Below are 54,257 nucleotides of genomic sequence, written 5' to 3'. Positions count from 1 at the left end.
CACAACGAACGCCACCGCCGCCGTCTGAAACCGCAGCGTCTCACGCAGAACCGGGTCCAGGTCCCGCTGCCCAAGGCCGGGCGCCAGTCGGACCCCGTCCGCCTCCACCGCCAGTTCCACCAGCGCGCCATCGGCCAGCTCCCCACGCAGCCGCAACCGTTCTGCTGCAAAATCCGGCCCGCCTTCCGCCTTCAGCACCGCCCGGTCAAAGACGCACCACCCGCCTTCCGGCCCCGCGGGAGGGGCGGTGACCTGATACCCTGTCAGGCCCTCCAGCGCCGCTGCAAGCTCGGGGCAGCCCGCAGGCTCCGCCGCAACCGGCCCTGCAAGCAGCCCCAGAAGTCCGATCTTACGGAGCATCGGCATGGGTCCATCCGATCTCGACGGTGACGCCGTTCAGCACCCCCGCCGCCTCGGCCAAAGTCTTTGGCACCCCGGTCATCGCCCAAGGCATCAGGCGCGACGGCCCGAAACCGGCCTCGGACCGCAAGGACACCACCAGGTCGCCCGATGGGTTTGGCAGTTCGCCAATCAGCGCGCCCAGCGCAGCCTTGCTGGCGTCCGAAAAACTGATCCCGGGCAGGTCAGCCACAGCGGCGCGCATCGCGGCCCGCAGACCCTCCGCCGCGGCCTCCATGTCGCCCTCGGTCGGCAGAACGCTCGGCCCCACCGCCATCAGCAGATACCATTCGAACAGACCATGTGTCGTGACCGCCAGGTCCGCCTCGGTCACCGCAAAACTTGTGGCCGACATCTGCATCGCCCCGGTCGAGGACAGGTCCACCCCGGCCACGACAGTCGAAAGCTCCACCAGGTTCTCGCCCGGAAAGTCGATGCTCAGCCCTTCAAGCCGCAACTCCCGCGCCGCCGCATCCCAGGCCAGCGAAGCCTCGGCCCGGATCGCATTCGGCCGCGCCTGCGCCGCCAAAAGCCAGTCCATCTGCGCATCGCCGGTCTGGACCACCAGCCGCAGCCCCTCGACGCCGATCTCCAGCCCGTCCGGAGCACCTGTGCCGTCCACCAGCCAGCCCAGCGCCGCGCCGCGGAACCGCAGCCGGTCCACGTGCCAATCCGGCAGGTACGGCCCGTCAAGGTCCAGAACCGCGCCCTGAACAACGCACCAGTCGCCGTCCTGCGCCACGCTGCCGCTGACCGTGCCAAGGGCCGTCAATCCGGCCGCGACCTTCTCCCAAGCCGTTGCACAGAAGCTTTCCGCCCCCGCCGGCGAAGCCAGCAGCAGCGCGAAAAGCCCCGCCCGGATCACCCCTCGGCCCCGACCAGCGCGCGGGCGAACTCCTCCGGGTCGAAGGGCGCCAGGTCGTCGATCTGCTCGCCGACGCCGATGGCATGGATCGGCAGCCCGAACTTGTCGGCCAGCGCCACAAGGACGCCGCCCTTGGCCGTGCCGTCGAGCTTGGTCATCACCAGCCCCGAGACATCGGCGATCTTGCGGAAGATCTCGACCTGCGCCACCGCGTTCTGCCCCGTCGTCGCGTCCAGCACCAACAGAGTGTTGTGCGGCGCCGTCGGGTCGACCTTGCGGATCACCCGCACGATCTTCGCCAACTCCTCCATCAGGTCCTGCCGGTTCTGCAAGCGCCCCGCGGTGTCGATCATCAGAAGGTCCGCGCCATCTGCCCGCGCCTTGGTCAGCGCGTCGAACGCCAGCGAGGCCGGGTCTGACCCCTCCGGCGCGGTCAGCACCGGCACCCCGGCCCGCTGGCCCCAGATCTGCAACTGCTCCACCGCAGCCGCCCGGAAGGTGTCGCCCGCCGCAATCACCACGGTCTTGCCCGCGGCCTTGAACTGCGACGCCAGCTTGCCGATCGTCGTCGTCTTGCCCGACCCGTTCACGCCCACGACCAGCACGACCTGAGGCTTCTGCGGATACAAGGGCATCGGCCGCGCCACCGGCTCCATGATCCGGGCGACTTCCGCCGCCAGTGCCGCGCGCAACTCGCTGGTGGAAATCCTGCGGCCGAACCGCCCCTCGGCGATGTTCGCCGTCACCCTGACCGCCGTGTCGACGCCCATGTCGGCCTGGATCAGCAACTCTTCCAGGCTTTCCAGCATGGCATCGTCCAGGACGCGCTTAGGCTCCTCGACCGCCACCCGCCCGAAAAGCCGCCCCAGAAGGCCGGGTTTGGCGGCCTCCGGCTCGGGCTCGGGTTGGGGTTGGGTCCGGGACTCGGGCTGGGGCGCGACCGAAGCGGCGCGACGGGCGGCAGGGGCCGGGTCAATGGACGCGGCGGCCTCGGGCTCGTCAACCTCCGGCAGGCCCGGCGCGACGGCCTGGCTCACGTCCAGCACCGGCTCGGGGATCGCTTGCCCCGGGTCCTTGACGTCCTCCGCCCCCTCCGAGACCAGCGCCTCCAGCCCCTCGCCGATCTTGTCCGAAGACCGGAACATCCGCTCCTTGAGCTTCTTGAAGAACGACATGGGCAGGCTCTCCGGGCTGTTTTCTTTCACCTAGTCCCTTTGCCCCCGCATTGGAAGGCCGTCAGACCCGCGCTCCAGGGCCAAGGCCAGACGCCGCCCCCCCATACGCGCCAGCGAAAGATCGCCCAACGCGCCCAGGGCAAGCCCCAGCGGGATCCAGAACCAGCAGCCAAAGGGCATCACCAGCGCCAGTGCCGAAAGCAGGCCCGTCGAGACCGTCTTGACCGCAGCCCCTGTCGTGCCCGCCACGTCCCGCGTCGCGAAACCCCGCCCGTAGGCCACAGCCGCCGCCAGCGCCATCATTGCAGTTGCAAGCGCCAGCGTTTCGCCCAAGTTGTCCGGCATAGCCGTCCCTGCACCCTACTGCCCGCCAGCTTTCTCCGGACCAAGCCCTGATGCAAGCCCGCCCCCTGCCCCTGACCGCCTTCGCCTTCGCGGCCCTCCTGCCGCTGCCGCTCCTTGCGTTCGGGGTCGCTCAGGGCGGGGCCTGGCTCTGGGCGGCCTTTCTCTACATGGGCGTCCTCACGCTGCTCCTCGACCAGCTTGTCCCCGTGACCGCAGGAACCGCCGAAGACGCCGAGTTTCCCGCGGCCGATGCCCTCCTTGTCGCGGTGGGCCTCGGAGCGTTCGCCGTTCTGCCTGTCACCACCTGGGCCATCGCCGGCGACAGCGGGCTGGATGCGGGCGAAAAGGTCCTCCTCTTTTGCGCCACCGGCTTCTGGCTCGGCCAAGTCGCCCACCCTGCCGCGCATGAACTGATCCACCGCCCGCAGCGCAGCCTCTTCCGCTTGGGCGCGGCCTGTTACGCGGCGATCCTTTTTGGCCAGCACGCTAGCGCCCACCGCCTCGTGCACCACCGCGCGGTGGCCACGCGCGACGATCCCAACACCGCCCGCGACGGCGAAAGCTTCTACCGCTTTGCCCGCCGCGCCTGGATCGGCAGCTTCCGCGCAGGCGCCCGCGCCGAGACCGCCTTGCGCAAAACCCATACCGGCCTCCACCCCTACACGCTTTACCTGACTGGCAGCGCGGTGGCCCTTGTCCTTGCGACCCTGATTGCGGGCCTGCCGGGCCTTCTGGTCTGGACCGGCCTTGCCCTGCACGCCCAAAGCCAGATCCTGCTGTCGGACTACGTCCAGCACTACGGCCTCACGCGCGCCCGCCTGCCCGGCGGCAAGGTGGAACCCGTGGGCCTGGGGCACAGCTGGAACACCGCCCACTGGTTCACCTCGGCCCTGATGCTGAACGCCCCGCGCCATTCCGACCACCACGTCCACCCCTCGCGCCCCTTCCCCGCGCTTCGGCTGCCGGACGCCGCGCCGCGCCTGCCCTGGCCCCTGCCGCTGGCCTGCATGCTCGCCCTTGCTCCCCGCCTCTGGCGTCGCGCGATGGCCCCGCACCTTGCCCGCCTGCGGAATTCCCCACCCGCCCCGGCCCCTGCGGACACGGCGGCTTGACTGGCCAACCGGGCGCAGGTCTGGCACTCTCCCGACAATTTCCTACGGAGCCCCGGATGCGCATTCTTCTCGTCTCATTGATCCTCTCCTCGACCCCGGCCTTCGCCGAGACCCCGCTCAACGCCGATCAATTCGACGCCGCCACCCGCGGCGATACCATCACCTACGACTACGGCGACGGCCTCTTCGGCACCGAGGAATACCTCGACGACCGCCGCGTCCGCTGGGCCTTCGAGGGCGACCTCTGCATCTACGGCGTATGGTATCAGAAGGACGACGAGATCTGCTTCGAATACGAAAACGAACCCGGCGCGGCCTGCTGGCTCTACTTCCTGGAAGACGGCAAGATCCGCGGTCGCTACATGGGCGACGGCGGCGGCTGGGAGATCCTGGAATCCTCCCGCGACGGCGGCCCCTTGCCCTGCGCCGGACCGGACGTCGGCGTCTGATGCGCGCGGCTGTCTTTGCCTGCCTTCTGGCCGGCCCGACCCTGGCTGATACTCCGCTGACAGCCGATGCCTTCGCCGCCCATGTCGGCACCGATACGGTCACCTACGTCTACAGCACCGGCGAACGCGGCTCGGCCGATTACGGACCGGACCGCACCCTTCGGTGGGCCTTCGAGGGGGAACCCTGCTTCGACGGCCTCTGGTTTGCCCGAACCGACGAGATCTGCTTCGCCTACCCCGACGGCCGCCTTTCGGCCTGCTGGCATATCTTCCAGGACGGCGAAGGTCTCCGTGGCACCGCCACCGAACTCGGCTCGGGCAGTTCCGCGCCGATCGAAATCCGCGAAACCGGCCGATCGAGAGACCCGCTCGCCTGCCCCGGCCCGGACGTAGGGGTCTGACATGCGCTCCCTTTGGCTCGCCCTCCTCCTCGCCTCCCCCGCGCTTGCTGAAATCCCGATGACGGCCGACCAGTTCGATGCCCATGTCACCGGCAAGACCGTGACCTACCGCCAACTCGACTATGTCTTCGGTACCGAGGAATACCTGCCCGACCGCAAGGTCCGCTGGTCGGTCTCGCCCGACCTCTGCCAATACGGCAGCTGGTATCCGCAAGAGGACGACATCTGCTTTGTCTACGAATACGACCCGGTCCCGCATTGCTGGACCTTCTGGTTGAAGGACGGGGCGCTCGTCGCCCTGTCGACCGACAGCCAGCCTGGCGAAGAGCTTTACGAGGTCGAATCCAGCGACAAGCCGCTCCCTTGCCCCGGACCCGAGGTCGGGGTCTGATGCGGCTGGCCTTGGCCCTTGTCGTCGCAGCCCCGATGGCCGCCGCCCAGCCGATGACCCCCGAAGAGTTCGAGACCTTCGCCACCGGCCGCACGCTCGATTATTCCGGGCACGGCACGATCCTGGGGTCCGAGGCCTATCTTCCCGACCGCCGCGTCCGCGACGCCGATACCGGCGGCCCCTGCCGCGACGGGTTGTGGTATCCCGACGGCCCCGCCGTCTGCTTCGTCTACGACGGCAGCGACCAGCGCCACTGCTGGCTTTACTGGCGCGAGGGCGGCATAATCCGCGCCAAGCCCCAGAACGCCGGTCCGGACGATGCCGCCCAGACCGTCACGCCCGCCACCACGCCCCTGACCTGTGCCCCCGAGGTGGGCGTCTGACATGCGCGCAGCCTGCCTTCTCCTCCTCCTGGCCATCCCCGCCTCTGCCGAAGCCCCCCTGACCGCCGAAACCTTCGACGCCCTCACCCAGGGCCGCACCATGACCTGGGCCGAATTCGGCCAGGTCTACGGGGTCGAGCAATACCTGCCCGGCCGCCGCGTCCGCTGGACCGTGCTGGGTGACGATTGCAAGGTCGGCCACTGGTATCCCGAAGGCCGGATGATCTGCTTTCAGTATGAGGGCGACCCGGCCCCCGACTGCTGGGAGATCACCGCAGCCGCCTCCGGCCTGCACGCCCGTTACGCCGGCACTGCCCCGGACTCCGAGCCGGTCGTCGTGGCCGAGACGACCGAACCCCTCGCCTGCTTCGGACCCGAGGTCGGCGCGTGATGTCCCGCCTCCGGCCTGCGCTGACCCTCGCCCTGTTGTGCGCCCTCGCGCTTCCGCCTGCCCCAGCCCTGGCCGACAGCGACCCGCCGCTCTCGGTCGAGGACTTCGAAGCCTTCGTCCAGGGCCGCACCTTCGACACCCACGACCAGACCGGCCGCTACGGCGTCGAGACCTTCCTGCCCGGCCGCCGCGCGATCTGGCGCGATGCGGATCAATGCCTTGAAGGCACCTGGCGGCCGCAAGGCGACCAGATCTGCTTCGATTACCAGGGCGAGCCCTTCCCCTATTGCTGGACCTACCACGACCGCGGCGACTGGCTGATGGCCTGGCTCGACGGCGACCGGGCGACCGCTCCGATCATGCTCTATCCCGCCGAAGAGGTGGTCACCTGCGAAGGCTTCTTCGGCGTCTGAGAGACTCGCCAAAGCACCGCACCCCAACCGGGAACCAAATTTCTCAAGCAAGAAATTTGTCAAATTCCTTACTCAAGGAATTTCCCGCTCTCCATCCCGAACGGCGCGCCAATTGGTTAGGGACCTGAACGTCCACAGACAAGCCATTGATCCGCGCGTAAACGCAAATCCGTCCAGCCTGGACATGGCCGTTCAGAACAGACTTCCCTGCCCGCTTTCGCCCTCGCCCCGACCCTTCTTCCCGCCCCGTCCCCCGACCAGAAGCCGCCCATCCTGGAACTCGATCTCCAGCGCCGCCGCCTTCTCCGCCCCCGCCTTCGAGGTGACGACCGCCCCGTCCCCCCGCACGACCGCGTAGCCCCGCTTCAAGGTCTCGGCATAGCCCAGCGTCGTCCGGGTCCGGTCCAGCGCCTCCAGCCGGTCCTTCAGCCGCGCGAAACGTGCAGCCGGTGCCGCCTCCAGCCGGTCGCCCAGCCGCGCCAGGTCCCGCCGCCCGTCGCCGACCTTCCGCCCCGCCTCGCCCAGCATCCGCGCCAGCGCCGGGGCCAGCCGCGCCGCCAGAGCCTCCAGCCGCTCGCCCCGCCGCTCCAGCCGAAGCAGGATCGCGCGGGCCAGCCGCTCCTCCCGCGCCGCCAGCAGGTCCCGCTGCCGCGCCACCAGCCCCCGCAGCGCCGCTGGCTGCAACCGTCCCGCCACCCGGTCGAACTCGCGATGCTTCTTCGCCACCGCCAGCCCAAGGCCAGACCCCAGCCGCATCCCGCAGGTATCCAGCCGTTGCCGGGGCGTTGCCACCAGCGTCTCCACCCGCGGCAAGGCGCGCGACAGATCGCGCAACCGCTGCCGGCGCGAGGTCACCCCCTGCCCGATCCCCCGCACCAGCCGCGCGCCCAGCGCCTCCAGCGTTGCCAGAAGCTCCAGCCGCACCGGCACCGCCAGCTCCGCCGCCGCCGTGGGCGTCGGGGCCCGCAGGTCCGCCGCATAGTCGATCAGCGTGGTATCCGTCTCGTGGCCCACAGCCGAGATCAGCGGGATCGCCGACCCCGCCGCCGCCCGGACGACGATCTCTTCGTTGAACCCCCAAAGGTCCTCCAGCGACCCGCCGCCCCGCGCGACGATCAGCACGTCCGGCCGCGGGATCGGCCCGCCGGGCTCGATCGCATTGAAACCCCGGATCGCCGCCGCAACCTCTGCCGCGCAGCCCTGCCCCTGCACCGCAACCGGCCAGATCAGCACATGCCGGGGAAAACGGTCGCGGAGGCGGTGCAGGATGTCCCGGATCACCGCGCCGCTGGGCGAGGTCACGACCCCGATCACCTTGGGCAGATAGGGGATCGGCTTCTTGCGCGCGGCGTCGAACAGCCCCTCGGCCCCCAGCGCCGCTTTCCGCTTTTCCAGCATCGCCATCAGCGCGCCTGCGCCCGCCGGGGCGACGTCATCGACGATCAGCTGATACTTGGATTGCCCCGGAAACGTCGTCATCCGCCCGGTGGCGACGACCTCCATCCCCTCTTCGGGGCGGACCTGCATCCGGGCAACCTGCCCCTTCCAGATGATCGCCGCGATGACGCTGCGGTCATCCTTCAGATCGAAGTAAAGATGCCCCGAGGCCGGACGCGACACCCGCCCCACCTCACCCCGGACCCGCACCAGCCCGAACTCACCCTCGATCACGCGTTTCACCGCGCCCGAAAGCTCGGACACGGTGTATTCGGGCTGGTTGCCGATAGGAGCGGCGGAGTCGTCTTCGAATAACTCGCTCATAGGCCATTGATGCCCGATCCCGACGCGAAGATGAAGCGCCGGAATCGGAAAGGATCACGCCGCTGCGCGCTGGTGCGTGCCTTCGGCGATCTCTTCGATCAGCTTGGCGCAGAAGGCCGGCAGGTCCTCGGGCTTGCGGCTGGTGACAAGGCCCTGGTCCGTCACCACTTCGGCGTCGATCCAGTCCGCGCCAGCATTCTTCACATCGGTCTTGATCGACCCGTAGGACGTCATCCTGCGACCGTCGGCGATGCCCGCCTCGATCAGCAGCCAGGGCGCATGGCAGATCGCACCGATCACCTTGCCGGCCGTCCAGAACGACTTGATGAAGGCGATGGCTTCCCCCTCAACCCTCAGCAGGTCCGGATTCATCTGCCCGCCCGGCAGGACCAGCGCGTCATAGGCCGAGGCATCAACCTCGGACAGCACCGCATCGACCGGCACCGCGTTGCCCCAGTCCTTGCCTTGCCAGCCTTTGATCTCGCCCCCCTCTGGCGCGATGACGTGAACTTCCGCACCAGCGGCGCGGAGTTTCTCCAGCGGCACCTCAAGCTCGGATTGCTCGAACCCGTGGGTCGCCAGAATGGCAATGCGCTTGCCTTGAATGCTCTGCATGGCATGGTCCTATCTTGTAAGGGAATGTCACGCAGCCAACGTCAAAGCGTCTGGCAGGGTTCCGCCGCTGCACATGCGCAGCGCGGCGTCGGCGCTTAGTCGCCCCCGCCATCGGCATCCGGGCCGTCAGGTCCATAGTCGGGTCCGCGGTCCACAGCCTCGCGATGCGTCCTGCGGTAAAGCGCATAGCTGCCCAGGATCACGGCCCCACCCAGCACAGCCAGCCAGATGCGAGAGGTCGCCAGCCCGTAGATCACCAGCCCAAGGCCCGCCATCTCAAGCCCTCGCACGAAGACCGATGGCCGCGGCCTTTGCGCACCGCCTGTCGCTTTGTCCTGTCCGATCCCAAGGCCTGCGTCCGGGTCCATGCTTGCCTCCCTGCCCACCTGACCCTATGACGCAAGCACCAGATTTCCAAGCGGGGGCGCGGCCATGAATATCCTCATCCTCGGCTCCGGTGGCCGCGAACATGCCCTCGCCTGGGCGGTGAAGCAGAACCCCAAGTGCGACCGGCTGATCGTCGCCCCCGGCAATGCGGGCATCGCCATGCTGGCCGAATGCGCCGACATCGACATCCTCGACGGGGCGACCGTGGTCACCTTCTGCGAGGAAAACACCATCGACTTCGTCATCGTCGGCCCCGAGGCGCCGCTGGCCGCCGGGGTCGCCGACGCCTGCCGCGCGGCGGGCCTTCTGACCTTCGGCCCCTCCGTCGCCGCGGCCAAGCTGGAGGCGTCGAAGGCCTTCACCAAGGAAATCTGCGACGCCTGCGCCGCCCCCACCGCCGCCTACGCCCGCTTCACGGAAGCCGAACCCGCCAAGGCCTACATCCGCCAGCAGGGCGCACCCATCGTCGTCAAGGCGGACGGCCTCGCCGCCGGCAAGGGCGTCATCGTCGCAATGACGGAAGCTGAAGCCCTTGCCGCCATCGACGACATGTTCGGCGGCGAGTTCGGTGCAGCGGGGGCCGAGGTGGTGATCGAGGAATTCATGGCGGGCGAGGAAGCCAGCTTCTTCATCCTGACCGACGGCACCAACGCCCTGCCCATCGGCACCGCCCAGGACCACAAACGCGTCGGCGACGGCGACACCGGCCCCAACACCGGCGGCATGGGCGCCTATTCCCCCGCCCCCGTCCTGACCGAAGCCCTGCAACAGCAGGCGATGGACATGATCGTCCTGCCCACCATCCGCGAGATGGCCCGCCGCGGCACACCCTATCAGGGCGTCCTCTACGCCGGTCTGATGATCGAGAACGGCCGCGCGCGCCTCGTCGAATACAACGCCCGCTTCGGCGACCCGGAAGCCCAGGTCCTGATGATGCGCCTCGGCGCTCAGGCTTTGGACCTGATGCTGGCGACCGCCGAGGGTCGTCTGGCCGAGGCCCAGGTCAACTGGGCCGACGACCACGCCCTGACCGTGGTCATGGCCGCAAAGGGCTACCCCGGCGCCTATGCCAGGGGCAGCGTGATCAACGGCCTCGACCGGATGCCCGAGGACAGCCGCCACATGGTCTTCCACGCCGGCACCACCCTGCGCGACGGCCTTGTCACCGCCAACGGCGGCCGCGTCCTGAACATCACCGCCCGGGGGGCCACGCTGGAGGAAGCCCACCACCGCGCCTATGCGATGATCGACCTTCTCGACTGGCCCGAGGGCTTCTGCCGATCCGACATCGGCTGGCGCGCGCTGCCCGAATGATCCTCCGCGACAAGCCCGGCATCCTCGCCCTCCTTTTCGCCGTCCGCGGCTCGGTCCTGCCGCATATCGCGCCGCAACTCTTGTTCGTCGCCCTCTTTTCTGCCGCCATCGTCGCCATCGACCGGCATGTCCTGACGCTGCCCCATGTCCAGGCCGCGCCGCTGGCCGTCTTCGGCGTCGCCCTCTCGCTTTTCCTCGGGTTCCGCAACAACGCCGCCTACGACCGCTGGTGGGAAGCGCGACGGCTTTGGGGCGGCCTCCTCGCCGACGCCCGCAGCATCGCGCGTGAGGCGGAAATCTTCCTCAACGACCCAGCCGACCGCCGCCGCCTCCTGACCGCGATGCGCGCCTTCCTGCACCAGCACCGCTGCGCGCTCCGCGATCTGCCCCCCGACGCCGAGGCCCTGCGCGACGCTCACGCCGCACCGACCCCCGACGCCACCCTTGACGCGATGAGCGTTCATCTCGGCGACGCCCTGCGCCACGGCCGTCTGGACGGCTTTGGCGCGCGCACGCTCTCCACCCGCCTTTCCACCATCGCGCTGGCCCAGGCCGGGTGCGAGCGGATCAGGCTGACCCCGCTGCCTTACGTCTACTCGCTCCTCATCTTCCGGACGAGCTGGCTCTACTGCCTCCTTCTGCCCTTCGCACTTCTCGAACCCACCGGCTGGCTCACCCCCCTTTTCGCCGTCATCGTCGCCTACACCTTCTTCGGCCTGGCCGAGGTGACCGAGGAGCTTGCCCATCCCTTCGGCAAGACCGCCAACGCGCTCCCCCTGGACGCGATCTGCCGCACGGCGGAGATATCGCTTGCCCCCCACCTCGATGAGCCCGCGCCCCCGCCGCTACAGCCCGTGGACTACCGGCTGGACTGACGGCGCCGCCCCTTGCGCAGGGGCGAACCCCCGCATAAGAAGCCCACGTTTTCGCAGACCCAAGGGGGAGGGTGCATGCCGCTTCTGGTGATGAAATTCGGCGGAACCTCGGTCGCGGATCTGGCGCGGATCGAGAACGCCGCCAGGAAGGTGAAGGCCGAGGTTGACCGTGGCTATGACGTCATCGTCATCGTCTCGGCGATGTCCGGCAAGACCAACGAGATGGTGGGCTGGGTCGAGACGACCTCCAAGCTTTACGACGCCCGCGAATACGACGCCGTGGTGTCCAGTGGTGAGAACGTGACCGCTGGCCTTATGGCGCTGCGCCTGCAGGAAATGGACGTGCCAGCGCGCAGCTGGCAGGGCTGGCAGGTGCCGATCAACACGACCTCGGCCCACGGCCAGGCCCGTTTCGTCTCGATCCCCCGCGACAACATCGACGCCAAGTTCTCCGAAGGCTTCAAGGTCGCCGTCGTGGCCGGCTTCCAGGGCGTCAGCGCCGAGGGCCGGATCACCACCTTGGGCCGTGGCGGCTCGGACACCACCGCTGTCGCCTTCGCGGCCGCCTTCGGGGCCGAACGCTGCGACATCTACACCGACGTCGATGGCGTCTACACCACCGACCCCCGCATCAGCCCCAAGGCTCGCAAGCTGGACAAGATCGCCTTCGAGGAGATGCTGGAACTCGCCTCGCTGGGCGCCAAGGTCCTGCAGACCCGGTCCGTCGAACTGGCGATGCGCTACAAGGTGCGGCTGCGGGTCGTCTCTTCCTTCGAAGAGGTCGACGAAAACTCTGGAACCCTGGTCTGCGACGAGGATGAAATCATGGAATCGAAAGTTGTGTCCGGCGTCGCCTATTCCCGCGACGAGGCGAAGATGACCCTCCTGAAGGTTGAGGACCGCCCCGGCGTGGCCGCCGCGATCTTCGGCACGCTGGCGGATGCCGGTGTCAACGTGGACATGATCGTCCAGAACATCTCGGAACAGGACGACCCGACCGACAAGCGCGCCCACACCGACATGACCTTCAGCCTGCCCACGAACCAGGTCGACCGCGCGAAGAAGGCGATCGAGGACGCCTCGGCGGCAGGCAAGTTCGTCTACACCACGCTGGTCACCGACAGCGACGTCGCCAAGGTCTCGGTCGTCGGCATCGGGATGCGCAGCCAGGTCGGCGTCGCCGCCCGGATGTTCGCAGCCCTCGCGGCCGAGAACGTGAACATCAAGGTCATCACCACCTCCGAGATCAAGATCAGCGTCCTGATCGACCGCAAGTACATGGAGCTTGCCGTCCAGGCCCTGCACGACACGTTCGAACTGGACAAGGCCTGAAGCGCGCCCTGGTCAGTCGCAGTTGATCGTTGCCAGACCTGCCGGTGCATGAGACCCTGCCCCGACATGCCGAGGTTTGGGTGGAGATCGGCCTTGTCCCCCCAGCGCTGACCTGCGTCACGCCGTCTATGGGACCATTTCTGCCATCCTGACCCTGGAAGGCAACCAAGATGGAACACCTGGACACCGTGTTTACGGGCTCGATCCCGGCCAACTACGACCGCGTTCTCGGGCCGATGCTGTTTGCGCCCTATGCTGCCGATCTGGCGGAACGCGTCGTGAAGGCTGCACCGCAAGCCGTCCTCGAAACGGCGGCAGGCACCGGGATAGTCACCCTTAAGCTGGCGGAGCGCCTGCCGTTTTCCACTGAGATCACCGCGACCGACCTCAACCAGGCGATGATCGATTTCGCCGCCGCAAAACCCGCCCCGCGCCAGATCACATGGCAGGCCTGTGATGCGACGAAACTGCCCTTCGACGATGCTTCGTTCGATTGTGTCGTCTGCCAGTTCGGCGTCATGTTCTTTCCCGCCCAGCTGACCGGCTACCGGGAGGCCCACCGGGTGCTGAAACCCGGCGGCCATTATCTCTTCAGCGTCTGGGGTCCCATCGAGGCGAACCCGATCGCCCTCGCCATGTCCGACGCGCTTGCCGAACGGTTTCCGCAAGATCCGCCCCTCTTCCTGCGTCGTACGCCTTACGGTCATTCGGACGTCGATCTGACGCGTCGGGAACTTGCCGAAGCTGGTTTTACTGACGTCAAAGCGGATGTCGTGACCTTTCCAAACACCTGCCCCTCGCCCGAGGATGCCGCGAACGGCCAGTGCCAAGGCTCGCCCGTACGGGGCGAGATCGTCGCTCGGGACCCGAACGGCGTTTCGGCCGCGGCCGAGGCGATGGCAGCTTTTCTCGCGAAACGGTTCGGACCGGGGCGCATCGACAGTACGATGCAGGCGATCGTCTTCACGGCCCGGCGCTAGGTCGGAAAGGGTGTGGTCTTCTGTAATTTGCACCCACGCCGGTCACTGACCCTGCAGCACCGGCAAACGAACCCCAGGTAGGGTGGGCGATCCGCCCACTTCCCGTCAATCGTCCAATATCCCCAAGAGGTCCTGATGGCAGGCCGCCCCCGCCCGGTTGCCCGTCGATGCGGCCTGCGTGGCTGACGGGAAGGGCCGCGCGAGGTCGCCCGCCGCGAAGACCCCCGGCACCGTGGTCCGCTGGTGGTCGTCCACCTTCAGATGCCGCCCCATCCGCGTTTCCACCACCTCGCAGCCCAGCTCTTCGGCAAGCGGTGAAGCCGGCTCCTGCCACGTCACCAGATAAAGCGCCCGCATGTCCACGCGCGTGCCGCCCTCAAGCTCCACCGCCTCGATGGCCCCCCCCGAATGATGCACCCGCACCACCCGCCCCGCCTGCCGCCGCAGGCCCGGACGGTCAAGCTTGGCCGCCTCCTCAGACGTCACCGCCACGCCGTTCTCCAGAAGAATCAGGTCGTCCGTCCAGTCCGCCAGATGGACCGAGTGGTGCATCGGGATCGCCTCCCAGGCCAGCAGGCCCGTCGTCCGGTCGGCCAGTTCATAGCCGTGGCAGTAAGGGCACTGCGCCACGGTCTTGCCCCAGCACTCGGCGATCCCCGGGATCTCCGGCAATCTGTCGCGCTGCCCGAAGGCCAGGATCACCCGCTGCGCACGAACCTCCTCCGGCCCCTCCAGCACGAAGGCGCCGACCTTCCCACGGATCGCCGTCACCCGGCCCTCCAGATGTTGCGCCGTGGGGTAGGCCAGCACCTCGGCCAACCCCTTCTCGCGGATAGCCGCCGGGGCCGCCCCGTCCATCCCCAGAAACCCGTGCGAGGCATGGGCATAGCGGTTTCGCGTCGCCCCCTCGTCGATGATCACCACCCGCCGCCGCCCCCGCGCCAGCATGATCGCCGCGGACACCCCGGCAAAACTGCCGCCCACCACCGCCACATCCGCCTCGATCATCCTGCCTGCTCCTGCTTGCGTCCCTCCCAAGCCCCCGCGCCCGCATCCGGTTCCCCTGCCCAATCCGCAAGCATCGCGCCGCGCGCCCGCACAATCTGCCGCAATTCCGTTTCCATCCGCGCAACAGGCCCCTATAGAAAGGGGAAGACCCCGGAAGGACCTCCCCATGCCCGAACGCACAGAAAGCGAAAGCCGCAAGCTTCTCCGCCGCCTGCGCGACGTCCTTTCCGTCCCGGGCGAGGGCCAGGACCGTCTCGACAGCATCACCCATCTCATCGCCGACAGCATGGGGACCGAGGTCTGCTCGATCTACCTCTTCCGCGACCCCGAGACGCTGGAGCTTTGCGCCACCGAAGGGTTGAAGAAGGAAGCCGTCCACCAGACCCGGATGAAGCTGGGCGAAGGTCTTGTCGGCCGCGTCGCGCGCTTCGGCCAGCCGGTGAACACAGCCGACGCGCCCTCGCAGAAGGGCTTCCGCTACATGCCGGAAACCGGCGAGGAACTCTTCTCCTCCTTCCTCGGCGTCCCGATCCAGCGCGTCGGCGAGAAACTCGGCGTCCTTGTCGTGCAGTCCAAGACCGCCCGCCAGTTCAACGAGGACGAGATCTACGCCCTCGACGTCGTCGCGATGGTGCTGGCCGAGATGACCGAGCTTGGCGCCTTCACCTCGGGCGACGGGGCAATGCGCGCGCTCCACAAGCAGCCGGTGATGTTCCGCGCCACCTCCGGCCAGGAAGGCGCCGCCGAGGGCCGGGTCTGGCTTCACGAACCCCGCGTCGTCATCACCAACCCCGTGGCCGACGATCCCCTGACCGAGATCGACCGCATCAAGACCGCCGTGGGCGAGCTGCGCGTCTCCATCGACGACCTTCTCGAAGCCCAGCAGCTGGACAAGGAACAGAAGCAGGTTCTGGAAGCCTACCGGATGTTCGCCCATTCGCGCGGCTGGCTGCGCCGGATGGAAGAGGACATCATGCGCGGCCTTTCGGCCGAGGCCGCCGTCGAAAAGGAACAGTCCGCCGCCCGCAGCCGCATGGAACAGGTGCCCGACCAGTATCTGCGCGAACGTCTGCAGGACCTCGATGACCTCTCGAACCGGCTTCTCCGCATCCTGACCGGCCAAGGCCGCGACACCGGCGCCGAGATGCCCGAAAACCCGGTCCTCGTCGCCCGTAACATCGGCCCGGCCGAACTTCTGGAATACGGCCGCAAGCTGAAGGGCGTGGTGCTGGAAGAAGGCTCCGTCGGCAGCCATGCGGCCATCGTCGCCCGCGCGCTGGCGATCCCGCTGGTCATCAACGCCCAGCGGCTGGTCGCCGAGGCGCTGAACGGAGACCATATCCTTGTCGACGGCGACCAGGGCATCGTCCACCTCCGCCCCGAGGAAACCGTCGCCCGCGCCTTCCGCGACAAGATCGCCATGCAGGCCGAGGCGCAAAAGCGTTACGCCTCCCTGCGCGGCCTGCCTGCGACGACACTCTGCGGCACCACCATCGCGCTCCACATGAACGCGGGCCTGATGGCCGACCTGCCCAGCCTTGACGGCTCGGGCGCCGATGGTGTCGGGCTTTTCCGCACCGAACTGCAATTCCTGATCCGCTCGAAGATGCCGCAGCGCGCCGAACTTGCCCGCCTTTACGCTCGTGTCATGGACGCGGCCAAAGGCAAGCGCGTGGCTTTCCGCACGCTCGACATCGGCTCGGACAAGGTGCTGCCCTACATGAAGCCGCCCGAGGAACCGAACCCCGCGATGGGCTGGCGCGCCGTCCGGGTCGGGCTCGACAAGCCGGGCGTGCTCCGGATGCAGGTCCAGGCGCTGATCCGGGCTGCCGCTGGTCGGCCGTTGACCGTGATGTTCCCCCTCGTCACCGAGATGAGCGAATTCCAGGCCGCGCGCGGCCACGTCCTGCGCGAGTTGCACCGCGAGAAATCGCTTGGACACGCCGTGCCGGAACGGATCGAGATCGGCGCGATGATGGAGACACCCTCCCTCGCCTACGCGCCGAAAAGCTTTTTCGAACTGACCGATTTCATCAGCGTCGGCGGCAACGACCTCAAGCAGTTCTTCTTCGCGGCCGACCGCGAGAACGAACTGGTGCGCCGCCGCTACGACACGCTGAACCTGTCCTTCCTGGCTTTCCTGGAACAGATCATCGCCCGCTGTGCCGAGACTTCGACGCCGCTCTCGTTCTGCGGCGAAGATGCCGGACGCCCGATCGAGGCGCTGGCCCTCGCCGCCATCGGCTTCCGCACCCTCTCGATGCGCCCCGCCTCGGTCGGACCGGTCAAGGCGCTTTTGCGCAAGGTCGATCTGGACGAAGCACGGGCGGTGATCGACCGGGCCCGCGCGGCAGGCGAGGAAAGTGCCCGCCCGATGCTGATGGATTGGCTGGCGACCCAGGAAACCGTCTGACGGCCAAGTCTCCTGACACCACGTTGTCAGGAGTGCCGTGCTTTCTTTCCGGCACCCAAACCGGAAAGGAGCCCGTTCATGCACCGCACACCCGTCAATCCCTGGCCCTGGTCCCTGCCCCTTGGCTACAATCAGGCCGAGATCGTCGCTGGCATTTCCCGGCAGTTGATCTGCGCCGGGCAGACAGCCGTCGATGCCTCCGGCGCCCCACAGCATCCCGCCGACATGCGCGGGCAGTTGGGGCTGGCGCTCGACAACCTGCAGGCCGTGGTCGAAGCCGCGGGGATGTCCTTGTCCAATATCGTCCGGCTTAACGTCTATGCCACGGACGTGGAGGCAGCGATGCAGAACTTCGACCTCTTGGGCCTGCGTTTCGGGCCATTGGGCGTGGCCCCGCCGATGACGCTCCTTGGCGTGACCCGGCTGGCCCTGCCGCCCCTGCTGATCGAGCTTGAAGCCACGGCAGCCGACTGACCGCAGGTCCCGGCCGTGCTAATCTGGTGGCCGGGACACCCTGAAAGGAGCTTTCAGATTCGTCGCGCCGAAAGACTGTTCAGACTGGTGCAGGACCTGCGCGCCCACGGGGTTGCCCGCGCCGAAGACATGGCGCGGCGGCTAGAGGTCAGCCCCCGCACCATTTACCGCGACATCGCGCATCTGCAGGCCTCCGGTCTGCCCATCGAAGGCGAAGCCGGAATCGGCTATCTCCTCCGCCCCGGCTTTGACCTCGCCCCGGTTGCCTTCACCCATGACCAGGTCGAGGCTCTGGCCCTGGGCCTCGCCTACGCGGAACGCGCGGGCGATCCGGTCCTCGCCCAGGCCGCGCGCGAGGCGCGGGCGAAGTTGCAGGCCGGAATGCCCCGGCCCGAGGATCGGACTCTGGCCGACGCGCCCTATTTCAGTCTTCACGCCCGGATGCCACCGCAGGCGCGGCTGCTGCGTGAAGCGATCCGCAAGCGGCAGGTGGTGCAAATGAGCTACCGCGATGGGGCCGACCGCGTCTCGCACCGGCGGGTGCGCCCGTTGGCGATCTGGGGCTTCACCGAAGGCTGGATGTTCACCGCCTGGTGCGAGCTTCGCGCCGATTTCCGGACCTTCCGCTTCGACCGGATACTGGACCTGTCAAGGACCGCCGAAACCTTCGAGGAAACCGACTCCACCAGCCTTGCGACCTTCCTGGAACGGGATCGCTGTGAAGGCCCGGTCTCAGCTGCCGATGCGGTGGACGCCATCCGCGTCCAGCCCTGGAAGACCAGCGCCCGGCTGCCGGAGAGGCGTTAACAGATCCTGAACGCCCGCCTACAAGCCATTGATTTCTATTGTACCGGATGGCGCACCACGCGCGGCGTTCAGTCAGACTAGGCCCCGACATTCCCAATCAGACCCGCCTCCGCCAGCCCGGCCAGCAGCGCGAAAAGGTCCGCCGCGATCCTCTCCCGCGGGGTCTCCGGGAAGGCCTCCCCCAGCGCCACTTCCAGCTCCTCCGGGGCGACCGGCTCCTCCAGCATCGCCCAGATGGCCGCCGCCAGCGGGTCCATCCGCTGGATCGCCCGCCCCTCCGGATCGGCGAGGTAAAGCACCTCCCCGATCCACCTCTCCACGCACCTGTCCCGCCGGTGAACCACGGCCCCCAGCGGCCCTGCACGGAACCCCAGATCTGCCGGCCCGAACCGCCGCTCCTCGCCCTGCGGCGGGGCCGGGTCCGGCCAGCCAGCGACCCCAGCCAGACAGGCCACCGCCTCGGCCAGGTCCGCATAGGTCAGCTGCCAGACTGGCGTCGCCGCCAGAGTGGCCGCCATCACCTCCAGCACCTCGCCGGAGTGGCGGTCGCGGGTGAAATTCTGGTGAAGCAGCGCATCCATCGCCGTGTCCGGCGGAACCGGGCTCAGCCGCGCCGGGGTCGGCATGTCCCTCCGGTCCAGTAGAACGAAGGCCCCCATCGGCAACCTCTCGCCGTGCACCGGCTGACCGGGAAGCGGCAGGTAGTGATACTGCCGGTTTCGCGGTCCCGGCACGGCCTCGGCCCAGTCGCGGAACCCGGCAGGGAGACTTTCAGGCAGCGGCAGGCGCAACCGCGGAGCAAGCCCCAACCCATGGCCGACGGCCGGACCCTTTGCAGGAAAGGAGAGCGGCACCACGTCATCACTGAAGACCCGATGCCCTGCCCGGGCAAGCGCCGCGGAAAGCGTGCTTTTTCCCGCCCGGCGGATGTTCGGGAACACGAGGAGCCGCCCCCCCAGTGCGACCCCCGCCGCGTGCAGGCAGATCAGCCGCGGGTTCGACATCGGCAGGGCGATCGCAAGGCCGGTCATCGCATCGCAAACCGCGTTCACCGGGTCCCAAAGCTGCGGCGGGCGGTCCTCGACATGGCTCTCGCAGCGCAGCCTGATGTCGCCCGGCACGGCACGGATCGTGAAGAAGGGGCTGGTGGAAAGGCCGGCTTCAGCAATCCGGTACGGCCAGCCCCAGGCGACCCCGGGCAGAAGCTCCAGCACCGCATCAGCCCCGACCAAGCGTAGCGGAGCGTCAACGCCCTGAAAGAAGATGTCCCGCACCACCTGTCACACCTGCAGTGTCCCCTCCGGCGCAGGGAGCCTCGCCGAAGGGGAGATCATGTCGTCAGGGCGCGGTGGTCGCACAGCCCGCATCATCATCCGTCGGGCCCGAGCAGGTGCTGGGCGAGGTGCTGGACGACGAGGACGTCGGCGTGCTGGTCTTGCTTGGCGCGGAGGTGGGGCTTGGGCTGCTGGAGCCGCTGGAGCTGCTCGACCCGCTGGATCCGCTGGACCCGCTGCTGGCCTGCGCCACGCTGACCGTGGTCATCGCCGGGGCCGCATAGGCGGCAAGGGCAAGGGCACCGATCCGGCTCAGGGCCTTGCGGCGGGAGAAAAGGCTGTCTTTCGGTTCGCTCATTGTCGAATTCCTTCTGCTAGGAGTTGTCCTTCATCTGTCCCGGTCCGGGTCACTTTGTCCCCTTCACGTTCCCTTGGACTGCGGCAGGAAAATGGCGTTGGCCAGTGATCAGGGGTTTAATCGGCCCAATTAAACCCAAGGTATAAGCAACAACCCGCCCCGGGCGCCGTCGCTACCTATCAGATGGCGGCAAACAGCTTCTGGTAAATCCGGCGCAGTTCGGCTTTCTGCACCTTGCCCATCGCATTGCGCGGCAGGTCGTCCAGAATCAGGACCCGCTTCGGCAGCTTGAAGGCTGCCAGCCGGTCCCGAAGCGCGGTGCGGATCGCGTCTTCGGATAGGACGGCACCGGGGCCCGGCACCAGGCAGGCCACGACTGCCTCGCCGAAATCAGGGTGAGCCACGCCGATCACCGCCGAAGCTGCCACCCCTGGTAGATCGTCCAGCGCCGCTTCGACCTCGGCGGGATAGACGTTCAACCCGCCCGAGATCACCAGATCCTTCGCCCGACCCAGGATCGACAGATAGCCCTGCGCATCCAACGCGCCCATGTCTCCGGTGACGAACCAGCCGTCCCTGAACTCCTCGGCGGTATTTTCAGGAAGGCGCCAGTAGCCCTTGAAGACGTTCGGGCCGCGCACCTCGATGGATCCGGCTTCACCCTGGGGCAGGACCTCGCCGTCAGCGCCGGCAATGCGGACCTCGACCCCCGGCAGGGGCATCCCCACCGTCCCGGCACGGCGGGCGCCGTCGTAGGGGTTCGAGGTGATCATGTTGGTCTCGGTCATCCCGTAGCGTTCCAGGATCGCATGGCCGGTGCGGGCCTGCCATTCGGCATGGGTGGCGGGCGACAGGGGGGCGGAGCCGGAGATGAAAAGCCGCAGATGCCCAGTGGCCTCGCGTGTCAGGCCGGGGTCGGACAGAAGGCGGGTGTAGAAGGTGGGCACGCCCATCATCACCGTCGCCTGCGGAAGCGCCGCCAGCACGGCGGCAGGCTGGAAGGCGCGTTGGAATATCATGCGCGCGCCGGAATAAAGGACGCAGTTCGTGGCCACGAACAACCCGTGGGTGTGAAACACCGGCAGCGCGTGAAGCAGGACGTCGCGGTCGGTAAAGCGCCACAGGCCCACCAGAGCCTCTGCGTTGGAGGCCAGGTTCTCCCGCGTCAGCATCACGCCCTTCGACCGCCCCGTCGTACCCGAGGTGTAAAGGATCGCCGCCAGATCATCCGGCCCGGTTGCAGGATCAGCGAAGTCCGCCCCCTGCCCCTTCGCCAGCGCCAGCAGCGCAGGCAGGTCGATCACCTTCGAGCCCAGGGCTTGCAGCCCTGCCACCCGGCCGGGGTCGGTCACCGACAGCGCGGGCTCGGCGTCCCGCAGGAAATGCTCGGTCTCGGCCACGGTGTAGCCGGGGTTCACCGGCAGGAAGATCACGCCGGTCCGCAGGCAGGCGAAATACAGCGAAAGCATGGCTTCGCATTTCTCGACTTGCAGAAGCAGACGGTCGCCTTTCCGCAGACCAAGCGAGACCAACGCATTCGCCAGCCGCCCCGTCTCGGCCAGAAGGTCGCCGTATGTCGCGCCTCCCACCTGCCAGACACGGGCCGGATCGGCTGCCATCTGCTTCAGCTTTGCGATGACATCGGTGCTCATGCCGCGTTCCCCTCTTTCGGGGCATTTATCCAAGGGGCGGAGCAGACTGCAACCGGGTCAAGCCCGGATCACCTTTGGCGGAGTGGTGGCAAGGCGGAATTCGGCCTCCACTACATCGGCTCCGTGAAGCTGACCCAATTTCACCAGCTCGAACCGGACACGCGCGACCTCGCGGTAATAGGACAGGAAGGCCGCATTCAGGGCCGCCCCCGACACTGCACCCAGGATCGGCACCGCCTGTGCGGCCAGCTTCTGGCCCAGCACGGCCGCCAGCTTCGGTGCGATACTGGTGATCAGGCTTTGCACAGCCGACCCCGACAACGCCAGCCGGGACGCAACGAACGACGTGTTCACCCCGTCGTCCTGCGCCAGGGGACTGCCCGCGGCAAAGACCTGCAGGCATTCGGCCCGCACCCAGTCCTCGTCGGGATCAAGCCCGGCCTCCCGCGCCACGCTGCGGATCGTGTTCAGGAACAGCGTCACCGTCACCGGCAGTTCGGCAAGCGACGTCGCCAACCCCCCGGCCCCGCCTGCAGCCCCGGCCGCCATCGCCGCCACCATCGGAGCACGCTGCCCCATGTCCGGTGCCCGAGAGGCCAGTCCGTAGGATGTCTCCAGCGCCTGGGCGGTCAGTCGCTCGATCTGTCCCCGGAAGCCATCGGGCAGCGCCGAAAGCTGGTTTTCCAGCGTCCCGCCAAGCCGGTTGACCAGGCGGATCACCGGGCCATTCGCGCGCTTGTAGCGGCGGGCGAGGTCAGCGACCTGGGCGGGAAAGTCGGGCGAAGTGGGCAGGGTATTTTCCATCCGCTTGATATGGGGCCGCTTGTATTCTGTGCAATGGGAAGGCGGGGCAATGGGAAGTCGGGGCAATGCGAAAGCAGCCGGCTCAGGTCGCTTTGGTGACCATCCCGGTGACGCCTTGCCAGGCTCCGGCTTTCAGCTCCAGCCCCAGGATGCGGTCGGGGTTCGTCGGCGGCGGCATCTCTATCCCGTCCAGCTTGCGAAAGCCGAAGCGGCTGTAATAGGGGGCGTCGCCCACCAGCATCACCCGCTCCCACCCCAGACGCCGGGCTTCGGCCAGGCTTTCGTTGATCAAGAGCGCGCCAAGGCCTTCGCCCTGGTGCGTCGGGTGGACCGCGATGGGACCAAGAAGCAGGATGTCGTGCTCGCCAATCAGCGCGGGCCAGTAGCGGATGACGGCGGCCAGTGCCCCGCTGTCGTCGCGCAGCGTCAGACAAAGGGGTGCGACCGTGGGCACCCCGTCGCGCAGCCGGTATGAGGACAACGCCGTACGGCCGGGGGCAAAGCAGAGGTCATAAAGCGCCTCGACCTCCCACCAGTCGTCCTCGGTCTCTTCCTCAAGCTTGTACACGCGCTGATGATCCCACCCGAAGTGCCTGCCGAATCCGCGGGCCAAAAATCACTCGCGCGAACCCACTGGAATCGCGCCGTAACATGGCGCAGTGTGACGATCAATTTGTGAAACAGGGTCCATCATGTTCTACCGTCCCGCCGAGGGTCACGGGCTGCCGCACAGTCCCTTCTCGGCCATCGTCTCACCCCGGCCTATTGCCTGGATTTCCACCCGCGCAGGGACGGGCGACAACCTCGCGCCGTATTCCTTCTTCAACGCCGTGGGCTACACCCCGCCGCAGGTGATGTTCGCCGGCGACTACCGCGACAGCATGGTCAACGCGATGGAAACCGGGGTCTTCGCGGTGAACATCGTGGCCGAAGTGGCGCTGGAGGCAATGAACGCAACCTCGGCGCGGTTCCCGCGCGGGACCGACGAATTTCTGGCCGCAGGCGTGGCCAAGGCGGAATGCGTCTCCATCGACTGCCCCCGTGTGGCCGACGCGCCCGCGACGCTGGAGTGTAGGGTGGTCAAGCTTGTCGACCTGATCGGCCCGGAAAAGCTGATGCTGGGCGAGGTCGTGGGCATCCACATCCGCGACGATTGCCTGGTCGACGGTCGCCTGGACCCGTCGCGCTACGTCCCCGCCGCGCGGCTTGGCTATCACGACTACACCTTCGTCCGCGAAGTGCGGGAACTCCGCCGCCCGAAAGACCCTGCCAAGGGATGACGCCGACCCGCCGAAAGATCGTCTACGCCGTCTCGTTCGAGGCGCTGGGGACGCTTTTCGGAGCGGGCTATCTCTGGCTTCTGTCCGACGCCAGTGCCGGGTCCTCGCTGGCCCTGTCGACCCTGACCGCGACCATCGCGCTCTGCTGGAGCTACGCCTTCAACACGATCTTCGAAGCCTGGGAGGCGCGACAGGCGGTCAAGGGCCGCTCACTCCGCCGGCGCACGGCCCACGCCGTCCTGTTCGAGGGCGGCCTCGTCCTGATCTGCATCCCGGTCATGGCCTGGTGGCTGCAGGTCGGATATCTGGAGGCGCTGGGGTACGAGGCGGGGCTGATCGCGATCTTCATGATCTACACCTACCTCTTCACCTGGGGTTTCGACCGGATCTTCGGCCTGCCCGTCTCGGCGCGGTAGGTCATGGAAAAGCCGGGGCCTGTGCGGCCCCGGCTGGTGATCTGCGGTCAATCAGCGGTCGCGCGAAACCTCGGCCAGAAGCCGCTCGGTCCGGGCTTCCTCCAGCTTGTTGTGCAGCCGGTCGGACTCCTCCTTGTCGCGCACGGCCTTGGTGATGCCGACGGTCGACGAGACCAGCATCAGCGCGGCCATGGCATAGAAGCCCTTGGCGGCGAAGCTGGCCTCCAGGAAGTAGACGCCGCCCGCCATCATCACGGCGGCCACCGCGAAGTTCACGTAGCTGAACATCGTGTAAGCCTGCGAGGTGCGGATCGTCGGTTGCATGATATCGCTCATTTCAGGGTTCCTTCTATGGATTTGAGATCAGGTCAGGGGGTCAGGCGGATTTCAGTTTCAGCCGTTCCAGGACGGCCGCGGCATCGGGGCGGACCTTCGGGCCGCAGCCTGCCGCGGCCAGACGGGCCGAGATCGCTTCGGCGGACTGACCCGCCGACAGCTCCACTACGGCAAGGGCAGTTGCCTCGGCGTGCAGTTGCCGCGATTGCAGGCGGGTCAGGGTTGCTTCGGCCTCGGCCAGCGACGCCGTGACCGGGCGGCTGACGACACCGCGCACGGTCTGCGATTTCTGCGCCGCGTCGGCCAGTTGCAGTCCCCGCTTCAAGTCGCGCAGCCGCAGTTCCGCCCCGCCCAGTTCGTCGCGCAGGCGGGCGATTTCCGTCTCATAGGTCGCAAGGGCCGCCTCGGTCGTCCTCCGCTCGGCCTCAAGCTGGGCGATGGCGGCGGCGGCTTCGGTTGCAAGGTCCTCGCGCCCCTGCGCCAGGGCGGCGATGGCTCTGCCCTCAAGGTCGGCGATCTGGGCATTGATCCGCGGCAGCGATTTCCGCTCGCGTTCGGCATAGGCCATGACGACCGCGACCGAGCGGCGCGCCGCCTCCACCCCAGCCGCCGCATCGCGCAGCTGCTGGCGCAGGATCGACAGCGCGTTGGCGTCCTCAAGGGCCTGGGCGGCATCGTGACTGCGCCCCCTGACCAGCGTGATGATCGTATTGAACATCGGCATCTCCCGGTGTATGAACAGTGTTCACAAGATGCAGCAATCGTGAACACCGTTCAAGTTCTTTTCTGAACGTCGTTCAAGTAACGTAGCGTCACCAGGAGACCGCCATGCCGGACACGGACCGAAAGACCGATCTTCGTACCCGCCTGATCGCGGCCGCCGAGACGGAGATCGCCGAAAAAGGCCTCATGGGTCTGAAGGCGCGCGATGTGACACAGCGGGCGGGTTGCGCGCTGGGGGCGATCTACAATGCGGTGGCGGACCTTGATGAACTGGTGATGCGCGTCAATTCCCGCACGCTGGAGCGAATGGGCGCGGCCCTTGCCGCCACCTCTGGCGCGGAAGGCCCCGAGGCGGTGACGCTGGGCCTGGCCGATGCCTACGCCGTTTTTGCCTTGGAAAACCGGCGCCTCTGGTCGGCGCTGTTTGAACATCGCCTGCCCGAAGGGGTCGACATGCCCGACTGGTACCGGCAGGAGCACGAGGTGCTGATTGCCCGCATCATGGCACCTCTGAAAAGCCTGCGCCCCGACCTGCCGGACGACGAGATCCGCCTGCGCGCGCGCACGCTGTTCGGTGCCGTACATGGCGTGGTGCATCTCGCCTTGCAGGGCCGCCTGGTGGGCGTGCCCGAGCCGTTTCTGCGACAGGAGGTGGCGGCCCTGGTCGGCGCGCTGGTGCTGGGCGCGAAGGTCGCGCGCACCGGCAAGGTGTAAGACCAGGCCCCCCCGCCCGATAAGCCTTGCGCCCAAAGCGGCACACTGTATAAGGCCGCATCTTTCCGCTTATCCATGAACCGGCGATGCCTCTCGTGGACGGGCTGCGGAAAGGTTCTTTGCCCGTCCTATGAAGCCGCCCTGAAACGAAGGAAGCCAGCATGCCTCTTTACGAGCATGTCTTCATTGCGCGCCAGGACCTGTCCAACGCGCAAGCCGAAGGCCTTATCGAACACTTCTCGACCGTCCTCGCGGACAACGGCGGCAAAGTCGTTGAGAACGAGTACTGGGGCGTCAAGACGATGGCCTACAAGATCAACAAGAACCGCAAGGGCCACTATGCCTTCCTGAAGTCGGACGCGCCTGCCGCGGCCGTTCAGGAAATGGAACGCCTGATGCGCCTGCACGACGACGTGATGCGCGTGCTGACCATCAAGGTCGACAAGCACACCGAGGGCGTGTCGGTCCAGATGCAGAAGCGCGACGAGCGTGAAGAGCGTGGCGACCGCGGCGACCGTGGTGGTTTCGGCGGCGAACGTCGCGAACGCCCCAGCTTCGGTGGTGACCGCGGCGACCGTGGCGACCGCCCGTCGTTCGGCGCTCCGCGTCGTTGATCTGAGAAAGGACACATATCATGGCGAACAAACCGTTTTTCCGCCGCCGCAAGGTTTGCCCCTTCTCGGGCGACAATGCTCCGGCAATCGACTACAAGGACACGCGTCTTCTGCAGCGCTACATCTCCGAGCGCGGCAAGATCGTTCCGTCCCGCATCACCGCAGTCTCGGCGAAGAAGCAGCGTGAACTGGCCCAGGCCATCAAGCGCGCCCGCTTCCTGGCCCTGCTGCCCTATGCCGTGAAATAAGGAGCACATGACATGCAAGTGATCCTTCTGGAACGCGTGGCCAAGCTTGGCCAGATGGGCGAAGTCGTCAACGTCAAGGACGGCTATGCTCGCAACTACCTGCTGCCGCAGGGCAAGGCGCTGCGCGCGAACGACAGCAACGTAAAATCGTTCGAAGCGAAGAAAGCCCAGCTGGAAGCCACCAACCTGGAAACCCGCAAGGAAGCCGAATCTGTCGGCACCAAGCTGGACGGCCAGACCTTCGTGGTGATCCGTTCGGCATCGGACGCTGGCGCACTTTACGGCTCGGTCACCCCGCGCGACGCCGCGGAAGCCGCGACCGACGCGGGCTTCACCGTCCACCGTGGCCAGATCATCCTGGATCGTCCGATCAAGGACCTGGGCCTGCACACCGTCTCCGTGCAGCTTCACCCGGAAGTCACCGTGAAGGTCCGCCTGAACGTGGCCCGCTCGGTGGAAGAAGCCGAACTGCAGGCCTCGGGCAAGTCGATTGCCGAGCTTGCGGCCGAAGCGGAAGCCGAAGCCGAGTTCGAAATCGCCGAGCTCTTCGACGAAATGGGCGCTGCCCAAGACGGGGCCGACCTCGGCCGCGACTGATCTCGCGCACCAAAACGACCAGACCGCGCCAGGGCAACCGGGCGCGGTTTTTCTTTCTGCGGGTCAGGTAAATCAAGGGATGGAGCGGGCGCCGCACTGTCAGCGGCAACCGCCGCAAAGCTTGCCGCGCGTTGACCAGCCCGTGTCGGGCGCAGGATAGCCCCGGTGTCCCGCCCGGATAGCGTGGCCCCCATGCAGATGACAGCCACCCACCGCGGTATCCTGGCCCTGACCTTGGGCATCGCGATCTTTTCGGTCCAGGACGTCATCCTGAAGCTTCTGTCGGGTGACTATCCGCTGCACCAGGCGATGCTGATCCGCAGCCTCACCGCGCTCCCCTTCCACCTGGCCATCGTCTGGTGGTTCGACGGCAGGCTCTCGACCATCACCACGCCGGGCTGGTGGAAGATGCTGGCGCGCGGCCTGCTGAACTTCGTGGCCTACACCGCCTATTACCTGGGTCTGGCCTATCTGCCCCTGGCCGACACCATCGCGCTGTTCTTCACCAGCCCGCTCTTCATCACCCTGGCCGCCGTCCTGATCCTGCGCGAGCGGGTCAGCACGGCGTCGCTTGTCGCAGTGGCCGTGGGGTTTGCCGGTGTCCTCCTTGTGGTCAAACCCGGGGGCAGCGGGTTCGATCTGGCCGCTCTGCTGCCGATCCTCGGCGCGCTTGGCTATGCCCTCTCCATGATCGCGGCCGGACGCCTCGGGCGCACCGAATCCGCCGCCGCAATGGCGTTCTGGGGCAATGTCTGCTTCTTTCTCTGCGCGCTGGCCCTGTCCGCGATCTACGGCAGCGGAGCCTTCGCCGGGGCGTCGCACCCCTCGCTCGCCTTCATGACACGGGGCTGGGTCACGCCTCCGATGACCGACCTGCTGCTCATGGCATCATGTGGGTTGATCGCCGCGATCGGGCTGACGCTTCTGACCTATGCCTACCGCGTCGCGCCATCGGCCAGCGTGGCGCCGTTCGAGTACAGCTTCATGTTCTGGGGCCTGCTCTGGGGCTGGCTTTTCTGGGACAACATCCCGGACACCCTCGCCTGGGCGGGCATTGCGGTGATCATCGGCGCGGGGTTGATCGTGATCCGCAAGGATCCGGAACCGGCCACCGCCTGATCACGATACCCGGCGCGGTACCTTGTTCATCGGGTGGCTTTCCAGCCAAAGCCCCATCTGCCGCGCCAGTGTCGGATCGCCGTCGATCTGCACCTGCTTTGCCGCAACCTCTTGCGACAGCCGGGACAGGCCCATCCAGACCGAAGTCACCGACCGCAGGGAACCGGTGACCAGGAGGTCGATCTCGTAACCCGGATCGACGTAGCAAAGGCCAACCTCGCTGTCCTCGACCACCAGCCACCAGTTCTGATCGGCCGGCACCAGGTCGGGGTACAGAAACTGTATCGTTCGCCGGTTGGGCAGCGGCGGGTCCGGTCGGATCCCGCGACGGATGTCCCACATCAGAAGTGAGGGATCGAGCTTGGACAGCGTGACAGTCGATTCCACCCAGACATGCCCCCACAGCATCATCGCATCAACCAGAGGGCGCAGCTCCAGCCCCGCTTGCGTCAGGTGATATTCCGGGTTGCCATCGCGCCGGCGGACCTCGACCACGCCGACCGACGTCAATTCTTTCAATCTCTTGGACAGAAGTGCCGGCGACATCTTCGGCACGCCCCGCCGCAGATCGTTGAAGCGCGTGCTGCCGCAATGCAGCTCGCGCAGGACCAGAGGCGTCCACCTCGTACACAGGATCTCGGACACCATCGCGAGGGGGCAGAACTGTCCATAGCTGGCGTTCGTCATCGCATCCTCCCTGCGGCCCGCGGTTCAGTCCCAGAACTGGACCGACTCGGGCCTGTGGATCGACCCTGTACCCAGTCCGAAAGGGACCAAATGCATAGGAGCACCAAATGTCACTTGCGACTGAACTGGACGGACACACTGGCACCGCAGTGTCTGAAACCCTTGCGCAGAAGGCCGACCGGCTGGCCCAGGACTTCGCCACGCGGGCCGAACGCCACGACACCGAGGGGTCATTTGTAGCAGAGAACTACGCGCGTTTGAAAGAGGAAGGTCTGATCGAGGCGGGGGTGCCCGTGGAACTGGGGGGCGGCGGGGCCTCGGTCGCCGAACTGGCCGACATGCTGCGCCGTCTGGCGCATGGCTGCGGAGCGACGGCACTGGCCTTCGCGATGCACACCCACCAGGTCGCGATCCCGGCCTGGCGCTGGCAGAACCAACCGGCGGCGAAGGCGGCGGTGGAACCTTTGCTGCGCCGGATCGCCACCGAACGCATCGTGCTGATGTCCTCCGGCGGCGGGGATTGGGTCGGGGGCGCAGGCCGGGCCGAGAAGGTCGAAGGCGGCTACAGGATCGACGCGCGCAAGGCCTTTGCCTCGGGGGCGCCCCTTGGCGCCGTCCTGATGACCGCGGCCGTGGCGGATGAACCGGAAGGGCCCATGGTCTTGCATTTCGGCGCAGCTCTGACCGCAAAGGGCGTCCGCGTCGACGAAGTCTGGAACGCGATGGGCATGCGCGGAACGGGATCGCAGGACGTGCACTTCGACGGGCTGGTCATCCCCGACGACAAGATCGCCCTGAAGCGCAAGGCCGGCGAATGGCACCCTCTGTTCCACATCATCGGCACCATCGCCATCCCGCTGATCTACGCGGTCTATACCGGTCTGGCCGAAGCCGCCCGCGACCGCGCGGTGGCGCTGGAAACCTCCCGTCCCGAGGCGCGGCGCAACGCGCACCTCACGGGAGAGATGGAGACCCAACTGCGCGCAGCCCGTCTGGCTCTGGCGGACATGGTCAGCACCATTGCCGAAGAGCCACCCTCGGCGCAAAGCATCAACCGCGTGATGCAGGACCGGACCCTGGTGGTCGAGGCCGCCCTGGCAACCGCAAGTCTGGCGATGGACCTCGCGGGCGGCGAAGGCTTCCTGCGCAAGACCGGGTTGGAGCGGATCTTCCGCGACATCCAGGGCGCGCGCTATCACCCGATGCGGGCGGACCGGGCCGCACTTTATGCCGGAACGCTGGCGACGGGCGGCGACGTCTCACGCATCTTCTGAAACGAAAAAGGCCGCACCCGAAGGTGCGGCCCCATCCTGTCGGACCTGAGGTCCGATTACATCTCGTCCAGGGCCTCGACGGCCTTCTGAAGCTTCTCTTTCGAGATTTCCTTGTCGCTGACCTTGGCCAGGCTCACCAGGTGATCGACGACCTTGTCCTCGAAAAGCGGCGCGCGCAGCTGCTGCTGCATCTGCTGGTTCTTCTGGACGAATTCGAAGAACTGACGCTCCTGCCCCGGATACTGGCGGGCAGCGGCAAGAACAGCTTGGGTCATCTCGGCGTCGGTCACGGTGACGTCGGCCTTGCGACCGATTTCGGCGAGGAGAAGGCCCAGACGCACGCGACGCACGGCCAGCTTCTTGTGCTCGTCCGTGGTCTCGATGGTGCCGTGGTTATGGCCGTGCTCTTCGGGATGCTCTTCGTGCCACAGCTGGTGGGCGATCTGGTTGGCTTCCGCATCGACCAGGTTCGCAGGCAGGTCGAACGTGACCATGCCGTCCAGCTGGTCCAGTAGCGACCGCTTCATCACGGCGCGGGCAGCGCCCTTGTACTCGGCTTCCAGACGCTCGGCGATCTGGGCCTTCAGGGCAGCCAGATCCTCAGCGCCGAACTTCTTGGCCAGCTCGTCGTCGATCTCGGCCGCTTTCGGCTCCTTCACCGCCTTGACGGTGCAGGCGAAGACGGCAGCCTTGCCGGCCAGGTGGGCCGCGCCGTAGTTTTCCGGGAACGAGACGTTCACCGACACTTCGTCACCGACCTTGGCACCGACCAGTTGCGCCTCGAAGCCCGGGATGAACGAGTTGGAGCCCAGCACCAGCGGGTAATCCTCGGCCGAGCCGCCCTCGAAGAGCTCACCGTCGACCGAGCCCTTGAAGTCGATGGTGATCTGGTCGCCGTCCTTGGCCTTGGCGCCCTTCTTGCGGTCATCGAAGGATTGTGCCGAACCGGCCAGGTTGGTCAAAGCTTCTTCGATCGCCTTCTCGTCGGCCTTCACGATCAGACGGTCCAGCTTCAGCTTGCCGGCGTCGACCTCGGGGATCGGAGGCAGCGCGTCGTAGGACATCTCGACCACGACATCCTGGCCCTCTTTCCAGGCGTCGCCGCCAACCATCTTGACTTCCGGCTGCAGCGCCGGGCGGTCGCCGGACTTGTCGAAGTGGTCCTTCATCGCAGCATCGATGGCTTCCTGCATCGCGTCGCCCAGGATGCGGGTGCCGAACTGCTTTTTCAGGATCGCCAGCGGGACCTTGCCCTTGCGGAAGCCCTTGATCTCGACCTCGGGCTGCGCCTCAAGCAGCTTTTCCTGGACCTTCGCGTCCAGTTCGGCCGCCGTCACCGTGATGGTGTAGCCGCGCTTGAGGCCTTCGTTCAGGGTCTCGGTGACCTGCATGGGGGGACGTCCTTCCTGGTTCATTCGGGCGCGGATGCGCAATAGTCCGCGGGCACAGGGCGGAACCCTGCGCGCGTTGGCGGGCCTGATAGCAAAGCTTTTGGTCCGATGTAAGGGGGAATCGCCAGCCGGACGCACGGGTTGCGGCTGGTGCGGGTGAAGGGACTTGAACCCCCATGCCTTGCGGCGCTGGAACCTAAATCCAGTGCGTCTGCCAGTTTCGCCACACCCGCCGACCAGCCTGTGGGCCTTCTAGCAAAGGCTTGACCGGGGCGCGAGGGGTCAAATGCGCTGCCCCAATTGCGCCACAGCCGCCGATTTGCGGACACATCTGCCCCGAAATCAACGAACTGGCATCGAATGCGGACCACAAACCGGCATCAGAACTGGGTCGAAGATTGAAGAAGGGACGCGGGAATGGACTTCGAGGCTCCGTTTTCCAGATCGGCCGGTGGCGCGGGGGTGGAACCCCAGGCGGGTATGCTGGCGGGCACCATGGTCCGGACGCTCGACGGCGTCCTGCCCGTCGAATACCTGACGCCGGGCGACCGGATCGTCACCCGCAGCGGCACGCGAAAGCTGACCTCGGTTTCGGTCCAGGCCCGCAAGATGGTCGACCTCGTGCGGATCCGCGCTTCCACTCTGGGCCACGACCGGCCCGAACAGGACCTTCTGGTGTCGCCCGGCCAACCGATCCTGATCCGCGACTGGCGTGCCAGGGCGATCTTCGGGACCCCGGTCGCGGCCGTCCCCGCAGCCCGGTTGGCGGATGGCGAGTTCATCTGCCTTGAAACCCATGCTCAGGTCCGCCTGTTCACCCTGCGCTTCGACGAAGACGAGGTGATCTATGCCGAAGGGCTGGAACTTGCCTGCCCCGCCTTCCTGCCCGAGCTTGCCTGACGCTGCGTCGCACTAGGAGTGACGCAAGGATCGACTAAGCTTGCGCCATGACCAGCGCCGCTTCCCTTTTCGCCCGCATGAAGGCGGGCAACGACACCCGTCGCCTGTCCTTCGGTCTGTCCGAACGTCGCGCCGCGCTGGACCGTCTGGCCAGTGCCGTCCGGCGGAACGAAGCGGCCCTGATCGCGGCACTCCAGGCTGATCTTGGCCGACCCGAGGCCGAGGCGATCCTGTCCGATTACCTGCCGGTGCTTCAGGACATCGCCCACGTCCGCCGCCACCTGCGCCGCTGGATGCGTCCGCGCCGGGTCTGGCCCGCACTTGCCAGCTTCGGTGCCTCGGGCCGGATCGAACGCCAGCCGCGCGGCACCTGCCTGATCATCGCGCCGTGGAACTTCCCCTTCCAGCTGGCGATCGGCCCGCTGGTATCCTGCCTCGCGGCGGGAAACGCGGCAATCCTGAAGCCGTCCGAGATGACGCCCGCCACCAGCGCCCTGCTCGCCCGCCTGATCGCCGAGACCTTCTCGCCGGACCTTGTCACCGTGGTAGAGGGCGACAAGAGCGTGGCCGAAGAGCTTCTCGCCCTGCCCTTCGACCACATCTTCTTTACCGGCTCCCCCGCTGTTGGTCGGATCGTCATGGCGGCTGCGGCAAGGACGCTGGCGTCCGTCACGCTGGAACTTGGGGGCAAGTCCCCCGTCATCGTCGGCCCGGACGCCGACCTGAAGCGCGCGGCGGACTGGATCACCTTCGGCAAGTTCGTGAACGCGGGTCAGACCTGCATCGCGCCCGACCACCTTTACGTCCACGCCTCGGTCCGCGAACCCTTCCTTGCCGCGCTGCGCGCGCGCATCTCGCGGGCTTATGGCGAAGGGGAGGCCAGCCCGCATCTGGCCCGGATCGTGACGCCCGACCATGCCCAGCGCCTGACGGCCCTGCTCGCGGACGCCGTGCAGAAAGGCGGGCGGCCCTTGCTTCCCGCAAAACCCGACGGTCAGGCGATGCCACCGCAGCTTGTCACCGACATCACGCCCGACATGCGACTGTCGCAGGAGGAGATCTTTGGTCCGATCCTGCCGATCCTGACCTATACCGACCTCGACAGCGTGCTTTCGGCGATCAATGCCGGGGACAAACCGCTGGCGCTTTACGTCTTCGACCGGGACGGGGCGCGCGTCGACCGGATCATCCGCGCCACCACCTCGGGCGGGGTGGGCGTGAACCTGACCCTTGTCCAGTTCACCCATCCCAACCTGCCGTTCGGCGGCGTCAATACCTCGGGCATCGGGGCCGCGCATGGCGAACATGGGTTCGTCGCCTTCAGCCACGAACGGGCCGTGCTGCGGAACCGGTTTCTGGTGCTGCCACTGATCTTCCCGCCTTACACCCCCAGCGTCATGCGACTGATCGGTCTGATCAAGCGGATACTTGGATGAGCTTCCACTACGTCATCGTCGGCGCAGGATCGGCGGGCTGCCTGCTGGCAAACCGCCTCTCCTCGGACCCGGCCATCCGCGTCTGCCTGATCGAAGCCGGTCCGCCCGACCGCAATCCGATGATCCACATGCCCTTCGGCCTGGCGGCGCTTGCCCACATGCGCTGGCTGAGCTGGGGGTACGAGACCGACCCGGAGCCGCAGCTGAGGAACCGCCGTCTCTGGTGGCCGCGCGGCCGGGTGCTGGGCGGCTCGTCCTCGATCAACGCGATGATCTACATGCGCGGCCACCCGCAGGACTACCACGACTGGGCCAGGGCAGCAGGGCCGGACTGGGACTGGCCCCAGGTTCGCAGCATCTTCAAGAGCCTTGAGGACAACAGGTCCATCAAGGACGACCATCACGGTCAGGGCGGACCGCTGACCGTAAGCGACCTCACACAGGCAAATCCGCTAAGCCGCGCCTTCGTCGAGGCGGGACACCAACTGAACCACCCGGAAAACCCCGACTTCAACGGTGCCGTCCAGGACGGCATCGGGCTCTTCCAGGTCACCCAGCGCGACGGGCGGCGCTGGAACGCCGCAAGCGCCTTTCTGGCTCCGGTGCGCCACCGTCCCAATCTGACCGTCCTGACCAAAGAGCAGGTCCTGCGCGTGATCTTCCAGGGCCGCCGCGCCAAAGCCGTGCAACTGCGCGACCGGACTATCGAGGTGCTGGACGGTGGCGAGGTCATCCTGTCGGGCGGGGCCATCAACTCGCCGCAACTGCTGATGCTGTCGGGCATCGGCCCCGGCGCGCATCTGCGGCACATGGGTCTGCCGGTCCTTCAGGACGCGCCCGAGGTCGGGGCCAACCTGGCCGATCATCTGGACATCACGGTGCAGGCCGCGCTGGCCGACCGCACGGCCATCGGCATCGCACCCTCGTTCCTGCCACGGGCCGTCCGCGCCGCCTGGGCCTACCTCCGCCGCGGTCAGGGAGAGTTCACCTCGAACGTGGCCGAAGCCGGGGGATTTGTCCGCTCGGACTCCAGCCGAGACCGGCCAAACCTGCAATTCCACTTCATCCCCGCCTTTCTTCATGACCACGGGCGGAGTTTGTCCTGGGGATACGGGCTGACGCTGCATGTCTGCGACCTCATGCCGAAAAGCCGGGGGTCGATCAGCCTGGCCTCGCCGGACCCGATGGCGGCCGCCCGGATTTCGCCGAACTACCTGTCCCACCCGGACGACCTGCCGGTGCTGCTGGACGGCCTGAAGATCGCCCGCGCGATCACCAGAGCACCCGCCCTCGCCCGACACATCGCCCGGGAAACGCTTCCCGGCCCCGCGGTGACCACCGATGCCCAACTGGAAGCTGACATCCGCGCCCGGGCCGAGACGATCTATCACCCGGTCGGCACCTGTCGGATGGGTCTCGATCCCGCGTCGGTCACCGACCCGCAGGGCCGGGTCAGGGGCGTGGAGGGTCTGCGCGTCGTCGATGCCTCGCTCATGCCGCAGCTCGTGGCGGGCAACACCAACGCCCCCACCATGATGATCGCGGAAAACATCGCCCGGATGATGCTTGGGCGTGCCTGAGACATCCCGCTGTCACACAGCTTTTACAATTCTGCAATCTAAGCGTCACCCGACGGGACTAGAGCCGGGTCAGCCCAGAAGGGCCGCCAAAAGACGCTGCACGATATCAGGAGTGCTACGATGAAATCCTTCCCCCTCACCGTTTCGGTGCTGGCCTTCGCCGCCGCGATGCCCGCCGCTGCCCGCGACCAGATCCAGGTCACCGGCTCGTCCACCGTGCTGCCCTACGCCACCATCGTCGCCGAGGCCTTCGGCGAGAACTTCGACTTCCCGACCCCGGTCGTGGAAGGCGGCGGCTCGGGTGCGGGCCGCAAGAAGCTTTGCGAAGGCGTTGGCGAGAACACCGTCGACATCGCAAACTCGTCCAGCCGCATTTCGCAGTCCGACATCGACCTGTGCAAGACCAACGGCGTCGAAGAGATCATGGAAGTCCGCTTCGGCTATGATGGCATCGTCTTCGCCTCGGCCGTCGAAGGTCCGGCCTTTGCCCTGACCCCGGCCGACGTCTACAACGCCTTGGCCGCCAAGACCGTCAAGGACGGTGCCCTTGCCGACAACGCCGCCGCCCAATGGGCCGAAGTGAACCCGGCCCTGCCCGCCCAGGACATCCTGGCCTTCGTTCCCGGCACCAAACACGGCACCCGCGAAGTGTTCGACACCAAGGTGATCATTGCCGGCTGCAAGGAAACCGGCGCGCATGACCTGTTCCTGGCCACCGCTGAAGGCGCGGACGACAAGGAAAAGGCCGGCAACGCGGACAAGGCCTGCATGGAGCTGCGCACCGATGGCAAGTCGGTCGACATCGACGGCGACTACACCGAGACGCTGTCGCGCCTCGAAGCCGACAAGAACGCCGTCGGCGTGTTCGGCCTGTCGTTCTACCAGAACAACACCGACAAGCTGCAAGTGGCGACCATGTCCGGCATCGTCCCTTCGACCGAATCGATCTCCTCGGGCGAATACCCGGTGTCCCGCCCGCTCTACTTCTACGTCAAGAAGGCGCATATCGGCGTCATCCCCGGCCTTAAGGAATACATCGAGTTCTTCGTCAGCGATGACATGGCCGGTCCTGATGGCCCGCTGGCGGAATACGGCCTCGTGTCCGACCCGGAACTGGCCGCGACGCAAGAGGCGCTCGCCGCCGAGACCCCGATGGGTCCGCTGGAATAAACTGATCGGGCGGGGCCTTCGGGCCCCGCCTTTCCCTTTCCCGAACGCTTCCGGAAGCCCCGCATGTCCGTCCTGATGCTTCTTGCCGCCGTCGCCGTGCTGGCCATCGCCGCCTTCTTCCTGGGCCGGCAACGCTCCTTGGCCTCGGTCCGGGGCAATCCGCGGCTTCTGCACTCCCTGCCCGGCTACTACGGTTGGTATGCCGCCCTGTCGGTGCTCATCCCCGCCCTTGCCGCCCTGGTCGTCTGGCTGATCGTGCAGCCGATGGTGATCGAGGCCCGCATTTCCTCTGGTCTTCCCGCTGCGCTGGTCGCGGACGCGACCACGGCCGAGCTGACCCTGGCCGACATCCGGCGCGTCGCGGGCGGTCTTGACGCCGCAATCGCCAGCGGAGCGGTAAGCGAGAGCGAGGTGCAGGCCCTTGGCACCGGCTCGACCGATGTGCGCGCCCTCCTCGCCGCCTCCGGCGTGGCTCTGGCCGCCGAGGTTTCCCCCGAAGTTCTGACCGCCGCGCAGGACTACCGCGCGCAGTCGCACTGGGGGGCCGCGGGCCGCACGGTCCTCGTGCTGGTTCTTGCCATCCTGGGCGTCTTCTGGGGCTTGACGCGAGCCCGGCCCGACTTTCGCGCACGCAACCGGGTAGAACGCGTGATCCTGGCGCTGCTGATCGCCGCCTCGTCCATCGCGATCCTGACCACCGTGGGAATCGTCTGGTCGATGGTGTCGGAAACCTTCGACTTCTTCACGAAATACCCGGCGCAGGACTTCTTCTTCAGCCTGACCTGGTCGCCCAATTTCCGCGGCGGCTCCGACCTGGGCATCATCCCGCTGATCTGGGGCACGCTTTACATCACCCTCATCTCGATGCTGGTCGCCATCCCCATCGGCCTGTTCGCCGCGATCTACCTTGCCGAATACGCCTCGCGCCGGACTCGCGCCTGGGTCAAGCCGCTGATCGAGATCATCGCCGGCATCCCCACCGTGGTCTTCGGCATCTTCGCCCTGGTGACCGTGGGCCCCGCGCTGCGCGACTGGTTCGCCGAACCCTTGGGCCTCGGCAACTCCGGATCGTCCGTAATGACCGCGGGCATCGTGATCGGCATCCTCAACATCCCCTTCATCTCCTCGCTGTCGGACGACATCATCAACGCCGTGCCGCAATCCCTGCGCGACGGCAGCCTGGGACTTGGGGCCACCAAGTCCGAAACCGTGCGCCAGGTGCTCCTGCCCGCAGCCCTTCCCGGCATCGTCGGCGCGATTCTGATGGCCGCGTCGCGTGCCATCGGCGAGACGATGATCGTCGTGATGGGTGCGGGCGCCGCCGCCAAGCTGTCGCTCAACCCGTTCGAGGCGATGACCACGATGACCGTCAAGATCGTCGGCCAGCTGACCGGCGACACCGATTTCGCCGCACCGGAAACGCTTGTCGCCTTCGCGCTTGGCATGACGCTCTTCGTCATCACCCTCGGCCTCAACATCTTCGCCCTCTGGATCGTCCGGAAGTACCGGGAGCAGTACGAATGACCGATATCTCCGCCGCCAACCCGACCAAGCGCCCCCGGCAGTCGATCCTGACCGCCAGCGCCGACATGAAACGGCGCAACGCCGCCGAGGTCCGCTTCCGGCTTTATGGTCTGGCGGCCATCGCCATCTCGCTTCTCACGCTGGCGGTGATGCTTTTCACCATCCTGCGCGACGGCGTGTCGTCCTTCAATCAAGCCACGCTCACCTATCCGGTCGAGCTGTCGGCCCAGACGCTGGACCCGAAGGGCAACCGCAACCCCGAGGAAATGGGCAAGGTCACCACCGTCGGCTACCAGAAGGTGCTGTCCAAGGCGTTCCTGGCGGAACTCGACGCGCGCGGAATCACGCAGGAAGGCGTCTCGGACAAGGAAATCGGCGAGCTGATCTCGAAGGACGCCGCGGGCACCCTGCGCGCCCAGGTTCTTGCGAACCCCGATCTGATCGGAACCACAATCGACGCGACCATCCTTGCCGCGGGACGAGTGGACGGTTTTCTCAAGGGCCGCGTGACCTATGAGACGGCGGAACGGGACAACCAGATCAGCCCGGATCAGCTGCGTCTTGTCGAACAGCTGCGCGACGCGGGCATCGTCCGGTCCTCCTTCAACTGGACCTTCTTCACCAATCCCGACGCCTCCGACCAGCGCCCCGAGGCCGCCGGCCTGGGCGTGGCCCTCCTCGGCTCGGCCTACATGATGCTGATGGTTCTGGTGATGTGCGTTCCTGTCGGCGTCGCCGCCTCGATCTACCTTGAAGAATTTGCGCCAAAGAACCGCTGGACCGACGCGATCGAGGTCAACATTTCGAACCTTGCCGCGGTGCCCTCCATCGTCTTCGGCATCCTCGGCCTTGCCGTCTTCATCAACTTCGCGGGCCTGCCGCAATCTTCCTCGCTTGTCGGCGCGCTCGTCATCAGCCTGATGACCCTGCCCACCATCATCATCGCAACCCGCTCTGCGATCCGGGCCGTGCCGCCCTCGATCCGCGATGCAGCACTTGGGGTCGGGGCGTCGAAGATGCAGACCGTCTTCCACCACGTCCTGCCCTTGGCGATGCCCGGCATCCTGACCGGCACCATTCTGGGGCTTGCCTCGGCCCTTGGCGAAACCGCGCCCCTTCTGCTGATCGGCATGGTGGCTTTCGTCGACAACTACCCCTCTGCCCCGCCGGAGGGCTTCCTCGATCCCGCGACTGCCCTGCCCGTCCAGGTCTACTCCTGGGCCAGCCGCGCCGACCCGGCCTTCATCGAACGCTCGAACGGCGCGATCATCGTGCTTCTGGTCTTCCTCGTCGTGATGAACGTCGCCGCCATCCTCCTGCGCCGAAAGTTCGAACGCCGCTGGTAGGCGCTACAGCAAGGGCAGCATCAGCGCGAAAAGTTCAGCTTGCGAGGAGATCGCGCAACGCGCGTAAAGCTGCTTGCGGAAGACCTTCACCGTTTGCGGCGAGAGCCCCAGCTTCAGCCCGATCGACAGCGTCGAATGCCCCTTCAGGATCAGCACCGCCACCTGAGCCTGCCGGGGCGACAACCCGATCCCCAGGCGCTGCTCGGCCGCGGCCGCAAGCCGGGCCGGGGTATCCTCGACCAGCGGCGCTGCCAGTTTCGGCACCGGCCAATGCGCCCGCGCAAGTTCCGCGACAACCGGCGCGATCCGGCGGCAGGCCGCAATCTCGGCGGGCGAGAAGACCTTCCCCGATTGACCATCCCGGCCCAGAAACAGGTTCAGTGAAAGCCCCGCGCCCAGCCAGACAGTGAACGCCACCTCGTCGATGATCGTCGTCTGCCCGAAGTATTCGACATAAAAGCGGCTCCGCTGGAACGCGTCCGGCGCAATGTCGCGCAGCCGGTAAAGCCCCTCATCGGCGCGCTGCAGGTGCAGCCCGTAAAAAGGGCTCAGCCGGAACGCGCCCGCCATGTAGGTGCTTTGCAGCCGCGCAAAGACCCGCTCGTTCCCCGCCCGACGGCACAGCTCCAGCGCCGGCCCGCCATCGCTGTAGCCCAGCACCAGCATGTTGTCCGGTCGCGCAAGCGCCAGCAGCATCTGCCAAAGCGCCTCCTCGAACTGGGGCTTGCCTAGGGCTGCGATGACCCTGGCCAGCTGCGGTTCGACCCCCGTCGCGGGTTCCCTCATGCATACCTCACTGGGGGTATATACCCCCGGGACCAGTTAAACTAGCAGTGGGAGGAATTCCAAGGGGTATAGCCGACGCACCGGGCCTCACTCAGGATGGCCAAGCAACGACAGGAGAACCCGATGCGTTTGGCACTCTGGCAGGGCACGTCCCCAGCCTCCGACCTCGAAGCCGCCTGCGCCCAGGCCGAGGCCGCCCTTACCGCCGCCTCGGCACTGGGCGCGCAGGCCCTCGTCCTGCCCGAAGTCTGGCTTCCCGGCTACAACCAGCCCGACATCACTGCGCAGGCGCTTTCTCTCGACAGTGCGCCCATGCAGCGCCTCGCCGCCGCCGCCAAAAGCCACGCGACAGCCCTGGTCATCGGCTATGCCGAACGCGACGGCGACCGCGTCTACAACTCGGCCGCCTGCTTCGGCCCCGACGGCACACTCCTTTGCAACTACCGCAAGGTGCAGCTTTACGGCCCGCGTGAGGCCGCGCTCTACCGCCCGGGTGACAGCCTGCCCACCTTCCGGCTCGGGACCGAAACCGCAGCCATCCTGATCTGTTACGATATCGAGTTCGCACCCCACGTGAAGGCCCTGACCGACCGCGGCGCCACCCTCATCCTGGTGCCCACCGCGAACATGGCCCCCTTCACCTACGTCCCGCGCGCCACGGTCCCCGCAATGGCCGCAAGCCAGGGCGTCACCATCGTCTACGCCAACTACTGCGGGACCGAAGGCGACCTGACCTACGTCGGCCTCTCCACCATCGCCGGTCCCCACGGCGAAGTCCTGGCCCAGGCCGGCGAGACGCCCACCCTCCTGATCGCCGACATCCCCCCGCGTGACCCCGCGCGGTTGTCCACCCAGTCCGCCGACTTCCGAGCCATCTGATGCGCGACCCCCGCCACGACATCCTGTTCACACCCCTGCAGATCGGACCCAAGACCGCCAAGAACCGCTTCTACCAGGTCCCCCACTGCAACGGCGGCGGCTACCGCGACCCCTCCGCCGTGGTCGAGATGCGCCGCACCAAGGCCGAGGGCGGCTGGGGCGTCATCTTCACCGAACAGACCGAGATCCATCCGACCTCCGAAATCACCCCCTTCATCGAACAGCACCTCTGGGACGACCGCGATCTCCCCGCACTGTCCCACATGGCCGAGGCGATGAAGTCCCACGGCGCGCTCGCGGGCGTCCAGCTCGCCTACTCCGGCATCAATGGCCCGAACCTCTACAGCCGCGAAGTGCCCTTGGCCGTCACCGGCGGCCCGATCCTGACCTTCACCTCCGACCCGGTCCAGGCCCGCACGATGGACAAGGAGGATATCCGCAACCTCCGCCGCTGGTTCCGCAACGCCTTCCGCCGCAGCCAGCAAACGGGCTTCGACCTCATCTGCCTGTACGGCGCGCATGGCTTCGGCATCCTGCAGCACTTCCTCAGCCGCGCCACCAACCATCGGACCGACGAATACGGGGGCGACCTCACAAACCGGTCGAGGTTCCTGCGCGAGATCGTTGAAGATGCACGCGAAACCACAAAAGGCGAACTTGCCGTCACCCTGCGGATGAGCTTGCACGAAGCCGGTGCCTACGGCTTTTCCAACGCCGAACTGCGCGACTTCATCGCCATGCACGCAGACCTCCCCGACCTCTGGGACCTGGCCCAAGGCACTTGGGAAGGCTGCTCTGGCACGTCCCGTTTCAAGGACGAAGGCGCGCAGGAAGACCTCGTTCGCGGCATCAAGGAACTTACCCCGAAACCCGTCGTCGGCGTCGGCCGCTTCACTTCGCCCGATGCGATGGTCCGCCAGATCAGGGCGGGGATCCTCGACTTCATCGGCGCCGCGCGTCCCTCGATCGCCGACCCCTTCCTGCCGCTCAAAGTCCAGGAAGGCCGCTATGAAGACATCCGCGAATGCATCGGCTGCAACATCTGCGTCTCTGGTGACATGACCGGCGCCATCAGCCGTTGCACCCAGAACACCGCCTTCATGGAGGAATGGCGCAAGGGCTGGCATCCCGAGCGTGCGCGCGCCAAGGGTCCGTCCGAAAGCGTGTTGATCGTCGGCGCGGGCCCCACCGGCCTGGAGGCCGCCCTGCAAGCTGCCAGACGCGGCTACAAGGTCACACTGGCCGAAGCCACCACCACCCTCGGCGGCCGCGTCGCCCGGGAGCGCACCCTCCCCGGCCTCTCCGCCTGGGGTCGCGTCGCCGACTACCGCACGGGCCAGTTGGCCCCCCTGCCCAACGTCGAGATCTACCGCGACAGCCCGCTCACCCCCGATGATGTCCTGGCGATGGGTGCCGACCACGTCGCCATCGCCACCGGGGCCACCTGGCGCCGCGATGCCGTCGCACGGCTTCACCTCCACCCGATCCCGACCGATGCCGCGATGCCGCTCTACACCCCCGACGACCTGATGGCGGGCCGCTCCCCGGAAGGCCAGACCGTCGCGCTCTACGACGACGACCACTTCTACATGGGTTCAGTCCTGGCCGAGCTTCTCGTCGCGAAGGGGAACAGGGTCCATTTCATTACCCCCGCCGTGAAGGTCGCGGAATGGACGCACAACACCCTGGAACAGGCCACCATCATGCGCCGCCTTCTGGAGATCGGTGTTGAAATCCACCTCAGCAAGGCACCGGAAGCCATTGCGGCCAAAGAGATTGTTCTTGGCTGCATCTGGACCGACCGCCACACCGTTCTGCCGACCGAGGCGCTGGTCCACGTCACCTCCCGCACCCCGAACGACCAGCTCTACCACACGACAAAATCCCTCGACTGGCGGGCCGCCGGCATCAAGTCGATCCAACTTATCGGCGACGCCGCCGCCCCCGGTCCCATCGCCTGGGCCACCTACGCCGGTCGGAACTGGGCCGAAGCCCTCGACCAGCCCGACCAGGGCGACGCCCTCACCTTCCGCCGTGAAATCGCGGCACTGGCCCCGGAAGCAAGCCTCCTGCCATGACCGCGCAGCTTTCACCTGGCACCAAATATCCCCGCCGGAGGCTCGCCGAGGCCTTGCGTGTTCTTCACACGCAGGGCCGAGACAAAAGCCGCGCGCGGAACGCGCTCCATTCGACAACCGCCCGCCACAAGGACCCGACATGACCCACTTCCGCCACCGCAAGTTCAACACGAAAGACACCTACCCGGAACAGAAGCTGGACAACGACCTCGCACAGGCCGTCGTCGCGCGGGGGCGGATCGTGTTTCTGCGCGGCCAATGCCCGCAGGACCTGGATACCGCCCGTGACATCGGCAGCCATGACCCGGTCGAGCAGACCCACAAGGTGATGCAGAACATCCGCCAGCTTCTGGAAGAGGTGGGCGGCAAGATGGAGCATCTCTGCAAGGTCGTGGTCTACCTCACCGACGTGCGCCACCGCGAGGCCGTCTACCGGACGATGGGGGAGTATATCAAAGGCGTGCATCCGGTTTCGACCGGGGTGGTCGTCACGGCGCTGGCCCGTCCCTCCTGGCTGGTCGAGATCGACGGGACCGCCGTGATTCCGGACGACGCGGAATGACCTTCTCGATCGTCGCCCGCTGCGCGAAGACGGGGCAGTTCGGCATGGCCATCTCTTCCTCCTCGCCCGCCGTCGCGGGCCGCTGCGCGCATGTCCGGGCCGCAGTTGGGGCGGTCGCCAGCCAGAACATCACCGATCCGGGCCTTGGCCCCCTCATTCTCGACCAGCTGGAAGCGGGCCTTCCGGCGGATAAGGCTCTTGCGGCCGTCACCCGCGACCGTCCCCATATCGACTACCGTCAGCTTCTGGTGGTCGACCGGGCGGGGCGGACGGCGATCCATTCGGGGCGGCAGGTGCTGGGCATCTGGGGCGAGGCACGGGCGACGGACTGTGCGGCCGGGGGGAACCTGCTGGCCGGGGAACTCGTCCCGATGACGATGGTCGAGGCCTTCACCACTGCAAAGGGCCCCCTCGGCGAACGGCTGATGCTGGCGCTGGAAGCGGGCCTTGAAGCCGGGGGCGAGGCGGGGCCGGTGCACTCGGCCGGGCTGAAGGTCGCGGACCGGCTTGGCTGGCCCCTGGTCGATCTTCGGATCGATTGGGCAGAGGATCCGATCGGGATGCTGAGGCAGGCCTGGGAGGTCTACGCCCCGCAGATGGCGGCCTATGTCCAGCGGGCAGAGGATCCCACCCAGGCACCGAAATACGGGGTGCCGGGGGATGCGTAAGGTTGCCGTGTCCACAGTGGACCAATTTCCATTTCCATTCCTTTTCAACACATTGCCCGTGGCCACCCGGAAAATCCCAACCTCCGGAAAGGGGAATCGCGCATGACCGAAACCATCGACACGCTGGTCATCGGCGGCGGACAGGCGGGCGTCGCCACCTCGGCGCATCTGGCCAAGCACGGCGTTCCGCATCTGGTCCTGGAGCGTGCACGGATCGCCGAGCGCTGGCGGAGCGAGCGCTGGGACAATCTGGTCGCCAACGGCCCGGCCTGGCACGACCGCTTTCCCGAGGCAGAGTTTCAGGACATCGCCCCCGAAGCCTTTGCCGGCAAAGAGGCCGTCGCCGCCTATTTCGAACACTTCGCGACGTCCCGCCATCTGCCGATCCGCACCGGCGTCGAAGTCACCAGCCTGTCGCGTCAGGGTGATGCCTTCCGCGCCACCACGCCCGACGAGGTCATCACCGCCAGACACGTCGTCGTCGCGACGGGGCCGTTCCAGAAGCCGGTGATCCCGACCGTCATCACCGATCCCGCGATCACGCAGATGCACTCCAACGCCTACCGCAACCCCGGCGCATTGCCCGAAGGTGCCGTGCTGGTCGTCGGCGCAGGCTCCTCGGGCGCGCAGATCGCCGAAGAACTGGTGCGGGCAGGCCGCAAGGTCTTTCTCTCGGTCGGCCCGCATGACCGGCCGCCGCGCCGCTACCGGGGCCAGGATTTCGTCTGGTGGCTTGGCAAGCTTGGCAAGTGGGACATGAAGGCCCCGACGCCGGGGACCGAGCATGTCACCATCGCCGTGTCGGGCGCCTATGGCGGGCACACGATGGACTTCCGCCGCCTTGCCGGGTTGGGGGTGACCCTCTTGGGCCGCGCGGGGGCGTACCACGACGGCGTGCTCCATTTCGCCGAAGACCTCGCCACCAACATCGCCAACGGCGACCGCAACTACCTGTCGGTCCTGGACGAGGCGGATGCCTATGCCAGGGCCCACGGGCTGGACCTGCCCGAGGACCCCGAGGCTCGCACCCTGCTGCCCCTGCCGGGTTGCGTGACGGCGCCGCAGCTTGCGCTGGACCTGACCCGCGAGGGCGTCAGCACCGTGATCTGGGCCACCGGTTTCCGGCTGGATTTCGGCTGGATCGACCTGCCCATCTTCCGCGAGGACGGCCGCCCCCGCCACCAGGACGGGGTGACAGAAGTGCCCGGCCTCTATTTCGTGGGCCTCCCCTGGTTATCCTGCCGGGGTTCGGCCTTCATCTGGGGCGCCTGGAAGGACGCAGAACGCTTGGCGGGGCTGATCGCGGCGGACAAGGGCAGCTGACGTCGGCCAAAAGCGTCGCGCGTCCGTCCGCCGTCACCGCGGACGGCAAGCGCAAACGCTCGCAGACCGTCGTCGTGGCGGTCAACACGTTTGACCAAGGCTAGGACGCCTTCAGCACCCCCCGGTCGATCTGGTCCTGTTCGATCGATTCGAACAGCGCCCGGAAGTTGCCTTCGCCAAAGCCTTCGTCGCCCTTGCGCTGGATGAACTCGAAGAAGATCGGGCCGATCACGGTTTTCGAGAATATCTGCAGCAGGATCTTCGTCTCGCCGCCGTCGACCACGCCCTCGCCGTCGATCAGGATGCCGTGCTTTGCAAGCTTCTCGATCGGCTCCTGGTGACCCGCAACCCGGGTCTTCGACAATTCGTAATAGACCATCGGCGGCTTCGGCATGAACTTCAGCCCGGCCGCCGCAATGGCGTCGGTCGCCGCATAGATGTCATCGGTGCCGACGGCGATGTGCTGGATGCCCTCGCCCTTGTAGCGTTTCAGGTACTCGACGATCTGCCCGGTCTCGCCCCTGTCCTCGTTGATCGGGATGCGGATGCGGCCGCAGGGCGAGGTCAGCGCACGGGAATGCAGGCCGGTGAACTTCCCCTCGATGTCGAAGAAGCGGATCTGGTGAAAGTTGAAAAGCCGACCGTAAAAGTCGAACCAGGTGTCCATATTGCCGCGATGGACGTTGTGGGTCAGGTGATCAAGGTAGTGAAAACCCACGCCTTTCGGCTTGGGGGCGGTCAGCCAGTCGAACCCGTCATAAGGGGTGTCGTCGCCATAGCGGTCGGTGAAGTAGATCAACGATCCGCCGATGCCCTTGATGGCGGGAAGGTCCAGAGTTTTCTCTGGCCCGTCAAAAGGTTCCGCGCCATTCCTCACAGCGTGCGCGAAGGCATGTGCCGCATCGGCCACCCGCCACCCCATCGATGGGGCACAGGGGCCGTGCTGGTCCACGAAGTTGCGGGCGTGGCTGCCGGGTTCGTCGTTCAGGATGTAGGTGATGTCGCCCTGCTGCCAAAGCTCGATCGCCTTGGTCTTGTGGCGGGCCGCAAGCTGGTAGCCCATCCGCGCGAAAAGCGCGCGCAACTCGTCCGGGTTCGGGTGGGCGAACTCGACAAACTCGAAACCGTCGGTCCCGGCGGGGTTTTCGGGCGAAATCACGGCGCGCGGGGCGTTGTGCGGAAAGGGACCCATGTGACGTTTCCTTTGGTGAAAGCGGCTTGGGTATAGAATGCCACGCTGGTCCCGCAGATGGCGCGCATCTTTCGGCTTGCTTTCTAGGATTGGTGCGTCATTCCTGTGGTATTCCGTGAAAGCACGCGAGAACCGCGCATGATCGATGAAACCGATTCACGTCTTCTGGCTGCCGTGCAGGCCGATGCGCAGGTCACTGCGCAAGAGCTGGGCCAGCTTCTGCACCTTTCCGCCAGTCAGGCCGCCCGCCGCCGCGCGAAACTGGAGGCAGACGGGCTGATAACCGGCTACCGGGCCCGGCTGTCGCCGCAGAAGCTGGGGCTGACGGTGCAGGCCTTCGTCCAGGTCCAGATGGCCGCCCATTCGCCCGACACGGCGCGCGAGTTCCTGCGGCTGGTCGCCACCCTTCCCGAGGTCGTGGCCTGCTGGACCCTGACCGGAGAGGCGGATTACCTTCTGCGGGTCTGGTGCGCCGATCTGCCGGCGCTGAACGATCTGATACACCACCGGCTTTTGCCGAACCCCGCCGTCGCGCGGGTGCAAAGCCAGATCGTGATGGCGCAGCCAAAGCCCGATGCGGGGTTGCCGGTCTAGGCGCCCGGCAAAGCGCGGCGGATGATGCTGGCCACCATCACGTCGCGGGCCTGGGGATCAAGCGATCCGACGCCGCGCAGCCGGTTCGACGCCAAAAGGTCGGCCAGCCCGTGCGCCAGGGCCCAGACCGCCGCCTCGTCCGCCGTGCTTCGCCCGCCCGCCGCCGCGACCTGATCCACCAGGTGCTGGAACGCCGCCCGGGCCGCCAATCCAAGGTCGGGCACGTCGAAATCCGGACGGTCTGACTGCCACATCAGCCGGAACAGGGTTGGGCGGGCTATCGCGAAGTCCACATAGCCCATGCCCGCCGCCACCAGTTGCGATGCGGGATCGGTCTCTGCCGCCGCCTCCCGCGCGGCTTGCGCGGCCAGGAACTGCCGGAACGCATCGGCGGCCAAGGCGGTCAGCAGTCCCTGCGCATCGCCGAAGTGGTGGGCCGGAGCGGCATGGCTGACCCCTGCCCGCTTTGCCACCGAGCGCAGGGAAAAAGCTTCCATCCCGCGCTCGGCCAGCTCCTCTTCCGCGGCCTGCAGCAATGCCGCACGCAGATCGCCGTGGTGATACGGTCGCGGCACAGTGGTTTGCGACGTCGGGCCGTCGCAGAGCCGAGGGGGCGTTGCACTCATTCCTTACAAATACAGCGCGATCTTGTCACTGTCAAATTCTGCTTGACAGGTTGCGACGGACCCATATCCTTACACTGTCAAGATAGGAGCCGCCATGACACCCGACCCCCATGCCCTGTTTCAGCTGACTGGTCCCCTGGCCATTCTGGGCTGGCTGTCTCTGGCCTTCGCCCCCCTCGCACCGCGCCTTGCCGATGCCGTCGCGGCGCTGGTGATCCCGGCGCTTTTGTCGGTCGGCTACACCGCCCTGATTTTGGTCCACTGGTCTACGGCCCCCGGCGGCTTTGATTCGCTTGCCAATGTGATGGCGCTGTTCACCGACCCCTCCATCGCCCTGGCAGGCTGGGTCCACTACCTCGCCTTCGACCTCTTCGTCGGCGCCTGGATCACCCGCACCGCCCGGGCCGAAGGCATCCCCCACCTTCTTGTCCTGCCCTGCCTAGTCCCGACCTTTCTCTTCGGCCCTGCCGGGTTCCTGGCCTTCACCGCCCTGCGCGCCGCCTTCGCCGCCCGGGCTCAGATGACGAAAGTCCCCGCATGACCCTGTCCCTTGCCACCCCCCGCGCCACGCTCCCCGACCTCAACCGCATCGCCAGCGACGCCCCCGCCTACACGCTGCTTGCCATCCTGCTCGCCCTCGGTCTTCTCCCGCTTTACGCCGCCATGTGGCTGGACCTGCGGGTCTTTCAGGACGAAAGCCCCTGGATGAAGCCGATCAAGTTCCACTATGCGCTTGGCGTCTACTCGGTCTCCCTCGCCTTCTTCGCCCGCTACATGCCGCTCCAGACCCGACTGGGCCGCCCCTGGCGCTGGTTCACGGCTGCGGTGGTCGTCGCGATCCTGGGCGAGGTGGTGTGGCTCTCCTCCGCCGCGATGCTGAACACCGCCTCGCATTTCAACACCACGATCCCGGCCTTCACCGCAGTCTACCCGCTGATGGGCCTTTTCGCCGTCCTTCTCACCTCGGCCAGCCTGGTCATGGGCATCTCGGTCCTGCGCAACCGGGCGTCCAGCCTTCATCCCGCGCTCCACCTCGCCATCGCCTTCGGCCTGATCCTGACCTTCGTCCTGACCATCCCCGTCGCGGGCTATCTCTCCAACAGCGGCACCCACTTCGTCGGCACCTCGACCCGCACGCTCTGGATCATGGGCTGGTCCCGCGATGCCGGAGACCTCCGCGTCGCCCACTTCCTTGCGACCCACGCGCTGCACTTCGTTCCCGTCGCGGGCCTGCTGGCGGTCTGGCTGGCCCCGGCCCGCGCCACCCGCCTTGTCTGGCTCGCCGCCGCCGCCTTCGCCGCGCTGGTGATCTTCACCTTCGTCCAGGCGCTGCAAGGCCAGCCCTTCCTGCCCTTCCTCGGCTGATCCGGCTTTTCCTCGCCCCTGTCGCGCGCTACACACCGCGCGACAGACAAGGGACGCCCAAGATGCCGATGGAAAAGACCTTCAACGCCGCCGAGGCCGAGGCGCGGATCTCGAAGCTCTGGCTTGACCAGAAGGCCTTCGCGGCCGGGGCCAATGCCAAGCCCGGCCACCCGGCGTTTTCCGTGATGATCCCGCCGCCGAACGTCACCGGCTCGCTGCACATGGGCCACGCCTTCAACAACACGCTGCAGGACATCCTGACCCGCTGGCACCGGATGATGGGCGACGACACGCTCTGGCAGCCCGGCACCGACCACGCCGGGATCGCGACCCAGATGGTGACCGAACGCGAGATGGCTTTGAGCCAGGAGCCCGACCGCCGCACGATGGGGCGCGATAAGTTCCTCGCCCGTGTCTGGCAGCAGAAGCAGAAGTCGCGCGGCACGATCATCGGTCAGCTCCAGCGCCTCGGCGCTTCCTGCGACTGGGACCGTGAGGCCTTCACCATGTCCGGCGCTCCCGGCGCGCCAGAGGGTGAGGACGGCAACTTCCATGACGCCGTCATCAAGGTCTTCGTCGACCTCTACGACAAGGGCCTGATCTATCGCGGCAAGCGCCTCGTGAACTGGGACCCGCACTTTGAGACCGCAATCTCGGACCTTGAGGTCGAGAACACCGAAGTCCCCGGCCACATGTGGCACTTCAAATACCCGCTCGCGGGCGGCCAGACCTACGAATACGTCGAGAAGGACGCCGAGGGCCGCGTGACCCTGAGAGAGACCCGGGATTACATCTCCATCGCCACAACGCGCCCCGAAACCATGCTGGGCGACGGGGCGGTCGCGGTTCATCCATCGGATGAACGCTACGCGCCAATCGTCGGGAAACTCTGCGAAATTCCGGTGGGGCCGAAAGAGCACCGCCGCCTGATCCCGATCATCACCGACGAATACCCGGACCCCAGTTTCGGCTCCGGTGCCGTCAAGATCACCGGCGCGCATGACTTCAACGACTACGCGGTGGCCAAGCGCGGCGATATCCCCTGCTACCGCCTGCTCGACACCCGGGCCCAGATGCGGGCGGATGGAGTGCCTTATGCCGAAGCCGCCAAGATCGCCGGTCAAATGTCCCGCGCCTGGCTGGTCGCCAAGGGCTATGCGACGCCCGGCATCGCCGAGCAGCCCTTCACCCTCTCGGAATCCGAGATCGACGCCCTGAACCTCGTCCCCGACGACCTCCGCGGCCTTGACCGCTATGAGGCCCGCAAGCGCGTGGTCGAGGCGATCACGGCCGAGGGGCTGGCGGTCACCACGCTGAAGAAATCCGTCGACAAGGAAACCGGGGCCGAACACCTGGAACTGGTGCCTTACGTCGAGTCCAAGCCGATCATGCAGCCCTTCGGCGACCGCTCCAAAGTGGTGATCGAGCCGATGCTGACCGACCAGTGGTTCGTCGACACCGCGAAGATCGTGGAACCGGCCCTGGAGGCGGTGCGGACGGGCCGGACGAAGATCATCCCGCCGTCGGGCGAGAAGACCTATTACCACTGGCTGGAAAACATCGAACCCTGGTGCATCAGCCGCCAGCTTTGGTGGGGGCATCAGATTCCGGTCTGGTACGGACTGGACCTGTCGGCCCCAGGCTTCCGAGATGATGAGGGCGACGAGGCGCTCGACGAGGTGGAAATCCTCCGCGTCCTGGGCGACGGCGGCTATGTGTCGCGCGATGCGACCTACCATTGTGCGGCTGACTTTGCGACGGTGAGCGAAAGCTTCCGCGATACGCTGGCCGCCCTGCCCCATCCTCTCAACCACGCCCGGGTGGTGGAAGTCGCCGACCGGGAAGCGGCGGTGGAGGCCTTGGCGGCCGCGCTGGCAGCCTACGGGACGGAACAGGACCCGACGAAACTGGTCTATCCGATCTGGCGCGACGAGGATGTCCTGGACACCTGGTTCTCCTCCGGCCTCTGGCCGATCGGCACGCTCGGCTGGCCGGAGCCCACGCCGGAGCTGCAGAAATACTTCCCCACCTCGGTCCTCGTCACCGGGCAGGATATCCTGTTCTTCTGGGTCGCCCGGATGATGATGATGCAGCTGGCCGTGGTGAACGACATTCCGTTCCACACCGTCTACCTGCACGGCCTCGTCCGCGACGCCAAGGGCAAGAAGATGTCGAAATCCCTCGGCAACGTCATCGACCCGTTGGAGATCATCGACGAATACGGTGCCGACGCGCTGCGGTTTGCCAATGCGGCGATGGCCTCCCTCGGCGGCGTGCTGAAGCTGGATACCCAGCGCATCGCGGGCTACCGGAACTTCGGCACCAAGCTCTGGAACGCCTGCCGCTTTGCCGAGATGAACGGGGTCTGGGAGGGTCACGCGACCGGCCCCGCGCCCCAGCCCAAGGCCACCGCCAACAAGTGGATCATCGGCGAAACCGCCCGCACCCTTGCCGAGGTCAACGAGGCCTTGGAGGCCTTCCGCTTCGACACCGCCGCCGACGCGCTTTACAAGTTCGTCTGGGGCAAGGTCTGCGACTGGTATGTCGAGTTTGCCAAACCCCTGTTCGACGGCCCCGATGCCGCCGAGACGCGCCAGACCATGGCCTGGGTCCTCGACCAGTCGATGATCCTCCTCCACCCCTTCATGCCCTTCATCACCGAAGAGCTGTGGGGCACGACCGGCAAACGCGAAAAGCTGCTGGTCCATACCGACTGGCCGGACCTACCGCAAAGCCTGATCGACGCCGAGGCCGCGCAGGAAATGTCCTTCGCGACCACCCTCATCGACGACATCCGCTCGGCCCGCGCACAGGTGCATGTGCCGGTGGGCCTGAAAGCCGACCTCGTGGCGACCAGCCTGACCGACGCCGCGCGGCAAGCTTTCCAGAGGAACGAGACGCTGATCAAGCGGCTGGCGCGGATCGACCAGGTCACCGAAGGCCCGGCCCCCAAGGGCTCCATCGCCGTGGCGGCCGAGGGCGCTGCCTTCGCGATCCCGCTGCAAGGCCTGATCGACATTGCCGAGGAGAAATCCCGCCTGCAAAAGGCGCTGGACAAGCTGGGCAAAGAGATCGGCGGGCTGAAAGGGCGGCTCGACAACCCGAACTTCGTCAAGTCCGCGCCCGAGGATGTGGTGATGGAAGCGACCTCGAACCTGGAAGCGCGCGAGGATGAAGCGGCGAAGATTCGCGCCGCACTGGTCCGGTTGGCCGACCTTGGCTGACCGGCCCGTTGCATCCACCGGTTAACGATTCCTGAACGCCCGCAGCCAAGCCCTTGAAAAGGCTTGGGCTCAGCAAGTGTCCACGCGCGGGCAGCCCCCTTGCCTGCCGCCCTGACCCGTGCCAGCCTGCCGCCATGACCCGCTTCCTGACCCCCCACGCCGCCCAGCTCCCCTCTACCGTCCCCTTCACCGGCCCCGAGACGCTGGAGCGCCGCTCCGGCACCCCCTTCCGTGGCCGCCTCGGCGCGAACGAAAGCCTCTTCGGCCCCTCCCCCCGCGCCGTCGCCGCGATGAAGGCGGCTGCAAGCGAGGCCTGGATGTACGGCGACCCGGAGAACCACGACCTCAAGCAGGCCCTCGCCGCCCACCACGGCGTGCCCCCGGCCCATATCGCGGTCGGTCCCGGCATCGACGGCCTCCTCGGCCTGATCTGCCGCCTGACGCTGGAGCCGGGCACCCCGGTCGTGACCTCCCTCGGAGCCTACCCGACCTTCAATTTCCACGTCGCAGGCTACGGCGGCCTGCTGACCCGCGTCCCCTACAAGGGCGACCACGAGGACCCCGACGCCCTGCTTGCAGCCGCCCGATCCACCGGCGCGAAACTGATCTACCTGGCCAACCCCGACAACCCGATGGGCAGCCACCACCCCGCCTCGGTCGTCGAGGACATGGTGGCGAACCTGCCCGACCACACGCTCCTGATCCTGGACGAGGCTTACGCCGACCTCGCGCCCGCAGGCACGGTCCCGACCATCCCGGCCGACCATCCGCAGGTGATCCGCATGCGCACGTTTTCCAAAGGCTACGGGCTGGCCGGGGCCCGGGTCGGCTACGCGATCACCAACCCCGATCTGGCACTGGCTTTCGACAAGGTGCGCGATCATTTCGGGATGAGCCGGATCAGCCAGGCGGGGGCGCTGGCGGCGCTGAGGGATCAGGGTTGGCTGAAAACTGTGCAGGACCGGACGGTCAAAGCGCGGGACCGGCTTTCGGCCATCGCCCGGGCGAACGGCTTGCGCCCCCTGCCCTCGGCCACCAATTTCGTCACCATCGAGTGCGGGCGGGACGTTGACCATGCGCGGAAGGTTCTGACCGAACTGGGCAGCCGCGGCGTGTTCATCCGCATGCCGGGGGTGGCCCCGCTTGATCGTTGCATCCGCATCAGCCTGGGGGATGACCAGACGATGGATATCCTTGAAGAAACCTTGCCACAGGCTCTGGTTGCGG

At 66.9% G+C, this 54,257-nt stretch carries 58 protein-coding genes and 1 tRNA gene (2 of these 59 cut by a window edge); 39 read left to right on the top strand and 20 right to left on the bottom strand.

The genetic code is table 11. The features are described 5' to 3' along the window. The 4 genes in view from Q0C42_RS18580 to Q0C42_RS18565 are tightly spaced (at most 30 nt apart) and all read right to left on the bottom strand, a layout consistent with a single transcriptional unit that may run on beyond the window. Positions 1-366, bottom strand: the 5' end (the start) of a protein-coding gene (locus tag Q0C42_RS18580; RefSeq protein ID WP_295079504.1) for a hypothetical protein. Its footprint begins 507 nt before the window's first position; only the first 366 of its 873 coding nucleotides appear in the window; the start codon lies at positions 364-366; the stop codon falls past the left edge of the window. Further along, entirely contained in the window at positions 350-1,264 is a 915-nt protein-coding gene (locus Q0C42_RS18575) for a hypothetical protein (protein ID WP_295079501.1), read from the bottom strand. Before Q0C42_RS18575 ends, Q0C42_RS18580 begins: the two co-directional genes overlap by 17 nt. Then, positions 1,261-2,439: a signal recognition particle-docking protein FtsY gene (gene ftsY / locus Q0C42_RS18570; protein WP_295079498.1), complete on the bottom strand. Its 1,179-nt coding sequence runs from the start codon at positions 2,437-2,439 to the stop codon at positions 1,261-1,263. Before ftsY ends, Q0C42_RS18575 begins: the two co-directional genes overlap by 4 nt. A 30-nt stretch (positions 2,440-2,469) precedes the next feature. Continuing rightward, positions 2,470-2,784 (bottom strand): hypothetical protein, encoded by a 315-nt coding sequence (locus tag Q0C42_RS18565; RefSeq protein WP_295079495.1) that lies wholly within the window; start codon positions 2,782-2,784, stop codon positions 2,470-2,472. A gap of 50 nt (positions 2,785-2,834) precedes the next feature. Between Q0C42_RS18565 and Q0C42_RS18560 the strand changes: the two genes are divergently transcribed. The 7 genes from Q0C42_RS18560 to Q0C42_RS18530 are packed head-to-tail and all read left to right on the top strand — an operon-like array spanning position 2,835 to position 6,324. Continuing rightward, complete coding sequence (locus tag Q0C42_RS18560; protein ID WP_295079493.1) at positions 2,835-3,896, top strand: alkane 1-monooxygenase; 1,062 nt, start codon at positions 2,835-2,837, stop codon at positions 3,894-3,896. A gap of 56 nt (positions 3,897-3,952) precedes the next feature. Continuing rightward, a complete protein-coding gene (locus Q0C42_RS18555) occupies positions 3,953-4,345 on the top strand; it encodes a hypothetical protein (RefSeq protein ID WP_295079491.1) in 393 nt (130 codons plus the stop codon). Beyond that, a complete protein-coding gene (locus tag Q0C42_RS18550; protein ID WP_295079489.1) occupies positions 4,345-4,746 on the top strand; it encodes a hypothetical protein in 402 nt (133 codons plus the stop codon). The genes Q0C42_RS18555 and Q0C42_RS18550 overlap by 1 nt, the downstream gene beginning before the upstream one ends. A gap of 1 nt (position 4,747) precedes the next feature. Continuing rightward, entirely contained in the window at positions 4,748-5,137 is a 390-nt protein-coding gene (locus Q0C42_RS18545; RefSeq protein WP_295079487.1) for a hypothetical protein, read from the top strand. After that, positions 5,137-5,520, top strand: a complete 384-nt coding sequence (locus Q0C42_RS18540; protein ID WP_295079484.1) for a hypothetical protein — start codon at positions 5,137-5,139, stop codon at positions 5,518-5,520. Before Q0C42_RS18545 ends, Q0C42_RS18540 begins: the two co-directional genes overlap by 1 nt. A gap of 1 nt (position 5,521) precedes the next feature. Continuing rightward, positions 5,522-5,911, top strand: a complete 390-nt coding sequence (locus Q0C42_RS18535) for a hypothetical protein (protein ID WP_295079481.1) — start codon at positions 5,522-5,524, stop codon at positions 5,909-5,911. Further along, on the top strand, positions 5,911-6,324 hold the full coding sequence (locus Q0C42_RS18530) for a hypothetical protein (RefSeq protein WP_295079478.1): 414 nt from the start codon (positions 5,911-5,913) through the stop codon (positions 6,322-6,324). Before Q0C42_RS18535 ends, Q0C42_RS18530 begins: the two co-directional genes overlap by 1 nt. A gap of 192 nt (positions 6,325-6,516) precedes the next feature. Here Q0C42_RS18530 and xseA read toward each other — a convergent pair whose 3' ends face one another. From xseA to Q0C42_RS18515, 3 genes are all read right to left on the bottom strand, one after another. Continuing rightward, positions 6,517-8,085, bottom strand: a complete 1,569-nt coding sequence (gene xseA, locus Q0C42_RS18525; protein ID WP_295079475.1) for an exodeoxyribonuclease VII large subunit — start codon at positions 8,083-8,085, stop codon at positions 6,517-6,519. A 54-nt stretch (positions 8,086-8,139) separates the two neighbouring features. Next, positions 8,140-8,700, bottom strand: a complete 561-nt coding sequence (locus Q0C42_RS18520) for a type 1 glutamine amidotransferase domain-containing protein (protein ID WP_295079472.1) — start codon at positions 8,698-8,700, stop codon at positions 8,140-8,142. Between the two features lie 95 nt (positions 8,701-8,795). Beyond that, positions 8,796-9,068: a hypothetical protein gene (locus Q0C42_RS18515; RefSeq protein WP_295079469.1), complete on the bottom strand. Its 273-nt coding sequence runs from the start codon at positions 9,066-9,068 to the stop codon at positions 8,796-8,798. Between the two features lie 64 nt (positions 9,069-9,132). Here Q0C42_RS18515 and purD point away from each other — a divergent pair, with 64 nt between their 5' ends. From purD to Q0C42_RS18495, 4 genes are all read left to right on the top strand, one after another. Further along, the gene (gene purD / locus Q0C42_RS18510; RefSeq protein WP_295079467.1) at positions 9,133-10,401 is read left to right on the top strand and encodes a phosphoribosylamine--glycine ligase; all 1,269 of its coding nucleotides are present in this window, start codon (positions 9,133-9,135) and stop codon (positions 10,399-10,401) included. Continuing rightward, entirely contained in the window at positions 10,398-11,276 is an 879-nt protein-coding gene (locus Q0C42_RS18505) for a bestrophin family protein (RefSeq protein WP_295079464.1), read from the top strand. The genes purD and Q0C42_RS18505 overlap by 4 nt, the downstream gene beginning before the upstream one ends. 75 nt (positions 11,277-11,351) lie before the next feature. Continuing rightward, positions 11,352-12,608 carry an aspartate kinase gene (locus Q0C42_RS18500; protein ID WP_295079461.1) on the top strand — a complete coding sequence of 419 codons (1,257 nt, stop codon included), beginning with the start codon at positions 11,352-11,354 and terminating at the stop codon, positions 12,606-12,608. Between the two features lie 170 nt (positions 12,609-12,778). Then, complete coding sequence (locus Q0C42_RS18495; protein ID WP_295079458.1) at positions 12,779-13,588, top strand: class I SAM-dependent methyltransferase; 810 nt, start codon at positions 12,779-12,781, stop codon at positions 13,586-13,588. Between the two features lie 105 nt (positions 13,589-13,693). On the opposite strand, the gene Q0C42_RS18490 is transcribed toward Q0C42_RS18495, so the two are convergent. Beyond that, positions 13,694-14,596 (bottom strand): NAD(P)/FAD-dependent oxidoreductase, encoded by a 903-nt coding sequence (locus Q0C42_RS18490; RefSeq protein ID WP_295079456.1) that lies wholly within the window; start codon positions 14,594-14,596, stop codon positions 13,694-13,696. Between the two features lie 166 nt (positions 14,597-14,762). Here Q0C42_RS18490 and ptsP point away from each other — a divergent pair, with 166 nt between their 5' ends. The 3 genes from ptsP to Q0C42_RS18475 all read left to right on the top strand — a co-directional run bounded on the left by ptsP (position 14,763) and on the right by Q0C42_RS18475 (position 18,290). Continuing rightward, entirely contained in the window at positions 14,763-17,009 is a 2,247-nt protein-coding gene (gene ptsP, locus Q0C42_RS18485) for a phosphoenolpyruvate--protein phosphotransferase (RefSeq protein WP_295079453.1), read from the top strand. A gap of 78 nt (positions 17,010-17,087) precedes the next feature. Further along, the gene (locus tag Q0C42_RS18480) at positions 17,088-17,483 is read left to right on the top strand and encodes a RidA family protein (RefSeq protein WP_295079450.1); all 396 of its coding nucleotides are present in this window, start codon (positions 17,088-17,090) and stop codon (positions 17,481-17,483) included. A gap of 15 nt (positions 17,484-17,498) precedes the next feature. After that, the gene (locus Q0C42_RS18475) at positions 17,499-18,290 is read left to right on the top strand and encodes a YafY family protein (RefSeq protein ID WP_295079448.1); all 792 of its coding nucleotides are present in this window, start codon (positions 17,499-17,501) and stop codon (positions 18,288-18,290) included. 77 nt (positions 18,291-18,367) lie between these two features. Here Q0C42_RS18475 and Q0C42_RS18470 read toward each other — a convergent pair whose 3' ends face one another. Continuing rightward, the gene (locus Q0C42_RS18470) at positions 18,368-19,564 is read right to left on the bottom strand and encodes a PqqD family protein (protein ID WP_295079445.1); all 1,197 of its coding nucleotides are present in this window, start codon (positions 19,562-19,564) and stop codon (positions 18,368-18,370) included. Between the two features lie 74 nt (positions 19,565-19,638). On the opposite strand from Q0C42_RS18470, the gene Q0C42_RS18465 reads away from it, so the two are divergent. After that, positions 19,639-19,848: a hypothetical protein gene (locus Q0C42_RS18465; RefSeq protein WP_295079443.1), complete on the top strand. Its 210-nt coding sequence runs from the start codon at positions 19,639-19,641 to the stop codon at positions 19,846-19,848. 253 nt (positions 19,849-20,101) lie between these two features. Here Q0C42_RS18465 and Q0C42_RS18460 read toward each other — a convergent pair whose 3' ends face one another. The 3 genes from Q0C42_RS18460 to Q0C42_RS18450 form a co-directional block, all read right to left on the bottom strand. Beyond that, a complete protein-coding gene (locus Q0C42_RS18460) occupies positions 20,102-21,574 on the bottom strand; it encodes an AMP-binding protein (protein ID WP_295079440.1) in 1,473 nt (490 codons plus the stop codon). A 57-nt stretch (positions 21,575-21,631) separates the two neighbouring features. After that, positions 21,632-22,378, bottom strand: a complete 747-nt coding sequence (locus tag Q0C42_RS18455; RefSeq protein WP_295079437.1) for an EcsC family protein — start codon at positions 22,376-22,378, stop codon at positions 21,632-21,634. A gap of 82 nt (positions 22,379-22,460) precedes the next feature. Next, positions 22,461-22,946, bottom strand: coding sequence for a GNAT family N-acetyltransferase (locus Q0C42_RS18450; protein WP_295079434.1), 486 nt, complete (start codon positions 22,944-22,946; stop codon positions 22,461-22,463). A 124-nt stretch (positions 22,947-23,070) separates the two neighbouring features. On the opposite strand from Q0C42_RS18450, the gene Q0C42_RS18445 reads away from it, so the two are divergent. Together Q0C42_RS18445 and Q0C42_RS18440 are read left to right on the top strand one after the other, a co-directional pair. Next, the gene (locus Q0C42_RS18445) at positions 23,071-23,658 is read left to right on the top strand and encodes a flavin reductase family protein (RefSeq protein ID WP_295079431.1); all 588 of its coding nucleotides are present in this window, start codon (positions 23,071-23,073) and stop codon (positions 23,656-23,658) included. Further along, on the top strand, positions 23,655-24,074 hold the full coding sequence (locus Q0C42_RS18440; RefSeq protein ID WP_295079428.1) for a PACE efflux transporter: 420 nt from the start codon (positions 23,655-23,657) through the stop codon (positions 24,072-24,074). The genes Q0C42_RS18445 and Q0C42_RS18440 overlap by 4 nt, the downstream gene beginning before the upstream one ends. 51 nt (positions 24,075-24,125) lie before the next feature. On the opposite strand, the gene Q0C42_RS18435 is transcribed toward Q0C42_RS18440, so the two are convergent. After that, complete coding sequence (locus Q0C42_RS18435; RefSeq protein ID WP_295079425.1) at positions 24,126-24,410, bottom strand: YiaA/YiaB family inner membrane protein; 285 nt, start codon at positions 24,408-24,410, stop codon at positions 24,126-24,128. A 40-nt stretch (positions 24,411-24,450) separates the two neighbouring features. After that, entirely contained in the window at positions 24,451-25,128 is a 678-nt protein-coding gene (locus Q0C42_RS18430; RefSeq protein ID WP_295079423.1) for a PspA/IM30 family protein, read from the bottom strand. A 110-nt stretch (positions 25,129-25,238) separates the two neighbouring features. Here Q0C42_RS18430 and Q0C42_RS18425 point away from each other — a divergent pair, with 110 nt between their 5' ends. From Q0C42_RS18425 to Q0C42_RS18405, 5 genes are all read left to right on the top strand, one after another. After that, positions 25,239-25,847 carry a TetR/AcrR family transcriptional regulator gene (locus tag Q0C42_RS18425; RefSeq protein WP_295079420.1) on the top strand — a complete coding sequence of 203 codons (609 nt, stop codon included), beginning with the start codon at positions 25,239-25,241 and terminating at the stop codon, positions 25,845-25,847. Positions 25,848-26,008: 161 nt separating this feature from the next. Then, on the top strand, positions 26,009-26,461 hold the full coding sequence (rpsF, locus tag Q0C42_RS18420) for a 30S ribosomal protein S6 (RefSeq protein ID WP_295079417.1): 453 nt from the start codon (positions 26,009-26,011) through the stop codon (positions 26,459-26,461). A 20-nt stretch (positions 26,462-26,481) separates the two neighbouring features. Next, positions 26,482-26,709, top strand: a complete 228-nt coding sequence (rpsR, locus tag Q0C42_RS18415; protein WP_103256213.1) for a 30S ribosomal protein S18 — start codon at positions 26,482-26,484, stop codon at positions 26,707-26,709. Between the two features lie 12 nt (positions 26,710-26,721). Continuing rightward, positions 26,722-27,306, top strand: a complete 585-nt coding sequence (gene rplI / locus Q0C42_RS18410; protein WP_295079414.1) for a 50S ribosomal protein L9 — start codon at positions 26,722-26,724, stop codon at positions 27,304-27,306. A 192-nt stretch (positions 27,307-27,498) separates the two neighbouring features. Next, positions 27,499-28,425, top strand: a complete 927-nt coding sequence (locus Q0C42_RS18405) for a DMT family transporter (protein WP_295079412.1) — start codon at positions 27,499-27,501, stop codon at positions 28,423-28,425. Here the strand turns inward: Q0C42_RS18405 and Q0C42_RS18400 are convergent, their stop codons facing one another. After that, positions 28,426-29,112, bottom strand: coding sequence for a helix-turn-helix domain-containing protein (locus tag Q0C42_RS18400; protein WP_295079409.1), 687 nt, complete (start codon positions 29,110-29,112; stop codon positions 28,426-28,428). A 107-nt stretch (positions 29,113-29,219) separates the two neighbouring features. Between Q0C42_RS18400 and Q0C42_RS18395 the strand changes: the two genes are divergently transcribed. Then, positions 29,220-30,386 carry an acyl-CoA dehydrogenase family protein gene (locus tag Q0C42_RS18395; RefSeq protein ID WP_295079406.1) on the top strand — a complete coding sequence of 389 codons (1,167 nt, stop codon included), beginning with the start codon at positions 29,220-29,222 and terminating at the stop codon, positions 30,384-30,386. Between the two features lie 56 nt (positions 30,387-30,442). On the opposite strand, the gene tig is transcribed toward Q0C42_RS18395, so the two are convergent. Together tig and Q0C42_RS18385 are read right to left on the bottom strand one after the other, a co-directional pair. After that, positions 30,443-31,777 carry a trigger factor gene (gene tig / locus Q0C42_RS18390; protein WP_295079403.1) on the bottom strand — a complete coding sequence of 445 codons (1,335 nt, stop codon included), beginning with the start codon at positions 31,775-31,777 and terminating at the stop codon, positions 30,443-30,445. Positions 31,778-31,925: 148 nt separating this feature from the next. Continuing rightward, positions 31,926-32,010, bottom strand: a tRNA-Leu gene (locus Q0C42_RS18385). Positions 32,011-32,194: 184 nt separating this feature from the next. Here Q0C42_RS18385 and Q0C42_RS18380 point away from each other — a divergent pair. The 6 genes from Q0C42_RS18380 to pstA all read left to right on the top strand — a co-directional run bounded on the left by Q0C42_RS18380 (position 32,195) and on the right by pstA (position 39,733). Continuing rightward, positions 32,195-32,677 (top strand): Hint domain-containing protein, encoded by a 483-nt coding sequence (locus Q0C42_RS18380; protein ID WP_295079400.1) that lies wholly within the window; start codon positions 32,195-32,197, stop codon positions 32,675-32,677. A gap of 47 nt (positions 32,678-32,724) precedes the next feature. Then, positions 32,725-34,113, top strand: coding sequence for an aldehyde dehydrogenase family protein (locus Q0C42_RS18375; protein WP_295079397.1), 1,389 nt, complete (start codon positions 32,725-32,727; stop codon positions 34,111-34,113). Next, a complete protein-coding gene (locus Q0C42_RS18370; protein ID WP_295079394.1) occupies positions 34,110-35,693 on the top strand; it encodes a GMC family oxidoreductase in 1,584 nt (527 codons plus the stop codon). Before Q0C42_RS18375 ends, Q0C42_RS18370 begins: the two co-directional genes overlap by 4 nt. Before the next feature lie 120 nt (positions 35,694-35,813). Beyond that, positions 35,814-36,863, top strand: a complete 1,050-nt coding sequence (locus Q0C42_RS18365; protein ID WP_295079391.1) for a substrate-binding domain-containing protein — start codon at positions 35,814-35,816, stop codon at positions 36,861-36,863. Between the two features lie 63 nt (positions 36,864-36,926). Further along, entirely contained in the window at positions 36,927-38,387 is a 1,461-nt protein-coding gene (gene pstC / locus Q0C42_RS18360; protein WP_295079388.1) for a phosphate ABC transporter permease subunit PstC, read from the top strand. Beyond that, positions 38,384-39,733 (top strand): phosphate ABC transporter permease PstA, encoded by a 1,350-nt coding sequence (gene pstA / locus Q0C42_RS18355; RefSeq protein WP_295079385.1) that lies wholly within the window; start codon positions 38,384-38,386, stop codon positions 39,731-39,733. Before pstC ends, pstA begins: the two co-directional genes overlap by 4 nt. Before the next feature lie 3 nt (positions 39,734-39,736). Here pstA and Q0C42_RS18350 read toward each other — a convergent pair whose 3' ends face one another. Continuing rightward, entirely contained in the window at positions 39,737-40,519 is a 783-nt protein-coding gene (locus Q0C42_RS18350) for a helix-turn-helix transcriptional regulator (RefSeq protein ID WP_295079382.1), read from the bottom strand. A gap of 123 nt (positions 40,520-40,642) precedes the next feature. On the opposite strand from Q0C42_RS18350, the gene Q0C42_RS18345 reads away from it, so the two are divergent. From Q0C42_RS18345 to Q0C42_RS18325, 5 genes are all read left to right on the top strand, one after another. Next, positions 40,643-41,398: a nitrilase-related carbon-nitrogen hydrolase gene (locus Q0C42_RS18345; RefSeq protein WP_295079379.1), complete on the top strand. Its 756-nt coding sequence runs from the start codon at positions 40,643-40,645 to the stop codon at positions 41,396-41,398. Continuing rightward, the gene (locus Q0C42_RS18340; protein ID WP_295079376.1) at positions 41,398-43,476 is read left to right on the top strand and encodes an FAD-dependent oxidoreductase; all 2,079 of its coding nucleotides are present in this window, start codon (positions 41,398-41,400) and stop codon (positions 43,474-43,476) included. The genes Q0C42_RS18345 and Q0C42_RS18340 overlap by 1 nt, the downstream gene beginning before the upstream one ends. Before the next feature lie 139 nt (positions 43,477-43,615). Then, entirely contained in the window at positions 43,616-44,038 is a 423-nt protein-coding gene (locus Q0C42_RS18335; protein WP_295079373.1) for a RidA family protein, read from the top strand. After that, positions 44,035-44,706 carry a DUF1028 domain-containing protein gene (locus Q0C42_RS18330; RefSeq protein WP_295079371.1) on the top strand — a complete coding sequence of 224 codons (672 nt, stop codon included), beginning with the start codon at positions 44,035-44,037 and terminating at the stop codon, positions 44,704-44,706. The genes Q0C42_RS18335 and Q0C42_RS18330 overlap by 4 nt, the downstream gene beginning before the upstream one ends. Positions 44,707-44,808: 102 nt before the next feature. After that, entirely contained in the window at positions 44,809-46,029 is a 1,221-nt protein-coding gene (locus Q0C42_RS18325) for an NAD(P)/FAD-dependent oxidoreductase (protein WP_295079368.1), read from the top strand. A 100-nt stretch (positions 46,030-46,129) separates the two neighbouring features. On the opposite strand, the gene hppD is transcribed toward Q0C42_RS18325, so the two are convergent. Next, a complete protein-coding gene (gene hppD / locus Q0C42_RS18320) occupies positions 46,130-47,221 on the bottom strand; it encodes a 4-hydroxyphenylpyruvate dioxygenase (protein WP_295079365.1) in 1,092 nt (363 codons plus the stop codon). A gap of 138 nt (positions 47,222-47,359) precedes the next feature. On the opposite strand from hppD, the gene Q0C42_RS18315 reads away from it, so the two are divergent. Next, the gene (locus Q0C42_RS18315; protein WP_295079362.1) at positions 47,360-47,815 is read left to right on the top strand and encodes an Lrp/AsnC family transcriptional regulator; all 456 of its coding nucleotides are present in this window, start codon (positions 47,360-47,362) and stop codon (positions 47,813-47,815) included. Here the strand turns inward: Q0C42_RS18315 and Q0C42_RS18310 are convergent. Then, positions 47,812-48,441, bottom strand: a complete 630-nt coding sequence (locus Q0C42_RS18310) for a TetR/AcrR family transcriptional regulator (RefSeq protein ID WP_295079359.1) — start codon at positions 48,439-48,441, stop codon at positions 47,812-47,814. The two genes, Q0C42_RS18315 and Q0C42_RS18310, sit on opposite strands and share 4 nt — an antisense overlap. A gap of 94 nt (positions 48,442-48,535) precedes the next feature. Here Q0C42_RS18310 and Q0C42_RS18305 point away from each other — a divergent pair, with 94 nt between their 5' ends. The 4 genes from Q0C42_RS18305 to Q0C42_RS18290 all read left to right on the top strand — a co-directional run. Beyond that, positions 48,536-48,982 carry an ABA4-like family protein gene (locus Q0C42_RS18305; protein WP_295079356.1) on the top strand — a complete coding sequence of 149 codons (447 nt, stop codon included), beginning with the start codon at positions 48,536-48,538 and terminating at the stop codon, positions 48,980-48,982. Then, on the top strand, positions 48,979-49,806 hold the full coding sequence (locus Q0C42_RS18300) for a hypothetical protein (protein WP_295079353.1): 828 nt from the start codon (positions 48,979-48,981) through the stop codon (positions 49,804-49,806). The genes Q0C42_RS18305 and Q0C42_RS18300 overlap by 4 nt, the downstream gene beginning before the upstream one ends. A 62-nt stretch (positions 49,807-49,868) precedes the next feature. Continuing rightward, positions 49,869-53,030: a valine--tRNA ligase gene (locus Q0C42_RS18295; RefSeq protein WP_295079350.1), complete on the top strand. Its 3,162-nt coding sequence runs from the start codon at positions 49,869-49,871 to the stop codon at positions 53,028-53,030. 134 nt (positions 53,031-53,164) lie between these two features. Then, a protein-coding gene (locus Q0C42_RS18290; RefSeq protein WP_295079347.1) for a pyridoxal phosphate-dependent aminotransferase crosses the window boundary here: on the top strand, positions 53,165-54,257 show its 5' portion. The gene runs 8 nt beyond the window's last position; only the first 1,093 of its 1,101 coding nucleotides appear in the window; its start codon is at positions 53,165-53,167; the stop codon falls past the right edge of the window.

It is taken from the genome of Tabrizicola sp., assembly GCF_022842145.1.
Lineage (GTDB): Bacteria > Pseudomonadota > Alphaproteobacteria > Rhodobacterales > Rhodobacteraceae > Tabrizicola.
This window is presented reverse-complemented; position numbering and strand designations above follow the sequence as displayed.

What these genes read in the sequence shown, in the direction of transcription:
- ftsY (WP_295079498.1), bottom strand. Translation starts at nt 2,439, where the DNA reads ATGTCGTTCTTCAAGAAGCTCAAGGAGCGGATGTTCCGGTCTTCGGAC.
- Q0C42_RS18565 (WP_295079495.1), bottom strand. Translation starts at nt 2,784, where the DNA reads ATGCCGGACAACTTGGGCGAAACGCTGGCGCTTGCAACTGCAATGATG.
- Q0C42_RS18560 (WP_295079493.1), top strand. Translation starts at nt 2,835, where the DNA reads ATGCAAGCCCGCCCCCTGCCCCTGACCGCCTTCGCCTTCGCGGCCCTC.
- Q0C42_RS18555 (WP_295079491.1), top strand. Translation starts at nt 3,953, where the DNA reads ATGCGCATTCTTCTCGTCTCATTGATCCTCTCCTCGACCCCGGCCTTC.
- Q0C42_RS18550 (WP_295079489.1), top strand. Translation starts at nt 4,345, where the DNA reads ATGCGCGCGGCTGTCTTTGCCTGCCTTCTGGCCGGCCCGACCCTGGCT.
- Q0C42_RS18545 (WP_295079487.1), top strand. Translation starts at nt 4,748, where the DNA reads ATGCGCTCCCTTTGGCTCGCCCTCCTCCTCGCCTCCCCCGCGCTTGCT.
- Q0C42_RS18540 (WP_295079484.1), top strand. Translation starts at nt 5,137, where the DNA reads ATGCGGCTGGCCTTGGCCCTTGTCGTCGCAGCCCCGATGGCCGCCGCC.
- Q0C42_RS18535 (WP_295079481.1), top strand. Translation starts at nt 5,522, where the DNA reads ATGCGCGCAGCCTGCCTTCTCCTCCTCCTGGCCATCCCCGCCTCTGCC.
- Q0C42_RS18530 (WP_295079478.1), top strand. Translation starts at nt 5,911, where the DNA reads ATGTCCCGCCTCCGGCCTGCGCTGACCCTCGCCCTGTTGTGCGCCCTC.
- xseA (WP_295079475.1), bottom strand. Translation starts at nt 8,085, where the DNA reads ATGAGCGAGTTATTCGAAGACGACTCCGCCGCTCCTATCGGCAACCAG.
- Q0C42_RS18520 (WP_295079472.1), bottom strand. Translation starts at nt 8,700, where the DNA reads ATGCAGAGCATTCAAGGCAAGCGCATTGCCATTCTGGCGACCCACGGG.
- Q0C42_RS18515 (WP_295079469.1), bottom strand. Translation starts at nt 9,068, where the DNA reads ATGGACCCGGACGCAGGCCTTGGGATCGGACAGGACAAAGCGACAGGC.
- purD (WP_295079467.1), top strand. Translation starts at nt 9,133, where the DNA reads ATGAATATCCTCATCCTCGGCTCCGGTGGCCGCGAACATGCCCTCGCC.
- Q0C42_RS18505 (WP_295079464.1), top strand. Translation starts at nt 10,398, where the DNA reads ATGATCCTCCGCGACAAGCCCGGCATCCTCGCCCTCCTTTTCGCCGTC.
- Q0C42_RS18500 (WP_295079461.1), top strand. Translation starts at nt 11,352, where the DNA reads ATGCCGCTTCTGGTGATGAAATTCGGCGGAACCTCGGTCGCGGATCTG.
- Q0C42_RS18495 (WP_295079458.1), top strand. Translation starts at nt 12,779, where the DNA reads ATGGAACACCTGGACACCGTGTTTACGGGCTCGATCCCGGCCAACTAC.
- Q0C42_RS18490 (WP_295079456.1), bottom strand. Translation starts at nt 14,596, where the DNA reads ATGATCGAGGCGGATGTGGCGGTGGTGGGCGGCAGTTTTGCCGGGGTG.
- ptsP (WP_295079453.1), top strand. Translation starts at nt 14,763, where the DNA reads ATGCCCGAACGCACAGAAAGCGAAAGCCGCAAGCTTCTCCGCCGCCTG.
- Q0C42_RS18480 (WP_295079450.1), top strand. Translation starts at nt 17,088, where the DNA reads ATGCACCGCACACCCGTCAATCCCTGGCCCTGGTCCCTGCCCCTTGGC.
- Q0C42_RS18460 (WP_295079440.1), bottom strand. Translation starts at nt 21,574, where the DNA reads ATGAGCACCGATGTCATCGCAAAGCTGAAGCAGATGGCAGCCGATCCG.
- Q0C42_RS18455 (WP_295079437.1), bottom strand. Translation starts at nt 22,378, where the DNA reads ATGGAAAATACCCTGCCCACTTCGCCCGACTTTCCCGCCCAGGTCGCT.
- Q0C42_RS18445 (WP_295079431.1), top strand. Translation starts at nt 23,071, where the DNA reads ATGTTCTACCGTCCCGCCGAGGGTCACGGGCTGCCGCACAGTCCCTTC.
- Q0C42_RS18440 (WP_295079428.1), top strand. Translation starts at nt 23,655, where the DNA reads ATGACGCCGACCCGCCGAAAGATCGTCTACGCCGTCTCGTTCGAGGCG.
- Q0C42_RS18435 (WP_295079425.1), bottom strand. Translation starts at nt 24,410, where the DNA reads ATGAGCGATATCATGCAACCGACGATCCGCACCTCGCAGGCTTACACG.
- Q0C42_RS18430 (WP_295079423.1), bottom strand. Translation starts at nt 25,128, where the DNA reads ATGTTCAATACGATCATCACGCTGGTCAGGGGGCGCAGTCACGATGCC.
- Q0C42_RS18425 (WP_295079420.1), top strand. Translation starts at nt 25,239, where the DNA reads ATGCCGGACACGGACCGAAAGACCGATCTTCGTACCCGCCTGATCGCG.
- rpsF (WP_295079417.1), top strand. Translation starts at nt 26,009, where the DNA reads ATGCCTCTTTACGAGCATGTCTTCATTGCGCGCCAGGACCTGTCCAAC.
- rpsR (WP_103256213.1), top strand. Translation starts at nt 26,482, where the DNA reads ATGGCGAACAAACCGTTTTTCCGCCGCCGCAAGGTTTGCCCCTTCTCG.
- rplI (WP_295079414.1), top strand. Translation starts at nt 26,722, where the DNA reads ATGCAAGTGATCCTTCTGGAACGCGTGGCCAAGCTTGGCCAGATGGGC.
- Q0C42_RS18405 (WP_295079412.1), top strand. Translation starts at nt 27,499, where the DNA reads ATGCAGATGACAGCCACCCACCGCGGTATCCTGGCCCTGACCTTGGGC.
- Q0C42_RS18400 (WP_295079409.1), bottom strand. Translation starts at nt 29,112, where the DNA reads ATGACGAACGCCAGCTATGGACAGTTCTGCCCCCTCGCGATGGTGTCC.
- Q0C42_RS18395 (WP_295079406.1), top strand. Translation starts at nt 29,220, where the DNA reads ATGTCACTTGCGACTGAACTGGACGGACACACTGGCACCGCAGTGTCT.
- tig (WP_295079403.1), bottom strand. Translation starts at nt 31,777, where the DNA reads ATGCAGGTCACCGAGACCCTGAACGAAGGCCTCAAGCGCGGCTACACC.
- Q0C42_RS18380 (WP_295079400.1), top strand. Translation starts at nt 32,195, where the DNA reads ATGGACTTCGAGGCTCCGTTTTCCAGATCGGCCGGTGGCGCGGGGGTG.
- Q0C42_RS18375 (WP_295079397.1), top strand. Translation starts at nt 32,725, where the DNA reads ATGACCAGCGCCGCTTCCCTTTTCGCCCGCATGAAGGCGGGCAACGAC.
- Q0C42_RS18370 (WP_295079394.1), top strand. Translation starts at nt 34,110, where the DNA reads ATGAGCTTCCACTACGTCATCGTCGGCGCAGGATCGGCGGGCTGCCTG.
- Q0C42_RS18365 (WP_295079391.1), top strand. Translation starts at nt 35,814, where the DNA reads ATGAAATCCTTCCCCCTCACCGTTTCGGTGCTGGCCTTCGCCGCCGCG.
- pstC (WP_295079388.1), top strand. Translation starts at nt 36,927, where the DNA reads ATGTCCGTCCTGATGCTTCTTGCCGCCGTCGCCGTGCTGGCCATCGCC.
- pstA (WP_295079385.1), top strand. Translation starts at nt 38,384, where the DNA reads ATGACCGATATCTCCGCCGCCAACCCGACCAAGCGCCCCCGGCAGTCG.
- Q0C42_RS18350 (WP_295079382.1), bottom strand. Translation starts at nt 40,519, where the DNA reads ATGAGGGAACCCGCGACGGGGGTCGAACCGCAGCTGGCCAGGGTCATC.
- Q0C42_RS18345 (WP_295079379.1), top strand. Translation starts at nt 40,643, where the DNA reads ATGCGTTTGGCACTCTGGCAGGGCACGTCCCCAGCCTCCGACCTCGAA.
- Q0C42_RS18340 (WP_295079376.1), top strand. Translation starts at nt 41,398, where the DNA reads ATGCGCGACCCCCGCCACGACATCCTGTTCACACCCCTGCAGATCGGA.
- Q0C42_RS18335 (WP_295079373.1), top strand. Translation starts at nt 43,616, where the DNA reads ATGACCCACTTCCGCCACCGCAAGTTCAACACGAAAGACACCTACCCG.
- Q0C42_RS18330 (WP_295079371.1), top strand. Translation starts at nt 44,035, where the DNA reads ATGACCTTCTCGATCGTCGCCCGCTGCGCGAAGACGGGGCAGTTCGGC.
- Q0C42_RS18325 (WP_295079368.1), top strand. Translation starts at nt 44,809, where the DNA reads ATGACCGAAACCATCGACACGCTGGTCATCGGCGGCGGACAGGCGGGC.
- hppD (WP_295079365.1), bottom strand. Translation starts at nt 47,221, where the DNA reads ATGGGTCCCTTTCCGCACAACGCCCCGCGCGCCGTGATTTCGCCCGAA.
- Q0C42_RS18315 (WP_295079362.1), top strand. Translation starts at nt 47,360, where the DNA reads ATGATCGATGAAACCGATTCACGTCTTCTGGCTGCCGTGCAGGCCGAT.
- Q0C42_RS18310 (WP_295079359.1), bottom strand. Translation starts at nt 48,441, where the DNA reads ATGAGTGCAACGCCCCCTCGGCTCTGCGACGGCCCGACGTCGCAAACC.
- Q0C42_RS18305 (WP_295079356.1), top strand. Translation starts at nt 48,536, where the DNA reads ATGACACCCGACCCCCATGCCCTGTTTCAGCTGACTGGTCCCCTGGCC.
- Q0C42_RS18300 (WP_295079353.1), top strand. Translation starts at nt 48,979, where the DNA reads ATGACCCTGTCCCTTGCCACCCCCCGCGCCACGCTCCCCGACCTCAAC.
- Q0C42_RS18295 (WP_295079350.1), top strand. Translation starts at nt 49,869, where the DNA reads ATGCCGATGGAAAAGACCTTCAACGCCGCCGAGGCCGAGGCGCGGATC.